Origin of the sequence: Rhizobium sp. BK602 (assembly GCF_014195095.1) — a bacterium.
In the GTDB taxonomy this organism is placed as follows: Bacteria; Pseudomonadota; Alphaproteobacteria; order Rhizobiales; family Rhizobiaceae; genus Rhizobium.
In genome coordinates this window covers 114218-171175 of sequence record NZ_JACIBC010000010.1, presented here as the reverse complement: position 1 = coordinate 171175, position 56958 = coordinate 114218, and the positions used below count along the sequence as shown (strand labels likewise).

Below are 56958 nucleotides of genomic sequence, written 5' to 3'. Positions count from 1 at the left end.
ACAACGATCCATGGACGCATGAGACGCTGATGCGCTTCCGCGAGCGGCATCAGGAGCCCACGGGCACCGATCTCGACTATGCCGCCAGGATCAACGGTTACGGCGCGGTCGAGGATTTCATCTCGGCCCATGCCGGATCGCCGTGGTTCGTCTCGATGGTCGGCTTCGTCGCCGGCCTGCCGTTCATGTATCAGATGGTCGAGCGGCAGCGGCAGATCGAGGTGCCGAAATATCTACGCCCGCGAACCGATACGCCGCGGCTGACTGTGGGACATGGCGGCTGCTTCGGCTGCATCTATTCGGTGCGCGGCGCGGGCGGCTATCAGATGTTCGGCATCACGCCGATGCCGATCTTCGATCCCACGCAATCGACGAGTTATTTGCGCGACTTCATGGTGTTCTTCCGCCCCGGCGACATCGTGAAATTCCGGCCGATCGATCGCGACGGCTACGACCAGGCGGTCGAGGATGTCGACAGGGGTCGCTTTGCGCCGCCGATCCGCGAGGTCCGCTTCGATCTCCGGCAATATCAGGCCGACATCGACGGCTACAACGCCAAGCTGGAGGGTGCGCTGCATGGCCATTAAGGTTCTTCATCACGGCCTTTCGACCACCGTTCAGGATCTCGGGCGGCCCGGCTATTTCCATCTCGGCATTCCCGTCGGCGGCGCCATGGACCGCTACGCGATGCGGGCAGCCAATCTTCTCGTCGGCAATGACGAGGGTGCCGCCGGCCTCGAGGCTGTTTTTATGGGGCCGAAACTCGAATTTCTCGACGATGCGCTGATTGCGGTCACCGGTGCCGACATGCCCGTCAAGATCGATGGCGAGCTTCAGCCGGGATGGACGGCGCTGAAGGTCAGGGCGGGGCAGACAGTGAGCTTCGACTTCCTGAAATCCGGAGCACGGATCTATATCGCCGTGTCTGGCGGCATCGATGTTCCCGAAGCACTCGGCAGCCGGTCGACCTATGCGATCGGCGCGCTCGGCGGCTTCAAAGGCAGGCCAATCGCTGCCGAAGATGAGCTTCCCGTTGGTTTCAGCTCGCTGGGTGGCGCGGGCAAATCCGTTGCCGAGGACCTGCGCCGCAAGCCCGGCATGCCGGCCGAACTCAGGGTTTTGCCGGGTCTCTACTGGGATCGCTTGACCGAGGAGACGAAGAGCAACTTCTTTGCCGACCAATGGAAGGTGGCGCCGGAAGCCGATCGCATGGGCTATCGCTTCCGCGGCGGCCGCAAGCTCGAATTCGTCGAGCGCAAGCAGCCCTTCGGCGCTGGCTCGGACCCCTCCAATATCGTCGACAGCTGCTATCCCTATGGGTCGATCCAGGTGCCGGGCGGGACGGAGCCGATCATCCTGCATCGCGATGCCGTCTCCGGCGGCGGTTACTTCATGCTGGGAACGGTGATCTCGGCCGACATGGATCTGATCGCGCAATTGCAGCCGCATACGCCGACGCAGTTCGTGGAGGTGACCATGGATCAGGCGCTGGCGGCGCGCGCGGACCGGCAGGCCTTGCTTGCTCGCCTCCGTGCGGCTCTGGCGTAGAGGTCAAGCGGATGGCCGCCTTTTCGTTATCTCGCTTCCGACGCAGATGGAATGCTATAGAGACCGCCTGCGCCTCACTCGAGAACGCGGGTGAGATAAGCGGCCGTCACGCCGGGACCGGGAATGATTGCGACGATCTTCATCTGCGCGATCGTGCGGTCGACGGAGGCTTCGAGATGGTTTTCCATCATCGCCGCCGCCGCCTTCACCGCACCGCGCAGCAGCAGCTCCGCGATCAGGCGCAGTTCCGTGATGATGGCGGGATCGCCGGGCAGGCCGAGGCGGCGCAGCAAGCGCTCCGTCGCCGTTACCGGCAGCAGATTGTTGCGGATGGATTCCTTCAGCCGTTCGTTTGGCGTCGCAAGGATGCAGATCTCGATGAAGTCCGCCGGGATGGCCTCCAGCGCCGCGAGATGATCGGCCGGCTCATGCCGCTCGAGCTCGCAGAGGCGCAGAAACAGCTCGTTCAGCCGTTCCCGATCGACCCGGCCTGCTCCGGCGACCATCGCCTGCGGCTCCAGCATGCCGCGCAGGCCGTAATGATCCTTGATCATCTGCGCCGTCAGCGGGCCGGCGATCCAGTGGGACGACTGGTTTTTGCGCACGAGGCCGCGTTCGCGCAGACGGGTCAGCACGTCGCGCACCACAGTGCGGCTGACCTTGAAGTGATCCGCAAGCTCGATCTCGATGATACGGTACTGGCCGAAGACGACGCAGCCGGCGACATCGGCCTCGACGGTATTGTAGATGCGCTCCCAGGAGGATCGGCTTTGCAAGGCCTCGTCCGCGTGGCGCGGGATGGTCAGGCCGAGCGTCTTGATATCGGTGCGGTTCGGCTCGATGCCCTGGCCGGCAGGCCCGACGAGGTAGCCGCGCCCGTTGAAGCGATGTACCAGGCCTTCGCTCTCCAGCGCCTGCAGCGCCCTTTGCACCGGCGCGCGCGAAATCTGCAGGATATCGGCGATCGGCCCTTCGAGCAGCACCACGCCCTGCGGCAGCGTGTTGTCCTCGATATTGCCACGCAGAACATCCTCGGCGATCTCGTAGCGCTTTTGCGCATTGGGGCGCGCGTGGTTTTCGGTCATCTGATGCAATGGACTCACGTCGTTCCGATGCCTCACTCTTACGCGTTTTGTCGCACCAACATAGCGCAAAAATAAATGACTATTGAATACAAAATATATTATTAAGCTGCAATTTTTATAGCCGTCGAGGTGATGCGCGTCGGTGGGTATGGCCGAGAGGCTTACCTTTTGCGGAATGTTTTCAAGCGTAAGCGCTGCAAAATGGCGCTTGCGGCAAGGGTTTTGCGGTTAGATTTATGCACCTTCTTAAGGCCGCGTCGGCCTTCCTGCTCCTTGGTGCTCGATGCGTCTGAGTCATTTTCTGCCTCAATTCGTCTTTTCAGAAAAAGTCTATTGAATACAAAAATCATTTATGCAATGCTCTCATCATCAAGGCGCTCGTTAGAAGCGCCGCAGGTGGAACTCTTTGAAACGCCAAGGAACATCTCTTTGACGCGCATGTGATCATGTGCGAATGCAGGCCGACGTCTGGTGTCCGGATCGATGCGATCCTGGCGATGGCGATGCTTTGCCCGAAGGATGGTCCTTGCCTTGAAACTGGTGGGAAATCGGTGTCGACCGTTCTTCAGCTCAGCCAAGTCACCAAGTCCTATGGGGCAGCACCCGCGCTGGACAGGATAGATTTCTCTCTGCCCGACAATGCCTATATCTCGCTGCTCGGGCCGAGCGGCTCGGGTAAGACGACGCTGCTGCGCGTCATTGCCGGCTTCGAGGAGCCGGATGCCGGCTCGATCCTCTTCCACGGCAAGCGTCTTGACGGCGTCGAGCCGCATGATCGCGGCATCGGCTTCGTCTTTCAGAACTTCGCTCTGTTCCCGCATCTTTCCGTCGCCGAAAACGTCGCCTTCGGCCTGCGCAATCGCAAGGTCGATCCGGTAACGGATGCGCGCGTCCTGGCAAAGAGGGTTCAGGACATGCTGTCGCTGGTCGGCCTCAAGGGGTTTGACGACCGCGCCGTCACGCAGATCTCGGGCGGCCAGCGTCAGCGTGTCGCCCTGGCGCGGACTCTGGTGACGGAGCCGAAGATGGTGCTGCTGGACGAGCCGCTCGGCGCGCTCGATGCCAATCTGCGCGGCCGCATGCGCAGCGAACTCAAGATTATCCGCGAGCGCTGCGGCGTGACCTTCCTGCATGTTACGGGCAGCGAGAGCGAAGCCCTGGCGATGGGAGACCTGGTGCTTGTGCTCGATCGCGGCCGCATCGCGCAGGCAGCGGCCTCGGATATCGTCTACAACAGCCCCGCGACCGCAGCCGTCGCCCGCTTTCTCAATTGCTACAACCTCTTTGCCGGCGATGTCGTCGAGGATGTTTTCGTCGGACCCGCCGGTCGCTTTCCGCTGAATGGATCGCGCAGGAAGGCGCCGCAGCCAGCCTATGCGATCCGCTACGACCGTGTTTCGATCCGCCCTCGCGAGGCGTCGCTTTCGAACGACGAAGTGCGCATCGAGGGTGATTTCATTGCCAGCGAATATTCCGGCGCGGCGGTCAATTCCTTCTTCGCCCTCGATGGCGGCCATGTTTTCGAGGTCGAATCCCATCTGAGCCATGCCCGCCCGCCGGCCTTTGTCGAAAAGGATCGCTATGCGCTCGTCTGGAAGAAGGAGGATGCCCTTGTTTTCGGTTGATGTGAGCCCGTCGAACCCTTCCACCGGACCCTCCAAGGAGAGCGAGAGATGACCATGGTCGCAACAAGCGAGGAAGCCGTGCAGGAAGGCGCGACTGCGCGCAGGAGATCGAGCAAGACATTCTGGCTTCTGGCGCCGGGCATGATCTGGATGGTCGCTTTCCTCGTCCTGCCGATGCTGATGATGGTCTATGTTTCCTTCTGGACGCAGACGACCTTCAAGATCGAGCCGACGCTGACCTTGCAGAGCTGGATCACCTTCCTGACCAGCGCCACCTATCTCGGTGCACTCTGGACGACGATCCGCATATGGCTGCTCGTGCTTTTGTCGACGCTCATCGTCGGCTATCCGGCAGCGCTCTTCGTCGGGCTTCTTATCAAGAACAAGACGCTGCAGACCGTACTTCTCGTGCTCTGCGTCATCCCGTTCTGGACATCCTTCCTGATCCGGGTGCTTGCCTGGCGGCCGATGCTCGGCACCGAGGGCGCGATCAACATGATCCTGATGAAGCTCGGTATCGTGCAGCAGCCGATTGAGGTGCTGCTGTTTTCGGAACTGTCGGTCATTATCGGCATGACGCAGATCTATTGCGTCTTCATGGTCGGGCCGATCGCCTTCATGATGGGCCGCATCGACGCCTCGGTGATCGAGGCCGCCCAGGATCTGGGCGCCGGCTTCTGGCGCATCTTCCGCACGATCATCCTGCCGCTGTCCATGCCGGGCGTGGTGGTCGGCGCCATCTTCGTCTCCGTCATGGTTCTGGGCGAATTCGCCACCTCGGCCGCGCTCTCCGGCCGCAAGGTCAATCTGCTGGGGAATATCATCGTCACTCAGGTCGGCTCGCTGAAATGGGCCTTTGCCGCGGTTGCCGGCGTTGTGCTCACGATCATCATGGGCGCGGTCGTCGCGGCCCTGCTGAAGGTCGTCGACCTCAGAAAGGAGCTCTGATCATGAATGCTGGCGGCATAAAGCTCGGCCTGGGCGTCTATACGACCCTCTTTTTGATCTTCCTCTACGGACCGCTCGTCGTCCTGGCGATCCTGTCGTTCCAGACCGGCCCCGAGGGCGGTCCGCAATTTCCGATCATCGAATGGTCGACCTATTGGTATCGGCATCTCTTCGGCCTGACGCCGCCCTCGCGCATCGCGCCGCTGCCGATCGATCAGGCGCTGATCCGCTCGCTCTTTCTGGCGCTGATGACCATGATCGTCTCGACCGTGCTCGGCGTCATGTCCGCCCAGGCTTTTCGCCGCAAGTTCCGCGGCTCGGGGGTGGCCTTCTATCTGATCGTCCTCGGCATGATGGTGCCGGGCGTGCTGGTCGGTCTCGGCATGGCGCTTGTCGCCAATGCCTTCGGCATCGACCGGCACTGGTGGAGCACAGCCTTCGTCCTGCATGTCGTCTACACCTTCCCCTTCGCCTTCCTTGTCATGCTGGCGATCTTCAACCGCTTCGACCCGAGCATGGAGGAAGCCTCCTGGTCGCTCGGCGTCACGCCGGCGCGCACCTTCCACAAGGTTACCTTTCCGCTGATCTTCCCGGGCGTGCTTTCGGCCATGCTGTTTGCCTTCACGCTGTCCTATGACGAGTTCTCGCGCACCCTGTTCGCCTCCGGCCGCGAGCTGACGCTGCCGCTCGCCATCTACGGCACTTTCTCCGTCGAGGTGCATCCGAACGTCTTTGCCTTCGGGGTTCTGACCACGCTGTTTTCCTTCGCGCTCCTCGGCACCTACGCGATCCTGATGGGTCTGTCGGTCCGCCGCGCCAAGCGTGTCCGCATTCAGGAGGACGCATAATGGTGCGGAGGCTTTCCGCCATCGTTACCGGCGCCGGCTCCGGTATCGGCCGCGCCATCGCACTGCGGCTTGCCGCAGACGGTTACGCGGTTCTGGTCAACGACCTCTCGGGGGAGCGGGCCGAGGCAGTCGCCTCGGAAATCATCAAGGCGGGCGGTGCGGCGACCGCGATCGCCGGCGATGTCGCCAGGCCGGAGGATGTGGCGGCCATCCATGCCGCCGCCAAGGCCTCGCATGGCGACGTCGTCCTCCTCGTCAACAATGCCGGCATCGCGCATCAGGCGGCCTTCGAAGACCTCGAGCTTGAGGATTTCGACCGGATGTTTGCCGTGCATGTGCGTGGCACCTTCCTGATGACCAAGGCTGTTTTGCCCGCGATGCTGGCGCGCGGCGAGGGCGTCATCGTCAACGTCGCCTCGCAGCTTGGCCAGATCGGCGGCATCGAGCTGGTTCACTATTCCGGCGCCAAGGCGGCGATCATCGGCATGACCAAGGCACTGGCTCGTGAGGTTTCGAGCCGCGGCGTGCGGGTCAATGCCGTGGCGCCCGGACCGATCAATACGCCGCTGGTGCGCGGCCTTTCCGAAGAATGGCGCGAACGCAAGAAGCGCGAACTGCCGCTCGGCCGCTTCGGCGAGCCAGAAGAGGTGGCCGCGACCGTGGCATTTCTGGCCTCGCCGGCAGCGAGCCTCTTCGTCGGCCAGACCCTCGGTCCGAATTCCGGCGACGTGATGCTCTGAAAGGGAGAAGCAGATGGGCAGTGTAGAAAAGCGGGTTGTCATCATCACAGGCGCGGGCATCGGCATCGGCCAGGCGGCGGCGAAGGCGTTTGCCGCGCTCGGAGACCATGTTGTCGTTACCGACATTCTCGAAAAGGAAGGCGAGCAGACCGTCCGCGACATTCTTGCCGCCGGCGGTTCGGCTGAATTTCATCTCTACGACGTCCGCTCGACGGAGGCCGCGAACCGGCTCGTCGCCGATGTCGAGGGCCGCTTTGGCAAGATCGACGTCGTCGTCGCCAATGCCGGCATCGCCCATCGTACGCCGCTTGATCAGCTCAGCGACGACAAATGGGACCTGACCATGGATGTCGACCTGAAGGGCATCTTCAAGCTGGTGCGTGCCGCCGTGCCGGGCATGCGCGCTCGCAAGTCGGGCAGCATCGTCGCGCTCTCCTCGGTCATGGGCGTGGCCTACGGATGGGACGAGCATGTCCACTATTCGGCGGCAAAATCCGGAGTCGTCGGGCTGGTGCGCGGGCTGGCCGTCGAACTGGCGAAGGACGGCATCAGGGTCAACGGCATTGCGCCGGGCTACATCCGCACGGCTCAGCTTCTATCGGAAGAGAATTCGCTCGGCCCCGTAGGCGCGGAAAAGGCGGCCGAGTTCATCCCCATGGGCCGGCTCGGCGAGCCGGAAGACATCGCCGACGTGATCGCATTCCTCGCCTCGAACGGCGCGAGATACATGACCGGCCAGGTTCTGGTCGTGGATGGTGGCCTCCTCGTGGGGCGGTACTGATCGTCCTCGCCCCGGCCAAGGCCGGGCAGAGGGCGATACGGCAATGAAGCAGGCCCAGCAAGGGTCCAAGGGAACAGCAATCAGCACTGGAGAACAGAAATGTCCAAAATGGAAATAAACAGACGCTCTCTGTTGAAGCATTCCGCCGGCGTGATGGCGCTCGCGATCGGCGGCGGCACGCCCTTCCTGTCGTCGCGGGCGGCTTATGCGCAGGGTGCCAATCTTGCCAAGGAGCAGCTGCGCACCATCGGCCTTTCGGTCACGGTCCAGGAGCGTATCCTCGACGATTTCCGCAAGGCAAGCGGCGTCGGGCAGACGTCCGGCACGGCGGCGACCTTTCCGGACGCGCAGACCAAGATCCTGTCCGGCTCCAAGGATTATGATTGCTGGGAGATCATCGGCGAGCGCCTGCCGTCGATCGTCATGACCAACAATGTCGAGCCGGTCCCGGCCGCCTCCCTGAAGAATTGGGCCAATATCCGCGATACCTTCACGACACCTTCCGACAAGTGGGAGGTGAAGCAGCAGATCGTCGGCCAAATCTGGGCCGATGAGGCCAAGACCACGCTGAACATGGTGCCTGCGGTCTATAACTACGATTCCATCGGCTACAATCCGGATGTCCTGTCGGCCGAGGAAGCCAATACGTGGTCGGCGATCTTCGATCCGAAGTGGAAGGGCAAGTCGGGCCTCAATACCGATCCGCTCATCGCCTTCGGCCAGGCTATCATGGCCATGAACACGCTCGGCCTTCTGAACGTCAAGAATCCCGGCAATCCGAGCGCGGCCGAGATCGACGAGGCGGCGAAATTCCTGGTCTCCAAGAAGAAGGACGGGCAGTTCCGCGCGCTTTGGGGTGACTTCGGCGAGCTGGTCAACCTGATGGCATCGGGCGAGATGGTCGTCTGCGATGCCTGGCAGCCAGCCGTCATGGCGGTCAAGGCCCAGGGTAAGGCGTGCAAATATGCCGTGCCGAAGGAAGGCTATCGCGGCTGGGCGATCGGCCCGTCGATGATATCAGGCACGCCGAACAAGGATGCCGTGATCGCCTATGCCGATTACTGGCTCTCCGGCGAGCCGGGCATCACCGTGTCCGAACAGGGCTACTACTCCCCGTCGACCAATATCCAGAAGGTCATGGCGCCGGAGAAATATGCCTTCTGGTACGAGGGCAAGCCATGGGTCGGCGCCGCCGAGCGCGGCATCAAGGAAGGCGACCTGCGCGACGGCGGCTCGCTGGCCGAGCGCGCCAAGAACGTCGCCTACTGGCATCAGTGGCCGGACGAATACGACCATCTCGTCCAGAAGTGGGATGAATTCCTCAATGCGTAATGGGGCGGCGTCAGCCACCCATGCCCAGCACCGCGGGGAGGCGATGTCCGCCTCTCCGTCCACGCCCGGAGATCTCCCATGATATATGATTTGGAACTCATCAATGTCGGCAAGGTCTATGACAATGGCACGCCAGCCGTCATCGACTTCAATCTTTCGATCAGGAAGGGTGAGTTCATCGCCTTCCTTGGCCCTTCCGGCTGCGGCAAGACGACGACGCTGCGCATGATCGCCGGTTTCGAAAGCATCTCCTCCGGCGACATGATGATCAAGGGCGAGCGCATGAACGATGTCAGGCCGCAGAAGCGGCCGACATCGATGATCTTCCAGAATTATGCGCTGTTTCCGCATATGACCGTGCGTCGGAATGTCGGATATGGTCTCGAGGTCAAGGGCATGGCGAAGGCCGAGCGGGATGCGCGGGTCGAGCGCATTCTCGCCACCCTCGGGCTGGAGGACATTGCCGAGCGCAAGCCGGACAAGCTCTCGGGCGGTCAGCGCCAGCGTATCGCGCTTGCCCGCGGCCTCGTGGTCGAGCCGGATGTGCTGCTTCTCGACGAGCCGCTGGGCGCCCTCGACGCCAATCTGCGCAAGGCGATCCAGAACGAACTCAAACTATTGCAGAAGAAACTCGGCGTGACCTTCGTCTTCGTCACCCATGCTCAATCGGAAGCGCTGGCGCTGTCCGACCGCATCGTCGTCATGAACCAGGGCAGGGTGGAGCAGGTCAGCCCGCCGCATCAGCTTTACACGCGCCCGAACACGCCCTTCGTGGCGCAGTTCATCGGCCGCAATACCATCTTCGAGGGCGAGGTCGCCGGCACCAAGACCGACAGCACATTCGTCTCGACCGCGTTCGGCACCCTGTCCGGCTGCGCCAATGGCGGCCTTCCCAGCAAGGTCAACATCGTCATCCCTTCGGAGGCGATCGAGGTTCACGCGGCAGGCGGCTCAGCGCGCGAAAATCTCGCCGGCGCCTTTGGCGGCAATGTGGTCGGCGCGCGCATCGAGCGTTTCGACGTGGTCGGCCATATCTCGCAGATCGGCGTCAGCCTGCCCGACGGTCGCGGTCTCGCTCTGGAGGCGCATGTCGACAAATACCGCCCCGGCGCCTTTCCCGTCGGCGCCGAGGTCATGCTCACCTGGAACCCGGCCGACGCGACGGTCATTCCAGCTCACTAACGACAGAAAACCTGACTAAAGGAGGTCATCCCATGGCAAAGGAAATCTTGTGCAGTTTTGGCGTCGACGTCGATGCCGTGGCCGGCTGGCTCGGCTCTTACGGCGGCGAGGACTCGCCCGACGATATTTCGAGAGGGCTCTTTGCCGGCGAAGTCGGCAGCCCACGTCTGGTGAAGCTCTTCGAGCGCTTCGGCATCAAGACGACATGGTTCATTCCCGGCCACTCGATCGAGACCTTCCCCGAGCAGATGCAGGCCGTGGCCGATGCCGGCCATGAAATCGGCATTCACGGCTACAGCCATGAAAATCCGATCGCCATGACGCGCGAGCAGGAGACGGAAATCCTCGACAAGTGCATCGAGCTGGTGACCAAGCTGTCCGGCAAGCGCCCGACCGGCTATGTCGCGCCGTGGTGGGAATTCTCCAATGTCACCAACGAACTGCTTCTGGAGCGCGGCATCAAGTACGATCACTCGCTGATGCATAAGGATTTCACGCCCTACTACGTGCGTGTCGGCGACAGCTGGACGAAGATCGACTATTCCCGCAAGCCGTCGGACTGGATGGTGCCGCTGAAGCGCGGCCAGGAGACCGATCTGATCGAAATCCCGGCCTCGTGGTATCTCGATGACCTGCCGCCGATGATGTTCATCAAGAAGGCTCCGAACAGCCACGGTTTCGTCAACCCGCACGATATCGAGCAGATGTGGCGCGATCAGTTCGACTGGGTCTATCGCGAGATGGATTATGCCGTCTTCCCGATCACCATCCATCCCGATGTCGCCGGCCGGCCGCAGGTGCTGATGATGCTGGAGCGGCTCTATGCGCATATGGTCAAGCATCCCGGCGTGAAGTTCGTGACGATGAACGAGATCGCCGACGATTTCGCCGCCCGCTTTCCGCGCAAGAAATAGCCGGCTAGGCTGAAAGACTGAGAGCATCAATTCTGAAGGAGGCGGATCGTCATGTGTTCACTGTGCGGCGTGCTCGGCGGCAATGAGCATTGGACGGATGCCGCGGCACGGCCGGGCGTGTTCACCCGCAATCACGCCAGCGTCGACCGGCGGCGCGAGCGTGCCGAGCGCGTGCGTGCCGCCAACGAGATGCTCTCGGGTTTCGGCCTTGTCCTCTCCGATTGGCAGGGCGCGTCCTTCGTTCTGTCAACACGAACAGGCAGGAGCGAGATGATCGAAGATCTTGGTCATCTCTGGCCGGCGGCCGAAAGGCTCGTTGGCCGGCCCTGTGACCCTCTCGACCTTGCTTTCGTCGCAAGGATGGAGGCGCGGCATGGTGACTGAAACAAGCGGCTTCCTGCCGATCAACCTGCTGACGGGCTTTCTCGGCTCCGGCAAGACGACGCTGCTGAAGCGCATCCTGGCGGATCCGGCCTTTGCCGACACCGCCGTGCTCATCAACGAATTCGGCGAGATCGGGCTCGACCACGATCTCGTCGAAAGCGTCGACGGCGAGATGGTGCTGCTGCGTTCCGGCTGCGTCTGCTGCACGGTGCGCGGCGACCTTGCTGCCGCATTGAAGGAGCTCTACTCCCGCCGCGAGCGTGGGCTGTTGCCGCTATTCCGGCGCGTCATCATCGAAAGCACCGGGCTTGCCGATCCTTTCCCCGTGCTCTCGACCATCAAGGCCGATCCGGTGCTTCGCCATCACTTCTGCGCCGGCAATGTGATGACGACGGTCGACGCGGTGAACGGGCTTCGCCAGCTCGACACCTATATCGAATCCAACCGGCAGGCGGCGGTTGCAGACCGCTTGATCGTCACCAAAACCGATCTTCAGGCGGACTGCGATGAAGGAGATCTTCAAGCTCGCCTTCGCGCGCTCAATCCCGATGCACCGATCCTGATAGCCGCCGACCCGGATCTCGATCTCTCCTCGCTGGTCGCCGTCCAGAGCAGCGTTTCACCGAGCAGCAGTCTGTCGCCCAGCGGTTTCTACTGTGAGGAACCAGTGCAGCTCGTTTCCTCGGACGGCGTGCCGCATCAGGCGGCCATCTCATCAATCTCGCTCAGTATCGACAGGCCCGTCGATTGGACGGCTTTCGGGCTTTGGCTGACCATGCTGCTCAATCGGCATGGGGAGCGCGTACTGCGGGTGAAAGGTATCCTCAATCTCAGCGGCGAAGAACGTCCTGTCGCCGTCCATGGCGTCCAGCATCTGGTTCATACACCGGTGCATATGGAGGGCTGGCCTTCGGAGGACCGAACCTCGCGTCTGGTCTTCATTCTGGACGGGCTCGACGGCGCTCTCTTGAAACGCTCCTTTGAAGCCTTCACACTGGCGCGCGTGCCCACAACGACGTCTTACCCGATCGCTGCGGCGCGATGAGACAACCGGTATCCCTATGAACAAGCATGAATCCGTCGCCAAAACCCTGTCCGCTCCCGCATTGCATCTCAACGGTCGGCCGCGCCTGCGCGTGCTGGGCACCGCGATCTCGTTGCTGGAGGAGCTGCGCCTGCGTGCGCAGGAGGATCTCGGCATCGACGTGACCTTCGACAACAATGATTTCCTGACGACGCAGTACAAGGCGGCCCGCGAGCCGGAAACCTACGACATCTACGACCAGTGCTTCCACAATCTCGATATCGTCTGGCACTGGCGCGCGATCCAGCCGGTGGACACGCAGCGCATCGTGCTCTGGGATGAGGTCAACGATCTGACGAAGACCGGTCACATCGGCCCCAACCCCCGTATGGGGCTTGGTGACGTGCCGGCGAAAAAGCTTTTCGTGCAGCCCAATCTCGCCTTGGGCGATACGCCGGCGCGCTTCATCTCGATGCTGCCGACGACGCATAATTTCGACAGCTTCGCCTATCGGACCGATCTGGCCCCGGACGGCGTCGGCATGCATTCCTGGGGCGCACTCTTCGATGAGCGCTGGGCGGGCAGGGTGGCGTTGGTGGACGAGCCTGCCATTGGCATTTTCGATGCGGCGTTGGCGGCCCAGGCCGCCGGCCTCATGTCGTTCGACGATATCGGCAATATGTCGATTCAGGAGATCGACCAGCTCATTGATCTCCTGGAAGAGCGCAAGAAGACTGGCTTCTTCCGTGATTTCTGGAAGACCGCCGAGGATGCGGCGCGGCTGATGATCGCGGGCGAGACCAGCGTCCAGAGCATGTGGTCGCCCGGCATCGGCATCCTGAATTCCAAAGGGGTGCCGGTCGAGCAGGCCGTGCCCGCCGAAGGCTATCGCGCCTGGCATGGAGGCCTGTGCCTTTCCAAACACTTGAGCGGCCGCCTGCTCGATGTCGCCTATGATTATCTGAACTGGTGGATCTCGGGCTGGCCGGGCGCGGTGGTCGCGCGTCAGGGCTATTACATTTCGACGCCGCAGCGCTCCCGCCAGTTCATGACGCAGGCCGAATGGGACTATTGGTACGAGGGCGCCGCCGCGGCCGAAGACCTCCCCGGTCCCGATGGGCAGACGCGGATCAGAAGGGGCTCGGCGCGCAGCGGCGGGTCCTATTGGCAGCGCGCCAATTGCATTGCCGTCTGGAATACGACAATGGATGAGCACAATTATCTGGTGCGCCGCTGGATGCAGCTTGTCGGCGGCAGGGGAGAGCAGGGTCAATGACACAGACACATCTCGGCAAATCGATCGCGCAATTATCGGTGCTGATCCAGTCCGGTAGCCTCGATCCGGTTGCGCTGACCGAGGAAAGCCTGGATGCGATCCGGACCCATCAGGACCAGGCGATCTTCACGCGGCTGCTGGAGGCGCGTGCGAAGGAAGAGGCTGCGGCCTCGTCGAGGCGACTGCGCGAGGGGCGTTCGCGCGGGCTGCTGGATGGTATTCCGATCGCCTGGAAGGATCTGTTCGCTATTCGTGGCCTGCCGACCACGGCAGGGTCCGTTGTTCTCGCCGATGACGCGCCCGCCGCCGAAGACGCCGATGTCGTCATGGCGCTGGCGGATGCGGGCATGGTAAGCCTCGGCCGGGTCAATATGAGCGAGTTCGCCTTTTCCGGCCTCGGCCTCAATCCGCATTACGGCACGCCGCTCAATCCCGCATCCACCGATGTCGCGCGCGTGCCCGGCGGCTCGTCGTCGGGCTCGGCGGTCGCGGTCGCCGCCGGTCTGGTGCCGGTGTCGATCGGAACGGACACGGGCGGGTCGGTCCGCATTCCCTCCGCCTTCAACGGTCTCGTCGGCTATAAGGCAAGCCGTGGCCGCTATAGCATGGCGGGCGTGTTTCCGTTGGCGACAAGCCTCGATTCGCTCGGCCCGCTCTGCCGTACCGTTCAGGATGCCATCTGGACGGACGCGGCCATGCGGCGGCGTCTCGTGCCGGAGATCGCCCGTGCTGAACTCGCCAAGCTTTCCATCGTGGTGCCGACGAATGTCGTCATGGATGATATCGAGGATGGGGTCCGCGAGGCTTTCGAGGCTGCTATCGAGAGGCTGCAGCGGGCTGGCGTGCGGGTGCGCCGGGCCGCTTTTCCGACCTTCAGCGGCGTCTTCGACCTGATGGCGAAACATGGGCCGCTGGTCACGGCGGAAGCCTATGGGCTTCACCATCATCGTCTGTCGGGGCCGGATGCGGCTGCCATCGACCGGCGCGTCGTTGCGCGCACCCGGCTCGGCGAGAAGATCACGCTCGTCGATTATCTGACCCTGCTGAGGGAGCGCGAACGGTTGATCGCGGCTTTCGAGGCCGCGACTGCGCCAAACGAGTTCATCGCCTATCCCACCGTCGCGCATGTGGCGCCCGCGCTCGGCCTGCTGGAGGCGGATGACGAGCGGTTCGTGAAGGTCAATGCGAAGACCTTGCGCAACACGCTGATCGGCAATTTCCTCGACGGCTGCGGCGTATCGCTGCCCTGCGGCACCGGCGATGCCGGCATGCCCGTCGGCTTCCTGTTGTCGGCCAGGAAGGGACTGGACGAAGCGCTGCTGGCGGCGGCCCTCGCGGTCGAGGAGGTCGTGCGTCCCTCGGCTTAGACGCGTGAATGCGGATGTCGGGGTGGCGCGCTTAGGCGGCACCGCCGGGCCCTAAGCCGGCCTCCCGGAAAGAGTTGCCGCGTCGTCTTACAATCGCAAATTGGCGTTCTTATATAGCGGGCAGATCATCTTTCTGCCCAAGGACAGGAGAGCCAATGTTCCGTGCAGTTCCGCGTTTCGCCAAGATCGCAGCCATTATCGGCCTTGCCGCCGCCTCAGCCTTTGCGAGCTTCGACGATGCCGATGCGCGTCGGGCCGGCAGCTCCGGCTTCGGTAGCCGCGGAACGAGGACCTTCGACGCTCCCGCCACCACGCGGACGGCTCCCACCCAGGCCGCGCCGATCGAGCGGACGATGACGCCGCAGCCGCAGGTGGGGCAGCAGAGCGGTATGCAGCAGCCGATCAACACGCCGCAGCGCAGCGGCCTTTTCGGCGGCTTCGGCGGGTCGATGATCGGTGGACTGATTGCCGGCGGCCTTCTCGGCATGCTGCTCGGTCACGGCTTCGGCGGTGGTTTCGGCTTCCTCGGCATGCTGTTGCAGATCGGCCTGATCATCGCGGCGATCAGCTTTGCCATGCGCTTTTTCGCGAACCGCCAGCGCACGCAATATGCCGCGCCCGGTGCGGGCGCCTCTTACAACATGAATGCCATGAACAATGCGAACGCGTCGCCGCGTCCCTCCTTCTCCATTCCGCAGATCGGCGGTGGCGGCGCGGCGACGGCGCAGAAGAGGCGGCAGGCGAATGACGAGATTGGGCTGCAGCAAGCCGACCTCGACCGTTTCGAGCGGCTTCTGACCGAAATCCAGTCGGCGTACGGCGCCGAGGATTATGCCACGCTGCGCCGGCTGACCACGCCGGAGGCGATGTCCTATCTGGCCGAGGAGCTGGGCGAGAACGCCACCAGGGGTGTCCGCAACAGCGTCACCGACGTCCGTCTCCTCCAGGGCGACATCGCCGAAGCCTGGCGTGAGGGCAATACCGAATATGCCACGCTCGCGATGCGCTATTCGAGCATCGATGCCCTGCTCGACCGCACAACGGGCCGCCTCGTCGATGGCGACGATCGCAATGCCTCGGAGACGACCGAGATCTGGACCTTCGTTCGCAAGCCAGGTTCGGACTGGATTCTGTCGGCGATACAGGGCACGGATTCTCCCCACGCCTGAGCCGGCTTTCGGCAAAGGTCGAAGGTGAATCGTATACGAGATGAGGTCGTTGCCGTGCGTCCCCTTCTCCCCTCGGAGAGAAGGAACTTCCGGTGCCGGCATGTCACGCCACGAGATGGCGCTTGGCAACCTTGATGACCTCGCGCGTCAGTTCCGCCAGGCGGTCGGCGGCGAGGCGATTGATTTGCCAGTAGAGCGCGATATCGAGCGGCGTGTCGGGGATCAGCTCCACCAACCGCCCGGACCGGATATGCTCACGCGTCAGCTCGACGGGGTTCATGCCCCATCCCATACCCGCGAGGCTTGCCTCGACGAAACCCTGCGACGATGGAAGCCAGTGGGTCGGATAGTTGATGCCAGGTCCGAACGTCTGGCGGACCCAGTCGATTTGCAATTGGTCCTTCTGGCTGAAGGTCAAAGCGGGCGCGCGGGCGATCGCGTCCGCCGTCACGCCTTGCGCGAAGTAGCGCGCAACGAAGTCGGGGCTTGCCGTCGCATGATAGCGCAGGGCGCCCAGCGAAAAGCGCCGGCAGCCTGAAATCGGCTTTTCCAGGCTGGTCACCGCGGCGATCACGCGGCCGCGCCGCAGCCATTCGGCGGTGTGGTCCTGATCGTCGACGGCGATGTTCAGCAGATAGGGCGAGGATTTGGCGAAATTCGCCATCGCCTCCACGAACCATGTTCCCAAACTATCCGCATTGGTCGCGATCTGCAGCGTCACCTTTTGCTTGGGCTCATTGGGATCGGCAAGGGCCGGCAAATGCTCGAACAGCTCGCCTTCGAGCATGCCGACATTTTCCATGTGCCGGCAAAGCCATTCTCCCTTTTCCGTCGCCGTGCAGGGATTGCCTCTTTCTATCAGGATGACGCCGAGGCGTTCTTCCAGTTGCTTCACCCGCTGCGAGACGGCAGAGGGGGTGACGTTCAGGATCGAGGCCGCCCGTTCGAAGCTGCCCGTCTGAACCACGGCCAAAACAACGCGGAGTGCGGAATAGTCGAGCATGGATTAGTTTCGCTTAATTGGGATAACCTACCTTAACTAGCCTAATTTTCATCCGCGCGATACCGAGGCCGCCATCAAACAGCGTGGGGTTCGCCGAGGCGATGAGTTTTTCGATCTATTTTACCGGCCTGATGATGGGTCTTAGCCTCATCGTCGCGATCGGCGCGCAAAATGCCTTCATTCTTCGCCAAGGCCTGCGCAACGAGCATGTCTTTGCCGTCTGCCTCGCCTGCGCGCTGTCCGATGCGGTGCTGATCGTTCTGGGCGTGACCAGCCTTCGGCAGATCGCGGCATTCTTGCCCTGGCTCGATCCGGTCATGCGCTATGGCGGCACGGCGTTCCTGGTCTGGTATGGGGCCAGAAGCCTCTACTCTGCCTTCCAGTCGTCCGGGGCGCTGGCCGTCGGCGAGGGCAGGTCGCCCGGCTTCAAGCAGACCCTTGCGACCTGCCTTGCCCTGACCTGGCTCAATCCGCACGTCTATCTCGATACGGTGGTGCTGCTCGGCACGATCTCGACGCGATTTGCTGGCCAGCAGGTCTCTTTCGCGGCGGGGGCGATCACGGGCTCCTTCCTGTTCTTCTTTTCGCTCGGCTATGGTGCTAGATGGCTGCGGCCGATCTTCACGCGGCCCGCGGCGTGGCGCATATTGGAAACGATCATCGCGCTTACGATGTGGCTGATCGCGTATAAATTGCTGCGCGGGATGTGAAATTTGCCGGGCGGGAGCGACAGCGGAAGGGCAGGGAATTGTCCGCCGGCTTCGATCATCTCCTGCCCCATAGCTGAACGAGAGGGATCAAATCGTGCCGCTTTTCCAGGGTCTTTCCGCCTTTCCGATCACCCCCGCCGATGCTTCCGGTCGTGTGGATACGCATGCGCTCGCCCGCCTGCTCGCACGAATCCAGGCGGCCGGCGCCGATTCCATCGGATTGCTGGGCAGTACGGGCGGCTATGCCTTCCTGTCGCGGGACGAGCGGCGGCGCGCCGTGGACGCCGCCATGGCCGCCGTCGGCGGCAAGATCCCGGTCATCGTCGGCGTCGGGGCGCTTCGCACGGATGAGGCGCTGGCCCTTGCAGAGGATGCCAAGGCGGCCGGAGCCGATGGCCTGCTGCTGGCGCCGGTGTCTTATACGCCGCTGTTCGAGGACGAGGTCTACGAGCATTTCGTCGTGGTCGCGAAGGCCGGCGATTTGCCGTTGTGCATCTACAACAATCCGGGCACGACGAAATTCACCTTCAGCAATGCCTTGATCGCGCGGCTCGCCAAGGTGGCGCATGTCGATGCGGTGAAGATGCCGCTGCCGGCCGATGGCGATTTCGGGGCGGAACTGTCGGCCCTGCGCGGGACGACACCACCGACATTTTCCATCGGCTACAGTGGTGACTGGGGTGCGGCAGCCGCGCTCCTGGCGGGCGGCGATGCCTGGTACAGCGTCGTGGCCGGCCTGCTTCCCGCCGAGGCCTTGGCGTTGACGCGCGCGGCCCAGGCAGGCAATGCGGCGGAGGTGGAGCGGCTCGATAGCGCGTTCCAGCCGCTCTGGAGCCTGTTCAAGGAGTTCGGCAGTTTCCGGGTGATGTATGTCATTGCCGACCTCATCGGTCTCTGCAAGGTCTCACCGCCCCGGCCGATCCTGCCCTTGAACGAAGCGGCCCGGGCAAGGGTCGAAAGCGCTCTCGATCATCTCGCCGCCTCGGCAAATGTGGCTGCGTCGCGTCGCGTGTGACGTCCTCGTATTGACTGCGATCTGGCGGCCCTAATGTTCTTGATCATCGATGGGGTGGACGCCCATGTCATTGCCCGGCCACGGGAATAGCGATGTGCTTATTTTGTGCGCATTGCACATTTTTTGGCGGAAATGCTGCGACTGCTTTCACGCACGCAATCGCTGTCAAAATCGGGGATTTTATAATAATCATTTTAAAACAATAGCTTATTGATTCTGGCATGGGCCTTGCTTGGTATAGGCAGGCGAAAGCCACGAATTTGGCGTCCAACGGCGGGCGCCGCCAGCAAAGCCGCTGATCAGGAGACCTCGCGCACTTAAGTGTATGCGCGTCCTGACCAGCGGCTTTTTGTTTTTAACCCCAGCGATGGATCGGCACGACCTTGTCGGGCCTCGGAGAAGCCATGTCTGCTCTCAAGACAATACAGCCCATGTCCGCCGGCGAGCCGGTCAAGGCATTGTGGATTTCCACGATTGCCTTCACCCTCTGTTTCGCCGTCTGGACGATCTTTGCGATCATCGGCATTCGCATCAAGCAGGAGCTCGGCCTTAACGAGGCCGAATTCGGGTTGCTTGTGGGAACGCCGGTCCTCACCGGATCGATCGTTCGCATCGTGCTCGGGATCTGGACAGGCCGTTATGGCGGTCGCCTCGTCTATACGCTGACCATGCTGGCCGCGGCGCTGGCAACCTTCCTGCTGTCTTACGCGACGACCTACACGGAAATGCTGATCGCCGGTCTCGGCGTCGGCCTTGCCGGCGGCTCCTTCGCGGTGGGCGTCGCCTATGTCTCTCCGTTCTTTCCGCCGGAAAAGCAGGGAACGGCCCTCGGTATTTTCGGTGCAGGTAATGTCGGCGCTGCCGTCACCAAGTTCGCCGCCCCCTTCGTGCTGATCGCATGGGGATGGCAGGCGGTCGCCGAGATCTGGGCGCTGGTGCTGGCGGTCATGGCGATCGTCTTCTGGTTCACCACGTCAGACGATCCCGCCTTCCGGGCCCGCCGCGATCGCGGCGTTGCATCGAAGAGCTTGCTGAAGGAATTCGCGCCGCTGAAGAACGTTCAGGTCTGGCGCTTCTCGCTCTATTATTTCTTCGCCTTCGGTGGCTTCGTTGCCCTGTCGCTCTGGCTGCCCCGCTATCTGGTCGGCGTCTATGGTTTCAATCTTGAAGTTGCCGGCATGGTTGCCGCCGCCTACTCCATTCCCGGCAGCGTCTTTCGCGCCTTCGGCGGCGTGCTGTCCGACAAGAAGGGCGCGCGCAGCGTCATGTACGCCATGCTGGCGGTGTCGGCGGTCGCGACCCTGATCCTCTCCGTGCCGGCCGCCACTACCACCAGCCCCGCCTTCGGCATCACCCCGGCCGTCTTCATCGTCGTCATCTTCGTTCTCGGCTTCTTCATGAGCCTCGGCAAGGCTGCCGTCTACAAGCATATCCCCGCCTACTATCCCGAGAGCGTCGGCGCGGTCGGCGGCATCGTCGGCATGATGGGCGGCCTCGGAGGCTTCATCCTGCCGATCGCCTTCGGCCTCCTGAAAGACATTACCGGCCTTTGGTCCAGCTGTTTCCTGCTGCTTTTCGCGATCGTCGCGATCTCGCTCGTCTGGATGCACCTGTCCGTAAGGCAGCTGGAGCGCCGCGAGCTCTCCACTCCCGCCGTGGCCGCCACCTAACCATCAAGGACTTGGAACTATGCCTCAGAAACTCGTGATCATCGGTAACGGCATGGCCCCCGGCCGGATGCTGGAACATCTTTTGGAAAAGGCGCCTGATCTCTACGAGGTGACGATCTTCAACGCCGAGCCGCGCGTCAATTACGACCGCATCATGCTCTCGCCGGTCCTGTCGGGCGAGAAGGACTATGAGCAGATCATTATCCACGGCGATGGCTGGTACATCAAGCATGGCATCACGCTTTACAAGGGCCACAAGATCGTCGCCATCGACCGGGCCGCGAAGACGGTGACGTCGGACCATGGCGTGACCGAGAGCTACGACAAGCTTGTCATCGCTACCGGGTCGGTACCCTTCATCATCCCGGTTCCGGGCAAGGATCTGCGGGGCGTCATCACCTATCGCGACCTCGACGACGTGCAGGCGATGCTGCTGGCCGCCCAGTCGCGCGAGAAGGCGATCGTCATCGGCGGCGGCCTGCTGGGCCTCGAGGCGGCTGCGGGTCTTGCCGCCCGCGGCATGGATGTCACTGTTCTCCACGTCATGCCGACGCTGATGGAGCGCCAGCTCGATCCCGCCGCCGGCTACCTGCTGCAGAAGGCTGTCGAGGAACGCGGCATCAAGGTCATCACCAAGGCCAATACCAAGGCGATCGTCGGCGACGGCAAGGTCGAGGGGATCGAACTTGACGACGGCCGCATCATCCCCGCGACGCTGGTCGTCATGGCGGTCGGCATCCGCCCGAATGTCGGGCTGGCGAAGGACGCCGGCCTCGCCGTCAATCGCGGCATCGTCGTCGACGACGCCATGAACACGTCGGACGGCGACATTATGGCGCTCGGCGAATGCGCCGAGGTGGGCGGCATGGTCTATGGCCTGGTGGCGCCGCTCTATGAGATGGCACGCGTCGCCGCCTCGCATCTGGCCGGCGAGACCACGGCCGGCTTCGTGCATTCGGACACGCCGACCAAGCTCAAGGTCACCGGCATCGAACTCTTCTCGCTCGGCGATTTCGCCGATGGCGACGACCGCGAGGAGATCGTGCTGCGCGATGCCTCCGCCGGCGTCTACAAGCGCCTGGTGCTCAAGGACAACAAGATCATCGGCACGGTGCTCTACGGCGAGACGGCCGACGGCGCCTGGTTCAACGACCTGAAGAAGAAGGCGACCGACATCTCGGAGATGCGCGATACCCTGATCTTTGGCCAGGCCTATCAGGGAGGGTCTCCGCTGGACCCTATGGCGGCCGTTGCAGCCTTGCCGGATGATGCGGAAATCTGCGGCTGCAACGGCGTCTGCAAGGGCAAGATCACCTCGACGATCACGGCCAAGGGCCTGACGTCGCTGGACGATGTGCGCGCCCACACCAAGGCGTCCGCATCCTGCGGTTCCTGCACCGGCCTTGTCGAGCAATTGATGACCTTGACGCTCGGCGATGCCTACAATCCCAAGGCCGTACAGCCGATGTGCGGCTGCACCGAGCTCGGGCATGACGATGTGCGCCGGCTGATCAAGGCCAAGGGGCTGAAGACCATTCCGGCGGTCATGCAGGAGCTGGAATGGAAGACCTCCTGCGGCTGCGCCAAATGCCGGCCGGCGCTCAACTACTATCTCGTCTGCGACTGGCCGGACGAATATGCCGACGACTATCAGTCGCGTTTCATCAACGAGCGCGTCCACGCCAATATCCAGAAGGACGGCACCTATTCGGTCGTGCCGCGCATGTGGGGCGGCGTCACCAGTTCCGGCGAGCTGCGCGCCATCGCCGATGTCGTCGACAAGTTCGAGATCCCGATGGTCAAGGTGACCGGTGGCCAGCGCATCGACCTTCTCGGCGTGCAGAAGGAGGACCTGCCGGCCGTCTGGGCCGATCTCGGCAAGGCCGGCTTCATCTCCGGTCAGGCCTATGCCAAGGGGCTGCGCACGGTGAAGACCTGCGTCGGTTCCGACTGGTGCCGCTTCGGCACGCAGGATTCGACTGGCCTCGGCATCCGCATCGAGAAATTCATGTGGGGTTCCTGGACGCCGGCCAAGGTGAAGATGGCGGTTTCCGGCTGTCCGCGCAATTGCGCCGAGGCCACCTGCAAGGATGTCGGCGTCATCTGCGTCGACAGCGGCTTCGAGATCCATTTCGCGGGTGCGGCCGGCCTCGACATCAAGGGCACGGAAGTGCTCGGCCTGGTGAAGACCGAGGACGAGGCGCTGGAGCATATCGTGGCGCTGACGCAGATGTATCGCGAGCAGGCCCGCTATCTCGAGCGCATCTACAAATGGGCCAAGCGCATTGGCCTCGACGAGATCCGCCGCCAGATCATGGAGGATGGCGACAAGCGCAAGGCCTATTACGACCGCTTCGTCTTCAGCCAGAAATTCGCCCAGGTCGATCCCTGGTCGGAGCGCGTCTCCGGCAAGGACAAGCATGAATTCCGGCCGATGGCGACGGTCGGCTTCCACCAGGCCGCCGAGTAAGGAGATGGGTATGAACTGGATCGAAATCGGCGATATCTCCGATATTCCGCTACGCGGCGCGCGCTGCGTGAAGACGCCCCAAGGCAAGATCGCCGTGTTCCGCACGGCCGAAAACCAGGTTTTCGCCATCGAGGATCATTGCCCGCACAAGGGCGGCCCGCTGTCCCAGGGCATCGTTCATGGCGCCGCCGTCACCTGCCCGCTGCACAACTGGGTGATCTCGCTGGAAACCGGCGAGGCACTCGGCGCGGACAAGGGGTCGGTCAGGACCATCCCGGTGCGAAACGAAAACGGAGCGCTGTCGATCGCCCTCGACAGCCTGATGATGGCGGCGGAGTGAGCTCTTTTGCCGCTGATGCGGCAAGAAGAGCCTGCTGGCCCTGCGACCGGAGCGACCATGTCGGCTGAGACCAAAACCACCTGCCCCTACTGCGGCGTCGGCTGCGGCGTCATTGCGAGCATCGACGACCGCGGCCAGGTTTCCGTCAAGGGCGACCCGGACCATCCGGCCAATTACGGGCGAATCTGTTCCAAGGGATCGGCGCTTGCCGAGACCATCGATCTCGACGGCCGTGTTCTCCATCCGGAAATCCACGGACAAAGGGCAAGCTGGGACGCAGCGCTCGATCTGGTCGCCGCGCGCTTCTCCCAGACGATTGCCGAACATGGGCCGGATTCGGCCGCCTTCTATGTCTCGGGCCAGCTTCTGACCGAGGACTATTACGTCGCCAACAAGCTGATGAAGGGCTTCGTCGGCTCGGCCAATATCGATACCAATTCGCGGCTGTGCATGTCGTCGTCTGTTGCCGGTCATCGCCGTGCCTTCGGTTCGGACACCGTGCCCGGCACCTATGAGGATCTCGAACTGGCCGATCTGGTGATCCTCACCGGCTCCAACCTCGCCTGGTGCCACCCGGTTCTCTATCAGCGCCTTGCCGCCGCCAAGGCCGCGCGGCCAAGCATGAAGGTCGTCGTCATCGATCCGCGCCGGACGATGACCTGCGATATTGCCGACCTGCATCTGGCGATCCGCCCGGATGGCGATGTCGCGCTATTCATGGGCCTGCTGGCGCGCCTCGTCCAAAGCCCGGCCATCGACCAGAATTTCATCGCGACCCACACCGAAGGCTTCGGCGAGGCCTTTGCCGAGGCCTCGGCGCTGGAATTCGGCGATCTGCTCGACAGGACCGGCCTGCCGGCCATGCAGCTGCGCGAATTCTTCCGCCTGTTCGAAACCACCGAAAAGGTGGTGACCTGCTACAGCCAGGGCGTCAATCAGTCCTCTTCCGGCACCGACAAGGTCAACGCCATCCTCAATTGCCATCTGGCGACCGGGCGCATCGGCCGGCCCGGCATGGGGCCGTTCTCGCTGACCGGCCAGCCGAACGCGATGGGCGGGCGCGAGGTTGGCGGGCTCGCCAACATGCTGGCCGCCCATATGGCGATCGAAAGCGGCAGCGACCGCGAGAGAGTCCGGCGCTTCTGGAATGCACCGACGATCGCCGAACGGCCGGGCCTGAAGGCGGTCGATATGTTCCGCGCCGTCGCCGACGGCCGCATCAAGGCGCTGTGGATCATGGCCACCAATCCGGTGGTCTCGATGCCGGATGCCGATGCCGTCGAGGCGGCGATCAAGGCCTGTCCCTTCGTCGTCGTCTCCGACATGCTGCTGGAGACCGACACGACGCGGCATGCGCATGTGCTGCTGCCCTCGCTCGGCTGGGGTGAGAAGGACGGCACCGTCACCAATTCCGAGCGGCGGATTTCGCGGCAGCGCGGATTTCTGCCCGCTCCCGGCGATGCCCGGCCGGACTGGTGGCAGATGACCGAGGTCGGCCGTCGCATGGGATTTGCCGAGGCCTTTGCCTTCACCTCGCCGGCGGAGATCTTTGCCGAGCATGCCGCGCTGTCGGGCTTTGAAAACGACGGCAGCCGGGATTTCGACATCGGCGCTCATCGACAGATCGCAGCCGACGATTATGACGCGCTTCCGCCCTTCCAATGGCCGCAGCCGGAGGGCAGCGCGCCGCAGACGACGCGTTTCTTCGCGCAGGGCGGCTTCTTTCATGCCGACGGCAAGGCCCGTTTCGTGCCGGTGAAGACACCGGCCTACGATCGCCGCGATGCGCAATTCCCCTTCACGCTCAATACCGGCCGCATTCGCGACCAGTGGCACACCATGACCCGCACCGGCAAGAGCGCCCGCCTGTCGGCCCATATCGCCGAGCCCTTCGCGGAAATCCATCCGCGCGATGCGCTGGAGATCGGCGTCGGCGATGCCGGGCTGGTGGAGATCGAAAGTCCACATGGCAAGGTGATCCTACGCGCCCTGGTGACCGAGAGACAGGCGCGCGGCAGCCTGTTCGTGCCGATGCATTGGAACGACCGCTTCGCGGCAAAGGCGAGGGTCGATACCGTCGTCGCCCCCGTAACCGATCCCATCTCCGGGCAGCCGGCATCGAAGAATGTCGCCGTCGCTGCCCGTGCCTTCAAGGCGAGCCACTACGGCTTTGCCGTCTCCGCGGCGCGGCCGCAGCACTTGGATGCCGCCTATTGGGCGCTGGCGAAGGCCGATGGCGGCTGGCGCACGGAGCTGGCCTTCGACGGGCCGGTGGAGGACTGGACGGATTGGTGCCGCGCCACCTTCGATCTGCCCGCCGATATCGAGCCGCTCGGTTATGCCGACCGGACGAGCGGCGACCGGCGTCTCGCCTTCTTCGACGGCGACCGGTTGCTGGCGGCCCTGTTCCTCGCCCGCCAGCCGGTTGCGGTCGCCCGCAACTGGGCCATCGCGCAGCTCGTCGCCGAACACGGCAACCTGCGCAAGCGCTTCGCGCTCGTCGCCGGGCGGCCGGGCAGGGATGCACCCGATCCGGGCGCGACGGTCTGCTCCTGCTTCGGCGTCGGCGTCAACCAGATCGTCGGTGCCGTTCGCGGCGGCTGCCACAGTGTCGAAGCGGTCGGAAAGACATTGAACGCCGGAACCAATTGCGGCTCCTGCCGCGCCGAAATCAGGGGGATCATCAATGCATGTCTCACTGCCGCAGCCGAGTGATACTCTCGCCCGCATGGAGCCGCTTGCCAAGCTGCCGGTCTTCTGGGGGCTGGAAGGCAAACGCGTCGCCGTCGCCGGCGGTTCCGACGCCTGCGCCTGGAAGGCGGAGCTTCTGGCGGCCTGCGGCGCGCATGTCGACATCTACGCCGAGGAGCTGAGCGAGGCGCTGACGGCCCTGCTCGACCGCAAACCGGAGCATGCCTCGGCTCGACTGACGCACCATGCGATATCGTGGCAGGAGACGGATCTTGCCGGCGCCACGCTGGCGATCGCCGATTGCGACGACGAGCACGAGGCCAGATCCTTCTTCGACGCTGCCCGGCGCATGGGCGTTCCCGTCAACGTCATCGACAAGCCCGACTATTGTCAGTTCCAATTCGGATCAATCGTCAACCGCTCGCCGGTCGTCGTCGCGATTTCCACCGATGGCGCCGCTCCCATTCTCGCTCAAGCGATCCGCCGGCGGATCGAGACGCTGCTGCCCCGAACCTTGAAAGCTTGGGCACAACTGGCGCAGTCGCTGCGGGAGGCAGTCAATGAGCGGCTGGCGCCCGGGCCGCTTCGGCGCGTCTTCTGGGAGCGTTTTGTCGATCGCGCGTTTTCAAGTTCAGATACGCCGGAGGAGGGCGTCGGCGGGCAGCTTCTCAAGGAAGCCGAGCGGCTTCGGGAGGCGCCCGCCCACTCGTCCGGAGGCCGCGTCACGCTGGTCGGAGCCGGTCCCGGCGACGCCGAGCTCCTGACGCTGAAAGCGGTGCGTGCCTTGCAGGCCGCCGACGTCATTCTCTTCGATGATCTCGTCTCGGCCGAGGTGCTGGAACTGGCGAGGCGCGAAGCCAGGCGCATGCTGGTCGGCAAGCGCGGCGGTCGCACCAGCTGCCGCCAGGAAGATATCAACGAGATGATGGTCAAGCTCGCCAAGGCGGGCAAGCGCGTCGTGCGGCTGAAATCCGGCGACCCGATGATCTTCGGACGCGCCGGCGAGGAGATCGCCCATCTCGATCGCGAGGGCATCCCCGTCGACGTTATCCCCGGCATTACTGCCGCGAGCGCCATGGCCTCCGGTCTCGGCATGTCGCTGACGCACCGCGATCACGCGCAATCCGTCCGCTTCATCACCGGCCACTCCCGTCACGGTGGACTGCCATCGGATATGGATTGGCGCTCGATTGCGGACCCGAACACGACCAACGTCTTCTATATGGGAGGCAGGACGGCCGGTCTCATCGCGCAGAAGCTGCTCGGGGAGGGACTTGCGGCTTCGACCCCAGCGGTCATCGTCAGCGATGTCAGCCGGCCGTCCGAGCGTCGCTGGGCGGGTGAACTGGGTGATCTTTCCATCGGAATTGCCGAAGTGGGGTTCGATCGCCCTGTCCTGCTCGCCATAGGACATGCCCTCGAGAAAGCGGCGGGTGGAAAGCACTTTTCCGTTCCGCAGGCGGCGATAGGGTAATAGAAGCTCGCGTCGCTCCTAGCTTATTGTTTCTACGCAATTTTTCCTGGAGTTGCTCCTAGCCGCCCGCCGGCGGTTCGATATCCATCGCAACACAGAAACGACCGAATGTGGAAACGATACCGCATTCGACTTGACTCATCGTGCCCGTCCTCTAATGTGATGTGGAAACGTTACCATATCGGGAGGAAACCAGATGAAATCCGCGCGGCTCAACCGCCTTTTCGGCGTGTCCGGCAATTGCTTCGACGTCGCCATCGATCACGGCATGTTCAACGAGCGGACTTTTCTCGCCGGCATCGAGGATATGAAGACGGCCATCAAGGTGATCGCGGATGCGGCACCCGATGCCATTCAGCTTCCGCCCGGCACGGCACCCTTGCTGCAGGCCATTCCCGGCAAACAGCGTCCGGCGCTGGTGCTGCGCACGGACATCGCCAATATCTACGGCAATCCACTGCCGTCGGCGTTGTTTTCCGAAATGATCGACAGGGCGGTGGAGCAAGGCGTGGCGCTGGATGCAGCCTGCGTCGTCGTCAATCTCCTGATGCTGCCGGATCAGCCCGAGGTCTATCGCGCCTGCGTGCGCAACGTGAACAGCCTGAAGCGCGAATGCGAGATCTACGGCATGCCGCTCATGGTCGAGCCGCTGGTCATGCAGGACAATTCCAAGGGCGCCTACATGGTCGATGGTGCCATCGACAAGATCCTGCCGTTGGTGCGCCAGGCAGCCGAACTCGGCGCCGATATCATCAAGGCCGATCCGTGCGACAATGTCGGGGAATATCATCGCGTCATCGAGATCGCCCAGGGGCTTCCGGTGCTGGTGCGCGGCGGCGGCCGCGTTTCGGATCAGGAAATCCTGAGCCGCACCAAACAGCTGATGGAGCAGGGCGCACGCGGCATCGTCTATGGCCGTAACGTCATCCAACACAGCAATCCCGGCGGCATGACGCGGGCCCTGATGGCGATCGTCCACGAGAACGCTTCCGTTGAGGAAGCCTCGCGGCATCTCGCCTGACATATTACGGGGAGGAGGAGACATGACCAAAATATTCCGTTTCGGCGTCATCGGCTGCGGCCTGATGGGGCGCGAATTCGCCAGTGCTGCGGCGCGCTGGCTGCATCTGGCCGATGCGAAGGCGCAGCCGGAAATCGTCGCGGTCTGCGATACCAATGCGACGCTGCTCGACTGGTTCCGGGACCATGTGCCGACCGTCCGGCAGTTCACCGCCGACTATAAGGAGCTTCTGGCCAATCCCGACGTGGATGCGGTCTATTGCGCCGTGCCGCATGTGCTGCATCAGCAGCTCTATATCGACATCCTGAAGGCCGGAAAGCATCTGCTCGGCGAAAAGCCCTTCGGCATGGATGCGGCCCAGAACCGCGAGATCATGGCGGTTCTCCGCGAACATCCGGAGCTTCTGGTCCGCTGCTCGTCGGAAATGCCGTTCTTTCCCGGCGCGCAGAAGGTCATTGCGCTCGCCGAGAGCGGCGAGATGGGAGACATCCTCGAAGTCGAAGCCGGTTTCCTGCATTCCTCGGATATCGACCGGCAGAAGCCGATCAACTGGAAGCGCATGGCCGATATCAACGGCGACTATGGCTGCATGGGCGATCTCGGCATGCATGTCCTGCATGTGCCGCTGCGTCTCGGCTGGCGCCCGTCCACCCTGCATGCGCAACTGGTCAAGAAGGTCACGGAACGCCCCGACGGCAAGGGCGGCATGCTGCCCTGCACCACCTGGGACAATGCCACGATCAGCAGCCGCGTGCGCAGCGGGGATCAGGATTTCCCGATGGTGCTGAAAACCTGGCGCATCGCGCCCGGCGAATCCAACACCTGGTACATCCGCATTCTCGGCATGAAGAAGAGCGCCTTCTTCAGCACCAAGTCGCCGCGCCAATGGCAGTGGATGGATTATAATGGCGGTGCGCAGGCCTGGAGCACCGAGGATCTCGGCTATGGTTCGCTGTTTCCGGCCATCACCGGCAAGATCTTCGAATTCGGCTTCGCCGACGCCATCCAGCAGATGTGGGCGGCCTTCGTTGACGAGCTGGCTGGAGGAAATGCGAACGGTTTTGGCTGCGCCACGCCGGCCGAGGCACAGGCGCATCACGCTGTCCTGACGGCGGCTCTCAAATCCGGCCGCGAGGATGCCGTCGTTGCCGTCGATTATGAGGAAGAGGCGGTCCGATGAAGCGCTCCGAGATCAACGCAGCCCTTCGGCTTGCCAGCGAAACCCTTGAACGCTGGCACTGGTCGCTGCCGGACTGGGGATATTGGACAGCCGCGGATTTTGCCGCCCATCCGCAGGCGGCAAGCTATCTGCGCAGCCATCAGCTCGGCTGGGACGTCACCGATTTCGGCTCGGGCCGGTTCGCCGAATGCGGCCTGGTGCTGTTCTGCCTGCGCAACGGCATCGTCGGCATCGATGGCGAGCGCACCTATGCCGAGAAGCTGCTTTTCGTCGAGGAAGGGCAGGTGACGCCAACGCATCGCCATGCGGCGAAGATGGAAGATATCATCAACCGCGCCGGCGGCGATCTCGTGATCGAATTCGCCGCGACCGATGCCGATGGCAATGTGCTGAGCGACGATGTGACCGTTCCTGTGGATGGGTTGCCGCGCAAGCTCGCCGCATGGGAACCGTTGGTTCTGTCTCCCGGCCAGAGCGTGACGATCCAAACAGGGCTTTACCATCGCTTCTACGGCAGGAAGGGCGGCGGTCCGGTTTTCGTCGGCGAGGTCAGCCAGGTCAACGACGACAATAGCGACAACTTCTTTCTCGAGCCGATCGGGCGCTTCGCCGCCATCGAGGAAGACGAGCCGCCGCTCAGGCCCCTCTGGAACGAGGCAGGCGGCTGATGCGGACCGGGGAGGAGGTTCACGGCAGCGAAAAGCGGAAGACGGGCGGCATCGTTTGTGCCGGCAATTTTATCGTCGATCGCGTCCATACTCTGTCCTATTGGCCCGAACAGGGTAATCTCGCGCATATCCTGCACCAGGATCTGGGCGTGGGCGGCGGTGCCGCCAATGTCGTCACAGACCTTGCCTCGCTCGGCTTTCCCGGACAGCTGGCGGCGGCGGGATGCATCGGCGCGGATCAGGATGGAGAGATCGTCAAGGCTCGTCTCGCCAATGCCGGCATCGATGTCGGCGCACTTCTGGCGCTTGCCGATCAGGTGACGGCGCACACGCATGTCATGAACGTGCCGGGCCAGAACCGCACCTTCTTCTATCATGGCGGCGCCAACGATGCGGTGACGGACGCGCATGTCACGCCCGCCGCCTTCGCAAAGGCCGGCTACCGGCTCTTCTACCTCGGTTATCTGATGCTGTTGCCGGGGCTCGACCGGATCGGCCCGGATGGCCGTTCGGGAGCGTCGCGCCTGCTGGAGGCCGCGCAGGGCGCGGGTCTGACCACCTGCGTGGATTTCGTATCGAGCGAGGACCCGGAATTCGCGGCCAAGGTCGGTGCCGCGCTGCCCTTTTGCGATTTCCTTGTTATCAACGAGATGGAGGCGGGCCGAGCGACAGACATTGCCGTTCGCGACGCAAAAGGGGATCTGATCGAGGCTGGACTTTTCGAGGCGGGCGACCGCCTGCTTGCGGCGGGCGTCGGCAAAGGGGCGATCATTCATGCGCCGGAGGCCTGCTTCTGGTTTGCGCCCGGCGCTTCACCGGTCGTCGCGCCTTCACGGCCCGTCGATCCGCATGAGATCGCCAGCACCGTCGGTGCGGGAGACGCCTTCTGCGCGGCCGTGCTCTACGGCCTGCATGAGGGTTGGTCCGTCGAGCGTATCTGCGCCGTCGCCCATGCTGCGGCCGCGCACTGCCTGGCGGGCGCGACGGCCACCGACGGCATCCCCGACATGGCGGTCCTTCTCGAGGATACGAAGGAGACGACTCCGATATCCGGTTAGCCCATCGGAGCCGCCTGGGGAGAAGGCGGTTCCGGTCACGATCCAAGCAAATGGAGGAGCAGACATGAAGCCATGCAGAATAGCGGCCGCTTCGGCCACCCCTGGCGGCACCGCAATCGGGGAGTGGACGCCATGACCTTTGCGCAAACATCCAGGTTGTCAGGAAAGGTGGCACTGGTCACGGGAGGCGCAAGCGGTATCGGCAAGGCAGTCTGCGAACGTTTCGCGGCGGAAGGCGCCAGGGTTATCGTGGCGGATCTGGATGGCGGACGATGCAGAGGGGTCGCGGAGGCGATCGGCTCCAATGCCTGGGGCGTGGCGCTCGACGTCACCAGCCAGGAGAGCATCGATGCTGCCGTGGATTTCTCGATAAAGGCCGCCGGCCAGATCGACATCCTGGTCAATGCTGCCGGTATCTACGAGGTCCAATCCATTCTGGAAATATCGCGCGAGCGCACCGCCAAGGTCTTCGAGGTTAATATCGAAGGCGTGATCTTCATGACGCAGGCGGTCGCGCGGCATATGGTGGAGAGAGGCGAGGGCGGGCGCATCATCAACTTCTCGTCTCAGGCCGGCCGTCGCGGCGAGGGACCGGCCGTTGCCTATTGCGCCTCCAAGGCGGCCGTCATCAGCATCACCCAAAGCTGCGCTCTGGAACTGATCCGGTACGGGATCAACGTGAACGCCATCGCGCCCGGTGTCGTCGACACGCCGATGTGGGATGTCGTCGATGCGAAACTTGGCAGTCGGGAAGGTTTGCAGCCGGGCGACGTCAAGCGCCGTGTGGCTGCCGCGGTTCCAGCCGGACGATTTGGTGCCGTCGAGGAGCAGGCGGCCATGGCCGCCTTCCTGGCCGGGCCGGATGCGGCGTACATCGTCGCGCAATGCTACAATGTCGATGGCGGCAACGTCATGAGCTGATCGCTCCGCAATGTGGGTTCATCAGCGAGGAGGAGAAGAATGAAAGCTGTCCGTTTGGAAGCGATCGGGTCCATGACCATGCGCAACGTCGAGAAACCGGCAGCCCGGCCGGGCGAATTGCTTGTCCGTGTGCTCGCCGCCGGCATCTGCGGCTCCGATCGCCACATGTACAAGGGGGAGTATCCGACGGCGATCCCGGTCACGATGGGCCATGAATTCAGCGGCATCGTGGAAGAGGTGGGCGATGAGGTCGCGGGCTTTGCCGGCGGCGAACTGGTGACCGTTGATCCGAATATTGCCTGCGGCCGCTGCCATGCCTGCACGCGCGGGCGGGTGAACCTGTGCGAGGGGCTGACCGCGATCGGCGTGACGCGAGATGGCGGCTTTGCCGAATATGTGGCGGTGCCGTACCGGCAGGCCTTCACGCTGCCCGCCGATCTCAATCCCGTGCACGGCGCTTTCTGCGAGCCGCTTGCCTGCTGCCTGCATGCCGTCGACAAGGCCGGGATCCGTCCGGGCGAGAGTGTCGCTATCCTCGGTGGGGGCGTGATCGGTCTGCTCATGGTGCAATTGGCTCGTCTGGCTGGCGCAAGCCAGGTGATCCTGATCACGCGGCAGCTTACAAGACGGCAGACGGCGCTTCGCCTGGGTGCGACGCATGCCTTCGATCCGACCGCTTCGGACGCGATCGCCGCCGTTCGGGATGTTACCCACGGCGGCGCGGATGTCGTCATCGAGTGCGCTGGTGTTCCCGAGACCTTACAGACGGGGTTGCGAATGGCGCGGCGCGGCGGCGTCTTCGTGCTTTTCGGCGTGACGCCGGCGGGTGTCGCGGTGCCCGTTCTGCCGTTCGACCTGCTCGTCAACGAGGTCGATATCAGGCCGGCCTATCTCAACCCGTTCACCCATTCGCGGGCCGCGGCCATGGTTGCGAGCGGGGCATTGGAGCTGGACATGCTGGTGACCAAGACCATCGGTCTCGAAGAGGTCGCTGGCGTGGTGGGCAGCGCGCCATTGCCAGGCGAGATCAAGGTGATCGTCCGACCCTAGCCGTGTAGTCTCTCCATGCCTCGGGCCTATTCCGTCTTAGCTGCGGACAGGCCCGGTGGAGTCGCGCTCAATCAGGGTGACCGGTACTCTGACGATGGTGCCGGGTTGCTGTTCATGCCCCGCCTGATGTTCGGCGATCAGCGCTTCCAGCCGTTGCGCCGCCCGTTGCCCGACATCGCGGATCGGCTGCGCGACCGTCGTCAGCCGGGGAAAGACATAGGCTGCCTCCGGCAGGTCATCGAAACCGATCACCGAATAATCGCCCGGAACCGAAAAACCGCGATCCAGAACCGCATGGATTGCCGCGATCGCCGAAATGTCGGTCGTGCCGATGATCGCCGTGATCTCAGGCTTTGCCGCCAGCAGGTCCCGCGCTAGCGGATAGGTCGCGGCGAAGCTGTGCTCCTCGGCCATCGTCACGGCGGCGGGCGTGATCCCGTGTTCTGCCATCTCCGCCGAAATGCCATTGAGACGAAGCTGGACGGGCTGGCTATGCTCCGGTGCCCCGACGATGGCGATTAACCGGTGGCCGAGGCCGATCAGGTGACGCGCCATCAGGCGTCCACCCTCTTCATGATCGGCCATGACCGCGTCATCGGCGATGCCGCTCAACTCGCGGTCGATCGCGACGATCGGAATATGAGCGTCCTTGAGGACCTCGAAATGCTCGATGTTGCCGAAGGCGCTCGCCACGATGACGCCATCGACGCGCTGGGCGAGCAGCATGGACATGTAGCGCGCCTCGTGGTCCATGTTTTCCGCCGTGCTGCAAATCAGCGTCTGGTAGCCGCGCTGGAACAGTTCCTGTTCGATGGCATGGGCCAGGATGCCGAAGAACGGCACGTCGATCGACGGCAATATCAGCCCGATCATCCGGCTCGGCGCTCCCCGCAGCATGCGGGCGCCCTTGCTGGGCGTATAGTTCAGGGCGCGAATGGCCGCTTCCACGCGATCCCGGAGCTCCGGCGAGGCATAGCCGCTGTTGTTGAGCACGCGCGACACCGACGAGACCGATGTCCCCGCAAGTTTGGCGATATGTCTGATGCTGGTCGTCACGTGCTGGTATTTCTTTCCCTGGTGCTCGAACAGTCATGAGACGAACCGCGGAAATCCGTCTGCATTTGCCTGACTAAATCATTGCCGGCTCGATGCATCAAGCGCGACGGGAGTGGCTGGATGTAGATGCTGCGGGCCGCCGCTGGTTTTGAAGTCCGGGATCAGAGCTTGCCAACCGCATCGATGAACCGGTCGATCTCGCTGTCGGTGTTGAAATAGTGGACCGACGCGCGGACGAGGGACGACAGGCCCCGTTCGCCGAGGTCGAGCCGGGCGGAGCGGGAGGCTGAGACCGATACGTTGATTTGCTGCGCCCGCAGGCGCTCCACGATCTGCGAGACGTCACGATCCGCTTTCCGGAACGTCACGATTCCGCATCTCGTGCGGCCGAGATCGTGAACGGATACGCCGTCGATGGCGGCGAGCTCGTTGCGCAGGCTGTCTGCGAGCGCTGAAACCCGCTGCTCGATGGCGGGAAGGCCGATGCCGCGGGCGTAGCGCACCGCCGTCATCAGTCCGACGCGTCCGGCGACATAGCTTTCCCAATTCTCGAAACGCTTGGCACCCGGCACCAGCTGGAAGTCGTCTGGCTCGACCCAGGTTGCCGACAGGAGATCGACGAACGGCGGATCGATTGTCTCGAGCATGTTCCGCCGCACATAGAGGAAGCCGGTGCCGCGCGGCCCGCGCAGAAACTTTCTGCCGGTGCCGGAGAGTATGTCGCAGCCGATGGCCTGCACATCGACATCAATCTGCCCGACCGACTGACACGCATCCAGAAGGTAGATGAGACCATGCTTGCGGGCGATTTTGCCGACCTCGGCGGCAGGGTTCACCAGTCCGCCCTGGGTAGGCACATGGGTGATCGCGATCAGCCGTGTCCGGGGCGTGATCATCGCTTCAAGCGCGGAAACATCGATCTGGCCGAACGCGTCGGACGGAACCATGTCGATCTTCAGCCCGCGCCGCTTGGCCTGTTGCAGGAGAGCCAGATAATTGGAGGTATATTCCGATCCATGCGTTATGACACGATCGCCGGCTTGCAGCGGCAGGCCGTAAAAGGCCATGTCCCATGCGCGGGTGGCATTCTCGACAAAGGCGATCTCGTCGGGCTCGGCATTCAGCAGGGCGGCGAACTCGGTATAGAACGCCTGAAGATCGTTCGAAACGAGCCTTTCGGCCTCGTAGCCGCCGACATCGTTCTCCAGCCGCAGGACATTCAGGACCGCCTCGAAAACCGGGCGTGGCATGAGCGAGGCGCCCGCATTGTTGAAATGCAGGACCTGCTGGCAGGCTGGCGTCTCCGCCCGTACTTTCTCGATGTCGATCATGGAACTCCCACTCCGGCGCTATACCCATCAGCAGTTCTGTTCCCACAAACACGGCGGCTTGCACAAGCCGGCATTCGTCGAACAGCGACATTTGTCCGCATCGCGCGGATTGGTTACGATCAGGCGGGGCTTTGCGGCTTGGGAACCTCCAACGGCGATAGCCGGCGCACAACAGGGATGAAAAGGATCATCGGCATGAAAATCCGCGACTTCGGCGTCGAAATCTGGATGAACCGCTATGAGAACCATTGCGAATGGAACCTCGCCGAGACCTGCGTCGAATCCTTGACGGTGCGGGAACTGCTGGAGATGGCGGGCAAGACGGAGACGATCTTCTCCGAATTGCTGCCGTTGAAGCTGACCTATGGGGCGATCGAAGGCAGTGAGCGGCTGCGCGGGCTGATCGCGGGCCTTTATCGGAAACAGCAGATCGACAATGTCGTCGTCACCCACGGGGCGATCGGCGCCAATGCGCTCGTCTACGAGACGCTGGTCGAACCGGGCGACCGGGTCATCTCCGTATTGCCGACCTACCAGCAGCATTATTCCATTCCCGAAAGCTACGGCGCCGACACGCAGATCCTGAAGCTGACGGAGAAGACGGGTTTTCTTCCCGATCTCGAGGAACTGAAGCGCCTGGCGATACCGGGGACGAAACTGATTGCCATCAACAATCCCAACAATCCCACCGGCTCGCTGATGGATCGCGCCTATCTCGAAAAGATCGTCGAGATCGCGCGCGCCTGCGGCGCATGGATCCTGTGCGACGAAGTCTATCGCGGCACGGATCAGGACGGCGACGGCATGACGGCATCGATCGCCGATCTCTATGAAAAGGGCATTAGCACCGGCAGCATGTCGAAGACCTATTCGCTCGCGGGCCTGCGCCTCGGCTGGATCGTCGCACCGGCCGATCTCATCCGCGCGGTCTCGATCCATCGCGATTACAATACCATCAGCGTCGGCATGCTCGACGATCATTTCGCGGCGATCGCGCTGGAAAACCGGGAGAAGATCCTTAGGCGCAGCCACAGGATCACCCGCACCAATCTCGCCATCCTGTCCGACTGGGTGGAGGGGGAGGCGCTGATCTCCTGGGTCAAGCCGCAGTCCGGCACGACGGCGCTTCTGAAATATGAGTTGCCGGTCGCCTCCGAGAATTTCTGTATTCGGCTGCTGGAGCGCACCGGCGTCATGCTGACCCCGGGCAGCGCCATGGACATGGAAGGCTATCTGCGCATCGGCTACGCCAATGGCGAGGGCATCCTTCGCGAGGGCCTGAAGCGTATCTCGCAATTCCTGAAGGAGGAACAGTCCGCCGTCCTCTGAGCGCCGGTCGCTGAACGATGACTGAATGAGGTCTTCAGCTCCGGTTCGAACGGCTTCTTCTAAAAGGAAGACGTTCAACAGCGGTCCTGTCCGCCAAAGGAGACGCAGTCATGATCCGTAATTCGTTCATCGCAACCGCACTCGTCGCTCTCGTCGGCATGACCGCCGCGGCCCCCGCCATGGCCAATGATGTGCGCATCGAGCAATATGGCTGGTCGAACTCGGCCGGCGGCGCCCAGGAAGGCTTCAGAAACCGCATCAGGGTCTATCAGAACGGTGGCTACAACAGGATGGTCGGCCAGCAATATGGCCGCCACAACCTGTCCGCCGTCGGCCAGGAGGGCAACGGCAATTACGGTGCCACATACCAAAACGGCGACCGCAACGTTGCCGGCATCGGCCAGTTCGGCTCCGGACATACCACCATCCTGACCCAGGACGGCAACGGCAATATCGCCGCCGGCGTGCAGGTGGGGCATGGCTGCAACGCCAATGTCAGCCAAGGCGGCAGCGGCAATGTCGCCGCCTTTGTCCAGGCCTGCCCGTAACCGGCAATCATCGGCCGCGCGGCCGTGGAAAGAGACCACGGCCGTGGCGACGGACCCTCGAGGAGGTGAACCATGCCACATATCGTCAACCATCCCCGCCGCTTGCTGACGGCAATCGCCCTGGTCCTGCTTCCCGCCGGCGCGCTGGCGACCATGGTGACGGCAGGCCCGTCCGACGGACCTTTGCGTTGCGAGATCCGTGCCACGCCGCAGGGCGGCATGGTGGCACTCGAGGCGCTTGCCCATGCCGACAAGCGCGTCAGCGGCACCTATAGCTTTCATATCGAGAGTGCCGGAGGGGGCGGCGGTTCCAATATAGACCAGAGCGGCGCCTTCGATGCAGCTCCAGGACGCGCCGCCATGCTCGGCTCCGTCTCGCTCGGCGCCAAAGGCGCCGTCTACGACGCCACGCTCGATATCACCACCGGCGGCAAGAGCATCAGCTGTTCGCAGCGTGTCGGCGGCGCAATCTGATCATCGTCGCAGCATGTTACAAAGGGCGCCGGTTGCCGGCGCCCTTTGTGCTGTGAAGTCGTTAGAGCGTTTCAGCGCTTCGAGGAATCGCTGAAACGCTCTAGCTTTTTGTTTTGACCCAATTCCGGATGGAAAACCGCTGCACACTTTTCCTGGAATTGCTCCAGAGACGATTGAACGATAGCTGAACGGGCAATTCCGGTTGGGTTCAGCCGTGGAATGCGAAGGTTGGGTCATCGGCTGAGGCAGCCGACAATGGAGACCAGCATGACCCGCACCATAGTCAGGATCCTTACCGCCGCTCTTCTTGCCGGCAGCATCGGCCAGGCGGCTTTGTCCGTTCCCGCCTATGCGGGAGGCCGGGTTTCGGTGAGCTTCGCCCCCGCCAATGCCGAGGACGCCGGTCTTTTCGCGACTGGCCTGCGCTTCTATTCGCTCTATCGCGGCCTGCGCGACGCCGATATCCGGCAGCGGGGCCACGGCAATGCGGCCGGCATCGCCCAGAACGGACGCGGCGATCTCGGCATTATCGAGCAGCGGGGCAATGGCCATTCCGCCACCCTGCAGCAGAACGGCAACGACAATGCCTACGGCATTTTCCAGTTCGGCCGGCATACGGACGACACGATCGTGCAGGATGGGAACGGCGGCAGCGGCGCGACCTTCAGCTATGGCTGGTAACGGTTGAGCCGATCGGTGTCGGACTGCCGGCGGCAACTCAGCCGTAGCGCGCGATGATGATCTCGACCGCCGCCGCTACATTCGTTTCCACCTCCTTGGCGCTCGGCTGTGCCCGCCCGCCGAGGAGCAAGGGTTCATAGAGCCCGGCCTCGCAGAGCACCTTGAATTCCAGCGCGGCGCGGGCGGTGTCCGGCAGGTGAAGCAGGCCGGCGGCGGCGAGGGCGGCGAAGAGCTGCTCGAAACGCTCGGTCACGCGGCGCGGGCCGATCCGGAAGAAAATCTCGGCAAGTTCCGGCGCGCGTACGGCTTCGGAGGCGACGAGCCGCACGATGGCGATGATATCGGGATGAAGCAGCAGCCTGAGATAGCTGAGGCCGAAAGCCTCTAGTGCCCGCGAAGGGTTCGCCGACGGGCGGGCCTGATGTTCCAGCGGCGCATAGGCTTCCTCGCCCGCCTGCTGGATGAAGGCCGCGAAAAGGTCCTCCTTGTTCGGGAAATAGCCGTAGAGCGTTCCCTTGGAACCGCCGAGCTCGGCCGCCACCGCCGCCATGGTGACGGCGCCATAGCCTTGGCTCAGGAACATTTTCCCGGCGATCCTCAAAATCTCCTGACGCTTGGCTTCCGTCTTGACGCGCATGCCTTCTCCTAAATCGTACACTTCAGTACGGATATCGCTTGACATCCGAATGATGGCTATATACGTACAATATCGTACGGTTATGAAAGGTCAAGCCGATGACGCCTCCATTCCCCAAGACAGCCGAATTCAGTGGCTCCCTCTATACGCCTGCCCGCTTCGAGGGCGAGGTCTATGATCTCGAGGTGGAGGGCCGGATTCCGGACGAGATCGACGGAACCTTCTTTCAGGTCGCGCCCGATCCACAATATCCGCCGATGTTGGGCGAGGACATCTTCTTCAACGGCGACGGGGCGATCAGCGCCTTCCGTTTCAAGAACGGTCATGTCGATTTCCAGCGGCGCTACGTGATGACCGAGCGCTTGAAGGCGCAGCGCGCCAGCCGTGCCTCGCTGCATGGGCTCTATCGCAATCCCTTTACCAACGATCCGAGCGTGCGGGACCTGTCGAATTCGACTGCCAACACCAATGTGATCCTGCATCATGGCAAGCTTCTGGCGCTGAAGGAGGATAGCCCGCCCTATGCGCTCGATCCGGTCACGCTGGAAACCATCGGCCTCTATGATTTCGACGGCCAGCTGACGAGCGCCACCTTCACCGCCCATCCGAAATTCGATCCGGAGACGGGCGATCTTCTGTGTTTCGGCTATGAGGCCAAGGGTGAGGCGACGCCGGATATCGTCTATTACGAGGTCGACCGGCATGGCCGGATGAAGCGCGAGGTCTGGATCGTCGCGCCCTATGCCGCGATGATCCATGATTTCGCCGTCACCGAGAATTATGTGATTTTCCCGCTGATGCCGCTGACGGCCGATCTCGGGCGAATGAAACAGGGCGGCAAGCACTTCCAGTGGCAGCCGGGTCTTGACCAGCTTTTCGGCATCCTGCGGCGCGATGGCGACGGCCGCGACGTGCGCTGGTTCAAGGCGCCGAACGGCTTCCAGGGCCATACGCTGAATGCCTTCGACGATAGCGGCAAGATCTATGTCGACATGCCGGTGACGTCAGGCAATATCTTCTACTTCTTTCCGCAGGCGGATGGCGTGGTGCCGCCGCCGGAAACGCTCTCCTCGCAGATGATGCGCTGGACCTTCGACATGAATTCGCATGGCAATGCGATCGAGGTCAAACCGTTGACCGGCTTTGCCTGCGAGTTTCCGCGCAGCGACGACCGTTACAGTGGACGACAATATCGCCACGGTTTCGTCATCGCCATGGACCCGACCAAGCCATTCGACGAAGAGCGCATCGGTCCGCGCCCGTTCCAGTTCTTCAACCAGCTGGCGCATATCGATGTCACCACGGGCGGGACCGCGACCTGGTTCGCCGACGACCAGTCCTGCTTCCAGGAACCGATCTTCGTGCCGCGCCGCCCCGACGCGCCGGAAGGCGACGGTTATGTGATCGGGCTGTGCAACCGGCTGCGCGAGCGGGCGACCGACCTGCTGATCCTCGATGCCCAGCATCTGGCCGACGGCCCGATCGCCACCATCAAGCTGCCGATGCGGCTGCGCATGTCGCTGCACGGCAACTGGGTGCCCGGCGATCGGTTGAAGGCCGCGTAAGCCGGCTTTCTCCTATAGCGAAGATGATTGCACCGGCGGTTCCGCGACCGCCGGCATTTCTCCGCGCTGGCCGACAAGCATCCGGCAGGCACGAATGGTGAGCGCCATGACGGTGAGCGTCGTGCCGGCGATGCCGCTGCCGGGAAAGGCGCTGGCGTCGGTGACAAGGACATTGGGAGCGTCCCAGAGCTGATTGTAGGGATTGAGCACCGAACTTCTGGGGTTGCTACCCATGCGCGCGCCACCGGTTTCGTGAATGGCGGCTCCCATGCACATGGTCTTGCGGAACCACTTGCGGAACATGAAGCGGCTGAAGGGATCGGCATCTGGAAAGGCGCCACGCCCCATTTCCCTCAAGCCGGTGGGCGAACCGATGAATTCCAGTTCGCCGCCGACCGTATGCACGAGGTCGATCATGGTCTTTTCCTGCTGTGCCAGCAGGGCATGCTCCTCCTCATGCATGACGCAGCGAATGTGGGGGACGGGAATATTCCAGGCATCCATGCGCCGGGTGTCGAGCGTGATGCTGTTGTCGGCATGCGGCAGCATGCGGCCGAAGCCGAAAAAGGCAAGCCGGGATGGCTGATCGTCAGGCGTGGGCACCCGTCCGACGCTGCCCTGGAAATCGAAATCGCCGCGGCTGGCGTCGCCCTTGCCGAACCGCGGAATGAAGATGCCGCCCGAAGGATTGTAGAACGGATCGGTCGGGGCGGAGGCATCGTGCGCCCAGCCCTTGGCCTTCGGAAAGGAGCCGAAGGCGAGGCAGGGAAGCTGGTCCATGAAATAGCGCCCGAGGGTTCCCGAACTGTTGCCCAGCCCTTCGGGGTGCCTGGCGGAAGCAGAGTTGAGAAGCAGCCGGACACTTTCGATCGGAGAAGCCGAAAGCACCACCAGCCCCGCGCGAACCGTCTCGACCCTGCCGGTCACGCGGTCGATGAATTCCGCGCCGCTCGCCCGACCGTCTCCGTCATCCGTGGTGATGCGGCGCACGATGGCGTCATGGCGGATGGCGAGGCGGCCGGTCGCCAGCGCCTCGCGCAGAGGCTTCGGCGTGCGCTCCGGGTCCGGGGCGATATAGCGCCAGGACACGACGCTGCGTTCCGGCCAGCGGCCCTCCACCTCCTGCTTGAATATTTCTTCGGCCGGTGTGAGCTCGGCCGGATGCGCATAGACGCCGTCCGGCAGGGTCTCGACTCCGTCCTTGTTGCCATAGAGCCCGAGGCAGGATTCGACCTCGCTGTAATAGGGCTCAAGCTCGTCATAGGAGATCGGCCAGTCCACGCCCTTGCCGGTTCGCGACCTGATCTTGAAATCATCGTCGGTCCAGCGCAGCAGCACGCGGCCGAAGCTATGCAGGCGACCGCCAGCCTGACGGCCGCGAATCCACAGGAACGGTGCATCCTTCGGCGTCGTATAGGGGTTCTTGCGGTCGTTGACGAAGAAGTGGCTGAAGCGTTCGGTGAAGAAGGCGGCGCGTGCCTGGATGGGCTGGCCCTTGAGGGTGGCGCGTGCTCGTTCCCAGATATTGATGCTGCTGGCCGGTGCCTTCTTGCGGGCGGGATCGAAATCGTCCTGCGTCACGGGCCGGCCAGCCTCGAGCAGCAGCACCGACAGGCCTTGTGCCGTCAATTCCTTGGCGGCGAAGGAGCCCGCGGCGCCGGAACCGATGACCAACGCGTCGTAGACAGTCTGAGACATGAGTGATTTCCGTATGAGTTGAAGGTCGTGTTAGAGGCGGACGCCCTCGGCGTCGAAAAGGGAAGCCTTGGTGATGTCGAGAGCTGGCGCGATCCGCGTGTTCGGTGCAAATGCCACATCGCCCATCACCCGGCAGGACAGGCTGTTGCCGGCCCAATCGAACCAGATCACCGTGTCGGCGCCCATCGGTTCGACAACGGAGACGGTGCCCGCAATGGTGGGCAGCCCCTTTGCCGTGCCGTCGGGCGCGAGATGTTCCGGCCGGATGCCGAGCGTGGCAGGCCCCGTCTTGACGGTGTTGAGAAAAGGATAGGCGGAAAGATCGATTTTCAGTGCGTTGCTTTCGAAGACGGGCATGCCGGCATCGACCACGATCCGGCCCTCGATGAAATTCATTGCCGGCGCGCCGATGAAGCCCGCGACGAAGAGATTGGCCGGGCGATGGTAGATCTCGGACGGCGTGGCGAGCTGCTGGATGACGCCGTCCTTCATGATGGCGATGCGATCGGCAAGGGTGAGCGCCTCGACCTGATCATGCGTCACATAGATCATCGTATTGCCGAGGCTCTGATGCAGCTTCTTGATCTCGACGCGCAATTCGTTGCGCAGTTTCGCATCGAGATTGGAGAGCGGCTCGTCGAACAGGAAGACATCCACCTCGCGCACCAGGGCGCGGCCGATGGCGACGCGCTGGCGCTGGCCGCCCGACAGTTCCGAGGGACGACGGTCGAGCAGGTTTTCGAGATGCAGGAGTGCGGCGGTGCGGGCGATGCGCGCTTCGATTTCGGCCTTGGGCAGGCCCGCGACGCGCAGGCCGAAGGACAGGTTCTTGCGGACCGTCATGCGAGGGTAGAGCGCGTAGGACTGGAACACCATGCCGATGCCCCGATCCTTCGGTTCGTCCCAGGTGACGTTCTTTCCGGAAATCCACATCTCGCCGTCGGTCATGTCCTGCAGGCCGGCGATGGCGTTCAGCAGTGTCGATTTTCCGCAGCCGGACGGGCCGAGCAGCACGAGAAATTCGCGCGGGGCGATGTCGATGGAGAGCTTTTCGATGACGGTGTGATCGCCATAGGCGATCTTCAGATCCTTGACGGAGACGGCAGGCTGCATTGGCATTATCCCTTGACTGCGCCGGCGGCGACACCGCGCAGGAACCAGCGGCCGGAGAAGAAATAGATGGCGAGCGGAACGACGGCGGTCAGGATGGTGGCGGCCATGTTCACATTGTAGGCGCGCTCGCCCATGGTGGTGTTGACGATATTGTTGAGCTGCACCGTCATCGGCAGATTGTCGCGTCCGGCAAAGACCAGTCCGATCAGGAAGTCGTTCCAGATGCCGGTGAACTGGAAGATCGAGGCGACGACGACCATCGGCACCGACATGGGCAGCATGATCTCGAGGAAGATCCGCCAGAAGCCGGCGCCATCGACGCGCGCGGCCTTGCAGAGCTCTTCGGGGATGGCGACGAAATAGTTGCGGAACAACAGCGTGACCAAGGGCAGACCGAAGATCACATGGACGAGGACGACGCCCGCCACGGAGTTGTAGAGGCTGAGATTGGCGAGCAGTCGCACCAGCGGATAGAGGAAGATCTGATAGGGGATCAGCCCGCCGGCCATCAGCAGCCCGAACAAAAGGTTGGAGCCTTTCGGCCGCCAGAAGGACAGCGCATAGCCGTTGATGGCACCGACAAGCACGGAAATGGCGACCGCTGGCACGGTGATTTTCACCGAATTCCAGAAACCGATGCGCACGCCGAGGCACTGCGTGCCCATGCAGGCGCCCGACCATGCCGTCTTCCATGCCTGAAAGTCCATGGTATCCGGCAAGGCGAAGATACGGCCCTGCCGGATCTCCTCCATGGTCTTCAGGGAGGTGACGAGCATCGTATAGAGCGGCAGCAGGAAGAACAGCGCCGCAAGGATCAGGAAGGCGTAGAGGCCGATGCGACCGATGGTGAGCCGCGAGGGTTTCGGGCCGCGGGGATGCGGGGCTGCCATCAGCGTGCTCCCCTTCTTCTGGCGCGCATGGAGAGCGCATAGCGGAACGGCACGACCGCCATGACGACGGAGAGCACCAGCACCGTAGCGCCGGCGCTCGCCAGGCCGAGATTCTGGCGCTCGAACAGATTGTCCATGATGAATTTCGCCGGCACCTCGGTGGCGTTGCCCGGCCCGCCGCCGGTGAGTGCCACGACGAGATCGTAGGTCTTGATGACGCCCATGGAGAGCAGCATCGCCGATGCGGCGAGCGCCGGCCCGAGTTGCGGCAGCACGATCGACAGATAGATGCGCCAGATCGGAATACCGTCGATCTGCGCCGCCTTCCACTGCTCCTCGCCGATGCCGCGCATGCCCGAGAGCGCGATGACCATGACGAGGCCGGCGCCCTGCCAGAGGCCTGCGAAGACGACGGTGTAGATCGCCATCTCGCGGCTGACGATCCAGTCGAAGACGAAGCTCTGCCAGCCGAGCGCCCTGACGGTCGCCTGAATGCCGAGCGTCGGGTTCAGCATCCATTGCCAGATGAGGCCGGTGACCACGAAGGACATGGCATAGGGATAGAGGAAGATGGTGCGGAACACGGCTTCGAAGCGCACCTTGCGGTCAAGCGCGGCGGCCAGCACGAAGCCGAGCGCCAGGCAGCCGACGACATAGAGCACGCCGAATATGACCAGGTTTTCCAGGGATGCGAGCCATCTCGAATTGCGGAACAGCCTGACATATTGGGCGAGGCCGACATAATTGGACGACGGAAAGATGGTCGAATCCGTGAACGACAGCCTGACGGACCAGACCATCGTGCCGATATAGATGAAGATCGCTGCGATCCATGTCGGCAGGAGCGCGATGGTCGCGGCGGGGGAACGTCTGCGCTTGGCTTGCATGAGCAAACTTTCTCAAACGGAATGGACAGGGCCGATCGGAGGGCTTCTCTCCGATCGGCCAGCCACGCGGCCCTATTCGAAGATCGCGAAGAACTTCTCGGCGCCGGAGGCGCTGTCCTCGGATGGGTTGGTCCAGAACTCGTCGACGAAGTCGTCGAGCGCGCCGGCCTGCTGCGGCGAGAGGATCAGTGCCTGATCCGGCACGATCTTGCCGGCGCTCATCAGCTCCAGGCCCTTCTTCGCGCAGACGTCGAGCTTCGACTGGTCGACGTCGGTGCGCATCGGCACGGAGCCTTTCTTCAGCGAGAATTCGACCTGCACGGCGGGGTCCATGGCGACTTCGGCAAGCAGGGTCTGGCCCTTCTGCGATGCCGCGTCGGCGATCTTCGGGAAGGAGAAGGCGTCGGCGACATAGACCATGCCCGGCGACTGCGGCGCGAGCATGCAGCCGTAATCCTTGCCCAGTTCCTTGCCGGCGGCGATGAATTCGCCCTTGGCCCAGTCGCCCATGAACTGCACCCCGGCCTTGCCGGTGATGACCATGGCGGTGGCGTCGTTCCAGTTGCGGCCCGGAGCGCCCTGATCGACATAGGCCCGCAGCTTGCCAAGGATATCGAGCGCCTTCTTTACGCCTTCGGTCGACGCCTCGCCCTTGTCCTTGTCACCATAGATCTTCAGGAAGCCGTCGATGCCGACCTGGGTCAGCAGGATCATGTTGAAGACCTTGGATTCCTGCCAGGACTGGCCGCCCCAGGCGACCGGCTGCACGCCGGCGGCCTTGAGCTTGTCGAGAGCGGCGAAGAAGTCGTCCCAGCTCTTCGGTTCTTCGCTCACACCCGCCTTGGCGAAGGCTTCCTTGGAATAGAATACCCAGCTTTCGCCATGGGCGCCCGTCGGCGCCAGATAGGTCTTGCCGCCATAGGAGATGAGATCGGCGATCGACTTCGGCAGGGCATCCGCCCATTTGCCCGCCTTGGCAATGTCATCGATCGGGCTCAGCAGGCCCTGATTGACGAAATCGGCATTGGCGAGGCCAATGACGGCTTGCTTGGCGGCGGGCGGATCGCCGGCGACGAGCCGGTTCTGGAAGGCGGCGTCGGCGGCGCCGAAGCCGGCAATGGAGGAATCCTGCCAGATCCCACCACGCTTTTCGAATTCCTGCTTGATGACGTTCAAGGCGGCAGCCTCACCGCCGGATGTCCAGGAGGTCATCACTTCGGCTTTCGGCTTGTCTTCGGCATAAGCGGGGGCGACGGCCGTTAGGAGCGCAGTCCCCAGCAGGGAGAGTTTCATCATGTTTTTCATCGTTCCACCTCTTTGAGAAAGCCCTCTTGGTGGGGCTATGGTCTTGGGTTCATGCTATCAGCGATAGATCGGCAGGAGCGCCTGGCGCACGAGCGTCAGCCCGTTGGCGATGTCACCGACCGGATCGGGCGCGGCGTCCAGTTCGAGAATGGCCCAGCCTTCGTAGCCGCGGTCGCGCAGCAGCCTGATCCAGCCCGGCCAATCGACGCGACCGAGACCGAAGCCGCAGAAATAGGGGCGATGGCGGTCGTGGATATGCTGGTCGATCGGCGTATCCGCCGGCATCGGCCCGAGCGCGTCCTTCCAATGGGCGATGATGACGCGCTCATGATGGCGATCGACGAGCTGTAGCGGATCGGAACCGGCGACGATGATATGCGCGGTGTCCGGGCACATGTGCACATAGGCCGGATCGGTCAGCAGCATCAGAAGATCGACGTCGCGGGCGGCGGCAAAGATCGAATGCGCTTCCGTGTGGAGCGCCAGCCGCACACCCTTGGCGTGGAGGGCCGCACCAAGGCGATTGAGAAAATCGGCGATCTTGCGCGCCTGCTCGAAATCGAAGAACCGCACGGGCTGCGCGCCCAGCGTCTGGCGCAAGGGAGCGCCGATGACCATGATGTCGCTGCCGCAGGCCTTCAGGAATTCGGCATATTTTTCCGCCTTGTCGATAATGGCGGCCTGCGCGGAAGTCTCGGTGAAATCGCCGGCCGCCTCGAGCTCGGCAAAGAAGCCGCTCGCCAGTGTCAGTCCGCGCCTGGAAAGCTCGGCCGCGAAGGCTTCGACCGAGCCATAGGTCTTCGTCGCGTCCTGCCAGTTGAAGGGCGAGAAGGTCAGCTCGACGCCGGTGACGCCGGAGGCCTGCACGGCATCGAGGATCTTGTCCCAGAAGGCGCGCGGCTCGCTGCGGGCCAGGGCGATGATGCCGTCATAATCCTGCACGCCCCAGAAATCGGTGTGGAAAAAGGTGACGAGATCGACGCCAAAGCGAAGCCGTTCGGTTGAGGTCATGACGCTATCCGTTCTCCGGGCACAGGAAATTGGCTGCGGAACTGAGATCCGCGGCGAGTAATTCATAATGATTTCAATGCTCTGTATTTGGCAATCGTTTGCCGTGCCTAGATAGTAGACAAGTCGATTTTTTATGCAAGCGATTTTTGGCAATCGTTTGCTAAACGGCTGTGCCTGCCGTAGCATCCGATACGGCAGGCATGGGGAAGGAAGTCGAAAGTTGGGAAAAAACAAGCAAGTGCCCGTGGAGGAGCAGTCGGGGCCGCTGATGGCGGATGTCGCTCGTCTGGCGGGCGTGGCGATCTCGACCGTCAGCCGCGCGCTTGCCAATCCAGGCCGCGTCAACGAAAAGACGCGCGCCAAGATCGACGCTGCCGCCAAACAGCTGGGCTATACGCCGAACGCCATGGCCCGCAGCTTGAGGGTCGGCAGGTCCAATATCATCATGATCATCCTGCCGGGTTCGCTCTATTATGGCGTTTCGCAGATCATTCCGCAGGTTCTGCAAAGCATCAACAAGGCGCTGATTCAGAACGGCTACAATCTGATGATCGCCAACCTTGACCGCGATGCGGAATCGGAGCGGCATATTCTCGATCTGGCTTTCGGCGGCACGGCCCGTGGCGCCATCATTCTCTCTTCGAAACTGCCGGAAATCGACGGCCGCTCGCTTGCCAATGCCGGCTTGCCCATCGTCTCCATGCTGCTCGACATGAGCGATGCCGGCCTGCCGAGCATCGTGACAAACGATCGCGAGGCGGTCCGTGACGTGACGGCGGAGATGATCAGGCTCGGTCACCGTCGCTTTCTCTATATCGCCGGTCCGGAAGGCAATTATCACGATGTCGAGCGCTATGCGGGCGTGCTCGAGGCGCTCCGTGACGCGGGCGTGCCCGAGAGCGCGGTGTCGCGTTCGGGCGGCCGTCTCGATTACCAGCAGGGTTTTGCGATCGGCGTTCACGCCGCCGCCGATTTCGCGCAACTGGCCGACAGGCCGACGGCGGTGATCGCCACCAGTGACGACATGGCCATATCCTTCATCAGCCGCGTCCAGCGGATGGGTTTCACCGTTCCCGGCGATCTCTCCGTCGTGTCGTTCGACGGCTCGCCCGTCTGCGAATTCTCCTCACCGCCGCTGTCGACGATCGAGCAGCCGGTGGAGGAAATGGGGCAGGCGGCCGTTGCCCGATTGCTTGGCGCCATCGGACGATCGCCGGAGGAGCCGGCATTGCGCACCACCATCCGCAGCAAGCTCATCCTGCGCGAAAGCGTGGCCGCCGCGAAGGGCTGACGACACGGTTCGCTTCCCCGCGGTCGCCAATTCCGGTCGCTAAGTCCGGTTACCGCAATCCGATGGCCCGACTTCCGAGGGAAGGTCGGAATTCGAACATATTTATCGAAATTTTAATCGCTATACCTGTAGATATTATCAGGTTCTGCCTAATGGCGTCATGACAACGCCTGTTGCGGTCGCAGTGATATTTGGCCCGCAGGCAAGCTCCCTTCAAAGCCATATGATCCCCATTTTTCGGAACCTCCCGCCCATGCGCGCCTCCATCAAGCTTACCCTGTCAATGCTGTTCATCCTGCTGTCGGCCGTTGCCGTGGGGCAGGGCATCCTGAGTGTCGTCAAGCTCATTGCGATCAGGGAGAATGTCGCGGATGTTTCCAGGAATTGGCTGCCGTCGATCGACGTCGTCAATCGCATCAACACCATCACGGGCGACTATCGCATCCTGCAATATGCCTTGGTCACCGGCTCGCCCGAGAGCGCCAGCCTGGTGAAGAATGTGAACCTCTTCCGGCAGAAGGTGCAGGATCTGGCCGATGCGCGCCGGGAATACGAACCCATGGTGACGCCCGGCGAGGAGCGCGAGACCTATCAGGCATTTTCGGGCCTGTGGGCACGCTACGAGGAGGCCAGCGAAAAGATCGTCAAGCTCATGGAAGCCGGCCAGAAGGACGAGGCGTTCGCCCTGCTGACGAGCCCCGACATCCTGCAGCTCTACAACAGCAGTGGTGATCTGCTCGACAAGGATGTGGCGATCAACAAGAAGGGCGGCCAGTCGTCCGTCGACAACACCATGAGCTACGTGTCCTCGACGGTGATGATCGCCATCGCCGCCATGGTCATCGCGCTCGCCACCGGTATCGGCGCCTTGGCCTATTGCGTCGTCCGGGTGATCAAGCCGATCGGCCTGCTGACGAACACGATGGGCACGCTGGCGACCGGCCGGCTGGACACTGAAATTCCCTTCGATACCCGTGCCGACGAAATTGGCGAGATGGCCCGGGCCGTCGAGGTGTTCAAGCAAAACAGCATCAAGGTGCGCGATCTCAACGCGCAGGAAGCTGCCCTGCAAGCCAAGAGCGCCGATCTGCAGTCGAGCATCGCAACCGTCGTGGCCGCCGCTGTCGCGGGCGACTTCACGCAGCGCATTGCCAAGGATTACGACAATGAGGATCTCAATCGCTTCGCCTCGAGCGTGAACCAGCTCGTCGCGTCGGTGGATACCGGCATTGCCGAGACGCGTCGCGTCGTTCACGCACTGGCCGCGGGCGACCTGACGGAGACCATGCACGGGGATTTCCGTGGTGCCTTCGGCGAACTGCAGGAAAATGTCAACGCGGCGACCGCCAATCTGCGTTCGCTGCTCGGCGAGGTTCGCAGCGCCATCGATACGATCAACAGCGGCGCCGGCGAGATGCGTTCTGCTGCCGACGACCTGTCGAAGCGTACGGAGCATCAGGCTGCGTCTCTGGAAGAGACCTCTTCGGCCCTGGAAGAGATCACCGTCGCCGTCAAGCACTCCACCGAGCGCGCCACCGAGGCGAGCCACATGGTCGATGAGGCCCGCCGCAGCACCGAGCAGTCCAGCATCGTGGTCAGGGACGCTGTCTCGGCCATGGGCCGCATCGAAAATGCATCCGGGGAGATTGGCCAGATCATCAACGTCATCGACGAGATCGCGTTCCAGACCAACCTTCTTGCCCTGAACGCGGGCGTGGAAGCGGCCCGCGCCGGCGAGGCGGGCAAGGGATTTGCGGTGGTGGCCCAGGAGGTCCGGGAACTGGCGCAGCGCTCCGCCGGCGCCGCCAAGGACATCAAGACGCTGATCGCGCGATCGGGCGAAGAGGTCCGGTCCGGCGTGCAGCTGGTGACGGCGACGGGCGAGGCCCTTAGCCTCATCCAGGGCCATGTCGTCAAGATCAACGAGCATGTGCATTCGATCGCAACCGCCGCCAGGGAACAGTCGACCGGGCTTTCCGAAGTCAGCACGGCCGTCAACGAGATGGACCAGGTGACGCAGCAGAATGCGGCCATGGTCGAGCAATCGACGGCCGGCACCAGCCGCCTCGTCGAGGAAGTCGGCAATCTTGCCGGGCTCATCCAGCGCTTCAAGATCGGCAATGGCGTTTCCCGGCCGCTTGCCGCCAGTGCCGTCAGCCGGCCTGTCGCCTCGCCGGCTCGCGCACTGGGCAACCGGCTGGCCAGCGCCTTTGCAGGCACGGCAACGGCAACCGCCAGAGCATGGGACGAATTCTGAGCGAGACCATCGGTGCCAGGCCGAGAGCCCGGCCGGATCCCCGAAACAGACACTCACTCCGGCGAGCCCGCCGGGGTGAAAGGTGAAAACCGCATCAGCGCGATGGCGGAACCCTGCCCAGGGAAGCCTCTTTTATCCGGGCCGCATTGCGCGCCTCCTCGGCAAAGGCGCGGACTATCCGCTCGTTCGACGTCAGGCCCTGAAAGATGATGCCGACGCCGCGGGAAGGGGCATCGGCAAGCGGTATTTTTCTCAATGAAAGGCCTTCCGGCCAGGGCGGCAGCCAGTCCGGCACCAGCGAGACGCCAAGGCCACGGTCGACCAGCACGGCAATCGCTTCAAGCGAATCCAGTTCGTATTTCTCTCGCGGTGAAAGCTTCATGCGGCGGAGATAGGCTTCGCCGGACCGTCCGCCCCAATGCTTGCGGTCATAGCGGATGAACGGCGCAGTCCTGATGATCTCGAGGGGATCGGTTTCGGCCTCTTTTACGCTGGTCAGGACGATGAGCGGGTCGCGGCGCAGCTCATGCCAGACATATTCCTTTGGAACGGTAAACGGCGGCTCCACCAGGATCGCCGCGTCGAGAAGGCCATCGGCAATCTTCTGGTAGAGGTCGAGCGATTGGCCCGGTTGCACCTCGACCTGAATGCTCGGACGTTTCTCCTTCATGATCGACAGGATTTCCGGAAGCAGGCCGGTGATCATCGAATGGATGACGCCGATCCTGATCGTGCCGATGTCCTCGTTCCGGTTCGCCATCCCTTTCAGGCTGCCGGCCGCCTCCACGATCTTCCGGGCCGCTTCGAGGATCGCCGAGCCGGCCTCCGTCGGTCGGGTGGAATGGCCGGCGCGGCGGACGAGAACCGCGCCGACATCGGCTTCCAGCGCTCTCAGCCTCTGGACGACGGCAGACGGCGTAAGACCCTCCTTGCGGGCTGCGGCGGCGATCGAACTGGAGTCGACCACATTGAGGAAGGTCTGGAGGAAACGCGTCTCCAAATTAAGACTTTCTGAATTTCAAAAGCATGAAACCGCATATTTTATGACGTTGTTCCGCATGTCAATGTTGCAGAGTTGAGGTCGCCGTCGTCCCCGGTGCTGCCTTCGGTCCTGCGCTTGTTTGCGGATATCGCTTGCCGCCTCGACCGATTGCCCGTGAGCCGCCCGCTCCCGTATTAGCGAAGACTGCGGCGTCCGGACGTTGAAAGGGACAGAGATCATGGATCTGGGAATAGAGGGCAAATGCGCGCTGGTGCTCGGCGCCGGCGGTGGTTTGGGTGGCGCGATCGCCCACGCGCTGGCGGCTGAAGGTGCGAAGGTGGCTGTGGCCGATATCGATGGCGAGGCGGCCGAAAGGACGGTTGAAGGCATTCGCCGAGCCGGTGGCGACGCATTTGCCATCCGGTGGGATATCGGCGATCTGACGGCTATCGACGGCAATGTATCGGCCATCGAGGGCCGCTATGGTCCTGTCGCCATTCTGGTGAACAATACCGGCGGCCCGCCGCCGACGATGGTCTCGGGCCAGTCGGCGGAGCAATGGTCGACCTTCTTCCAGTCGATGGTTCTTTCGGTCATCGCGCTTACGGACCGCGTTCTTCCCGCGATGAAATCCGCCAGCTGGGGGCGCATCATCACATCGACCTCGTCGGGCGTCATCGCGCCGATCCCCAATCTCGGCCTTTCCAACGCGCTGCGCTCGACCCTCGTCGGTTGGTCAAAGACGCTGGCGAAGGAAGTCGGCGGCGCGGGCATTACCAGCAACATCGTGCTTCCCGGTCGTATCGCTACCGCGCGCATCACCTTTCTCGACGAACAGAAGGCGAAGAGGGAAGGGCGCTCCATCGAGGATGTTTCCGCCGAAAGCACCGCGACCATTCCCGTCGGGCGATACGGAAAGCCGGAGGAATATGGCGACGTCGTCGCCTTCCTGGCGAGCGCGAGGGCATCCTTCATCACCGGCAGCATCATCCGCGTCGACGGCGGCATGATCGCAAGCATCTGACAATTCGAAACCGAAAGGCAAATCCCATGGCGACCGATGCTCAAATCAAGGACATCCTCTCCGGCGTGACAACCGCGACGCTGACGACCATCCTCCTCAAGAAAGGCCTGCGTAACGTCTGGATGCGCGGCGCGCTGCCGCTGAAGCCGGGGCAGGGGCGGATCATCGGCCGCGCCTTCACCCTGCGCTTCGTGCCGGCGCGCGAGGATCTGGCCACGCCGGAATCCTGGTCTTCGCCGAAATCGACCCGAGCGGCGATCGAAGCCATGCCGGAAGGCTGCATTGCCGTCGTCGATGCGATGGGCATCCAGGACGCCGGCATTTTCGGCGATATCCTCTGCGCCCGCATGGCGAAGAAGAATGTCGCCGCGCTGGTGACGGACGGCGTCGTGCGCGATCGCGACGGCGTGCTGGGTACGGAGCTGCCGGTCTGGTGCTCCGGCGCCGCCGCTCCGCCGTCGGTCGCCGGCCTCACCTTCGTCGACTGGGATCAGCCGGTCGGCTGCGGCGGCGTGGCGGTTTTTCCGAACGATGTGATCGTCGCCGACAATGATGGCGCCGTCGTCATTCCCGCCGCCTTCATCGACGATATTCTCGAACTGGCCCCGGAGCAGGAGCGGCTGGAGGGCTGGATCATGCAGCAGGTGAACGAAGGGGCGGCCTTGCCCGGCCTCTATCCGGCCAATGCCGAAAACAAGGCGCGCTATGAAGCATGGAAGGCGCAATCGTCGAAATAGGCTTTCACCTGTTCGCCCGGTCGGCGCCCGCCCTTGCCGAAGGAGGCGCTGACCGGCCGACCCACCGCTTTCCTTCTCGCGACCGGTATGACAGTTTGCTCGAAAATCGCGGGAGGTGGCAAGTTTGCGCTGGTTCGATTTTGTCCGGAAAGGCTTTTGCCGAGCGCTGCTGTTCGGCTTGTTTCTCGTGACAGGCGTGTCTTCTTCGGACGCGGCGGATCGGACGATCTATCTCACATTCGACGACGGTCCCTTGCCGGGTACGGAGAATATCCTCTCCGTGCTGAGGCAGGAAAATGTTCCGGCCGCCCTATTCATGGTCGGACTGCATGTCGAAACCATCCCCGGCGGCCGCGACTTGCTGGCCGAGGCCAAGGCGATCCCGCTCGTGACCGTCGGCAACCATAGTTACAGCCACGCCAACAATCGCTACAGGAATTATTATTCGAACACCGATGCGGTCGTTGCCGACATGCTGCACGCCAATCAGGTCCTCGGACTTGTTCCGAAGGTCCATGCAAGGCTGCCGGGCCGGGATGTCTTCCGGCTCCCCACCGTTTCGAAGGAAGATCTATCCATCAACGTCGCGCAATGGGAGCGCGAATGGCTGGATTATGAGCTGGTCGCCGAGGCCGGGTTTTATCTTTACGGCTGGGATTTCGAGTGGGTCCATAGCGACGACGGCAAGCCGGTCCAGTCGGTGGACCGTCTGCTCAGTGAAATCGACCATCTTTTTGGCTACGGCCGATTTGTGCAGCCTGGCAAGATGATCCTGCTGATGCATGACGAAATGTTTCAGGACAAGTTCGATGGACAGGAGAACCTGAGGACATTGATCCGGCAGTTGCGGCAACGCGGCTACAGATTCGGCGACATCAGAACCTATGCGCCGTGATGGCTGCGGCCGTTGGCCGAACGACCGGCCGCTCAGGCTTCGGACAGCATGCGCAAGCCGACAATGCCGATGATGATCAGCGCGATGCAGGTCAGTCTTGCCAGGCTCGCGGTCTCGCCGAACAGGGCGATGCCCATGATGACGGTGCCGACCGTGCCTATCCCGGTCCAGACGCCATAGGCCGTGCCCACCGGCAGCGCCTTCAGCGACAGATTGAGGAGATAGAGGCTCGCAACGATCAGAAGGATGGTGATCGCGCTGGCAAGCGGCTTGGTGAAGCCGTGCGAATATTTCATGCCAAGCGCCCAGCAGACTTCAAGGGCGCCGGCGATAATCAATATGATCCAGTTCATGATGGAGGCTCCAAGGTGGACAAAACGCCCTGGCTTCCTTCTTCGGTCCATAGGCGCTATAAGGCAAGTACGCACCTTTTGGTGCCTGTAATATCCGACCGGCTGGAGGATGGATCTGAATGTCGAAAGCGGATGTCTTCGATTCGAGCTGTTCGGCCCGCCACGCGCTGGAGCTGATCGCGACGAAATGGGCGGTGCTCATCCTCTCGGCCCTGGCGCAGGAGCCGATGCGCAACGGCGCCCTGCTGCGCAAGATCGGCGGCATCTCGCAGAAGATGCTGACGCAGACGCTGAAGGATCTGGAGCGCAACGGTCTGGTGGAGCGCGAGGATCGCCAGACGATCCCGCCGCATGTCGAATATCGGTTGAGCGAACTTGGCCAATCGCTCGAACAGACCCTGATCGCGCTCGATCTGTGGGCTGAGCGCAACTTTCCTGCGCTCGACAAGGCGCGTGAACGCCATGACGCGGCAGCGGCGAGACAGCGTCGGGTTGCAAAAGTCCGGTTGGGCTGAATGCCCGGGCGCAGCGCGCCCGCCTGCGCCGCGCTTTATTCTCCATTCGGCAAAGCTTCCCAAGCGCTCTTGGAAAGAGCGGTTCTGATCTCTAAAGTTGTCGAGCGGCCGAACCGGCCGTGGCGAGGGAAGGGAGGAGCCCGCGTTCGTGAAGCATCGATATTCGATCCTTGCCGGGCTCTGCCTGTTGTCGGTGGTGTGCTACGGCGCCATCTTTCCGGGAAGAGAGCTGGCGACGCGAAGCTACATGGACGAGGCGTCGCTGCAGGCGGCCTCGGCATTGCGTCTGGCGGTTTCAGCGCTCGCCGGACATTTGAGCCGCTATGAGCCGCTGCCGGAGCTGATCGCCGACCATGACGATATCAAGCAGCTTGTCAGCGACCCCGACAATCCGGCCCTTCGCGATGCCGCCAATATCTATCTGAAGGGCATCAACCGCCTGCTGGAATCATCCGACATCTACGTGATGAAGATGGATGGCGACACGATCGCCGCCAGCAACTACGATGGTTCGACGAGCTTCGTCGGCGAGAATTTCAGCTACCGGCCCTATTATCAGGAAGCAGCAAGCGGTGAGCAGGCGCGGTTCTACGCGCTTGGCACGACATCCTTGAAGCGGGGCTATTACTTCGCGTCTCCGATCCGGGTCGATGGAACGATCCGCGGCGTCATCGTCTTCAAGGTCGATATCGACACCATCGAAGCCTCCTGGAAGGGGGGCGAATACAAGATATTCGTGTCCGATCCCGAAGGCATCGTCTTCATGACGGGCAGTCCGGAATGGCTGTACTCCGCCATCCTGCCGCTGACGCCGGAGCGGCTGCAACGCACGCATATGTCGCGCCGCTATGCGGAGGCCGTGCTGAAACCCTTGCCCATGCGGCA

The 56958-nt window shown here is 62.9% G+C and carries 53 protein-coding genes (2 of these 53 only partly in view); 40 read left to right on the top strand and 13 right to left on the bottom strand.

Going from position 1 to position 56958, the window contains the following annotated elements; genetic code table 11:
- Both FHX11_RS26905 and FHX11_RS26900 read left to right on the top strand, forming a co-directional pair.
- A protein-coding gene (locus tag FHX11_RS26905; RefSeq protein WP_184363501.1) for a carboxyltransferase domain-containing protein crosses the window boundary here: on the top strand, positions 1-587 show its 3' portion. The gene continues 289 nt to the left of window position 1, outside the view; the window shows 587 of its 876 coding nt (coding positions 290-876); the start codon falls outside the window, past its left edge; it ends in the stop codon at positions 585-587.
- A complete protein-coding gene (locus FHX11_RS26900; protein ID WP_184363498.1) occupies positions 577-1548 on the top strand; it encodes a biotin-dependent carboxyltransferase family protein in 972 nt (323 codons plus the stop codon). The genes FHX11_RS26905 and FHX11_RS26900 overlap by 11 nt, the downstream gene beginning before the upstream one ends.
- Positions 1549-1622: 74 nt before the next feature.
- On the opposite strand, the gene FHX11_RS26895 is transcribed toward FHX11_RS26900, so the two are convergent.
- Positions 1623-2633, bottom strand: a complete 1011-nt coding sequence (locus tag FHX11_RS26895) for a GntR family transcriptional regulator (protein ID WP_184363588.1) — start codon at positions 2631-2633, stop codon at positions 1623-1625.
- A 551-nt stretch (positions 2634-3184) separates the two neighbouring features.
- Between FHX11_RS26895 and FHX11_RS26890 the strand changes: the two genes are divergently transcribed.
- From FHX11_RS26890 to FHX11_RS26830, 13 genes are all read left to right on the top strand, one after another.
- Positions 3185-4258, top strand: coding sequence for an ABC transporter ATP-binding protein (locus FHX11_RS26890; protein WP_184363495.1), 1074 nt, complete (start codon positions 3185-3187; stop codon positions 4256-4258).
- 48 nt (positions 4259-4306) lie between these two features.
- Positions 4307-5206, top strand: coding sequence for an ABC transporter permease (locus FHX11_RS26885; RefSeq protein WP_184363492.1), 900 nt, complete (start codon positions 4307-4309; stop codon positions 5204-5206).
- A gap of 2 nt (positions 5207-5208) precedes the next feature.
- Complete coding sequence (locus tag FHX11_RS26880; RefSeq protein ID WP_184363490.1) at positions 5209-6054, top strand: ABC transporter permease; 846 nt, start codon at positions 5209-5211, stop codon at positions 6052-6054.
- Complete coding sequence (locus tag FHX11_RS26875) at positions 6054-6794, top strand: glucose 1-dehydrogenase (protein ID WP_184363487.1); 741 nt, start codon at positions 6054-6056, stop codon at positions 6792-6794. The genes FHX11_RS26880 and FHX11_RS26875 overlap by 1 nt, the downstream gene beginning before the upstream one ends.
- A gap of 13 nt (positions 6795-6807) precedes the next feature.
- Positions 6808-7575 carry an SDR family NAD(P)-dependent oxidoreductase gene (locus FHX11_RS26870; protein ID WP_184363484.1) on the top strand — a complete coding sequence of 256 codons (768 nt, stop codon included), beginning with the start codon at positions 6808-6810 and terminating at the stop codon, positions 7573-7575.
- A gap of 99 nt (positions 7576-7674) precedes the next feature.
- Entirely contained in the window at positions 7675-8907 is a 1233-nt protein-coding gene (locus tag FHX11_RS26865; protein WP_184363481.1) for an extracellular solute-binding protein, read from the top strand.
- A 78-nt stretch (positions 8908-8985) separates the two neighbouring features.
- The gene (locus FHX11_RS26860) at positions 8986-10089 is read left to right on the top strand and encodes an ABC transporter ATP-binding protein (RefSeq protein ID WP_184363478.1); all 1104 of its coding nucleotides are present in this window, start codon (positions 8986-8988) and stop codon (positions 10087-10089) included.
- 32 nt (positions 10090-10121) lie between these two features.
- Positions 10122-11003 carry a polysaccharide deacetylase gene (locus FHX11_RS26855; RefSeq protein WP_184363475.1) on the top strand — a complete coding sequence of 294 codons (882 nt, stop codon included), beginning with the start codon at positions 10122-10124 and terminating at the stop codon, positions 11001-11003.
- A gap of 51 nt (positions 11004-11054) precedes the next feature.
- The gene (locus tag FHX11_RS26850; protein ID WP_184363472.1) at positions 11055-11387 is read left to right on the top strand and encodes a hypothetical protein; all 333 of its coding nucleotides are present in this window, start codon (positions 11055-11057) and stop codon (positions 11385-11387) included.
- Positions 11377-12432, top strand: coding sequence for a GTP-binding protein (locus FHX11_RS26845; protein ID WP_184363469.1), 1056 nt, complete (start codon positions 11377-11379; stop codon positions 12430-12432). Before FHX11_RS26850 ends, FHX11_RS26845 begins: the two co-directional genes overlap by 11 nt.
- 16 nt (positions 12433-12448) lie before the next feature.
- A complete protein-coding gene (locus tag FHX11_RS26840; RefSeq protein ID WP_184363467.1) occupies positions 12449-13687 on the top strand; it encodes an extracellular solute-binding protein in 1239 nt (412 codons plus the stop codon).
- Positions 13684-15054, top strand: coding sequence for an amidase (locus FHX11_RS26835; RefSeq protein WP_184363464.1), 1371 nt, complete (start codon positions 13684-13686; stop codon positions 15052-15054). The genes FHX11_RS26840 and FHX11_RS26835 overlap by 4 nt, the downstream gene beginning before the upstream one ends.
- Before the next feature lie 155 nt (positions 15055-15209).
- Positions 15210-16223 carry a Tim44 domain-containing protein gene (locus tag FHX11_RS26830; RefSeq protein ID WP_184363461.1) on the top strand — a complete coding sequence of 338 codons (1014 nt, stop codon included), beginning with the start codon at positions 15210-15212 and terminating at the stop codon, positions 16221-16223.
- Between the two features lie 103 nt (positions 16224-16326).
- Here FHX11_RS26830 and FHX11_RS26825 read toward each other — a convergent pair whose 3' ends face one another.
- Positions 16327-17226: a LysR family transcriptional regulator ArgP gene (locus FHX11_RS26825; RefSeq protein ID WP_184363460.1), complete on the bottom strand. Its 900-nt coding sequence runs from the start codon at positions 17224-17226 to the stop codon at positions 16327-16329.
- Between the two features lie 101 nt (positions 17227-17327).
- Here FHX11_RS26825 and FHX11_RS26820 point away from each other — a divergent pair, with 101 nt between their 5' ends.
- The 13 genes from FHX11_RS26820 to FHX11_RS26760 all read left to right on the top strand — a co-directional run bounded on the left by FHX11_RS26820 (position 17328) and on the right by FHX11_RS26760 (position 33494).
- On the top strand, positions 17328-17936 hold the full coding sequence (locus FHX11_RS26820; RefSeq protein WP_184363458.1) for a LysE/ArgO family amino acid transporter: 609 nt from the start codon (positions 17328-17330) through the stop codon (positions 17934-17936).
- 94 nt (positions 17937-18030) lie between these two features.
- Positions 18031-18951, top strand: coding sequence for a dihydrodipicolinate synthase family protein (locus tag FHX11_RS26815; protein ID WP_184363456.1), 921 nt, complete (start codon positions 18031-18033; stop codon positions 18949-18951).
- A 404-nt stretch (positions 18952-19355) separates the two neighbouring features.
- Positions 19356-20621 (top strand): nitrate/nitrite transporter, encoded by a 1266-nt coding sequence (locus FHX11_RS26810; protein WP_184363454.1) that lies wholly within the window; start codon positions 19356-19358, stop codon positions 20619-20621.
- Positions 20622-20640: 19 nt separating this feature from the next.
- Positions 20641-23091 (top strand): nitrite reductase large subunit NirB, encoded by a 2451-nt coding sequence (gene nirB / locus FHX11_RS26805; RefSeq protein ID WP_184363453.1) that lies wholly within the window; start codon positions 20641-20643, stop codon positions 23089-23091.
- 4 nt (positions 23092-23095) lie between these two features.
- On the top strand, positions 23096-23431 hold the full coding sequence (nirD, locus tag FHX11_RS26800) for a nitrite reductase small subunit NirD (RefSeq protein WP_184363451.1): 336 nt from the start codon (positions 23096-23098) through the stop codon (positions 23429-23431).
- 57 nt (positions 23432-23488) lie between these two features.
- On the top strand, positions 23489-26146 hold the full coding sequence (locus FHX11_RS26795; RefSeq protein ID WP_184363449.1) for a nitrate reductase: 2658 nt from the start codon (positions 23489-23491) through the stop codon (positions 26144-26146).
- Positions 26118-27596, top strand: coding sequence for a siroheme synthase CysG (gene cysG / locus FHX11_RS26790; protein WP_184363447.1), 1479 nt, complete (start codon positions 26118-26120; stop codon positions 27594-27596). The genes FHX11_RS26795 and cysG overlap by 29 nt, the downstream gene beginning before the upstream one ends.
- A gap of 196 nt (positions 27597-27792) precedes the next feature.
- Positions 27793-28617 (top strand): aldolase, encoded by an 825-nt coding sequence (locus FHX11_RS26785; protein ID WP_184363445.1) that lies wholly within the window; start codon positions 27793-27795, stop codon positions 28615-28617.
- Positions 28618-28639: 22 nt separating this feature from the next.
- On the top strand, positions 28640-29797 hold the full coding sequence (locus tag FHX11_RS26780; RefSeq protein ID WP_184363443.1) for a Gfo/Idh/MocA family oxidoreductase: 1158 nt from the start codon (positions 28640-28642) through the stop codon (positions 29795-29797).
- Positions 29794-30465 carry a D-lyxose/D-mannose family sugar isomerase gene (locus FHX11_RS26775; protein ID WP_184363441.1) on the top strand — a complete coding sequence of 224 codons (672 nt, stop codon included), beginning with the start codon at positions 29794-29796 and terminating at the stop codon, positions 30463-30465. Before FHX11_RS26780 ends, FHX11_RS26775 begins: the two co-directional genes overlap by 4 nt.
- Positions 30465-31523, top strand: coding sequence for a carbohydrate kinase family protein (locus FHX11_RS26770; RefSeq protein WP_184363439.1), 1059 nt, complete (start codon positions 30465-30467; stop codon positions 31521-31523). The genes FHX11_RS26775 and FHX11_RS26770 overlap by 1 nt, the downstream gene beginning before the upstream one ends.
- 132 nt (positions 31524-31655) lie before the next feature.
- A complete protein-coding gene (locus FHX11_RS26765; RefSeq protein ID WP_184363437.1) occupies positions 31656-32444 on the top strand; it encodes an L-iditol 2-dehydrogenase in 789 nt (262 codons plus the stop codon).
- Positions 32445-32483: 39 nt separating this feature from the next.
- A complete protein-coding gene (locus tag FHX11_RS26760) occupies positions 32484-33494 on the top strand; it encodes a zinc-dependent alcohol dehydrogenase family protein (RefSeq protein WP_184363436.1) in 1011 nt (336 codons plus the stop codon).
- Positions 33495-33530: 36 nt separating this feature from the next.
- Here FHX11_RS26760 and FHX11_RS26755 read toward each other — a convergent pair whose 3' ends face one another.
- Together FHX11_RS26755 and FHX11_RS26750 are read right to left on the bottom strand one after the other, a co-directional pair.
- Positions 33531-34550: a LacI family DNA-binding transcriptional regulator gene (locus FHX11_RS26755; protein ID WP_184363433.1), complete on the bottom strand. Its 1020-nt coding sequence runs from the start codon at positions 34548-34550 to the stop codon at positions 33531-33533.
- A gap of 161 nt (positions 34551-34711) precedes the next feature.
- The gene (locus tag FHX11_RS26750) at positions 34712-35881 is read right to left on the bottom strand and encodes an aminotransferase class V-fold PLP-dependent enzyme (protein ID WP_184363430.1); all 1170 of its coding nucleotides are present in this window, start codon (positions 35879-35881) and stop codon (positions 34712-34714) included.
- Between the two features lie 195 nt (positions 35882-36076).
- Between FHX11_RS26750 and FHX11_RS26745 the strand changes: the two genes are divergently transcribed.
- The 4 genes from FHX11_RS26745 (at position 36077) to FHX11_RS26730 (ending at position 38913) form a co-directional block, all read left to right on the top strand.
- Positions 36077-37210 carry an aminotransferase gene (locus tag FHX11_RS26745; RefSeq protein WP_184363427.1) on the top strand — a complete coding sequence of 378 codons (1134 nt, stop codon included), beginning with the start codon at positions 36077-36079 and terminating at the stop codon, positions 37208-37210.
- Positions 37211-37320: 110 nt separating this feature from the next.
- Positions 37321-37758, top strand: coding sequence for a curlin (locus FHX11_RS26740; protein WP_184363425.1), 438 nt, complete (start codon positions 37321-37323; stop codon positions 37756-37758).
- 72 nt (positions 37759-37830) lie between these two features.
- Positions 37831-38232: a curli-like amyloid fiber formation chaperone CsgH gene (gene csgH / locus FHX11_RS26735; protein WP_184363422.1), complete on the top strand. Its 402-nt coding sequence runs from the start codon at positions 37831-37833 to the stop codon at positions 38230-38232.
- 267 nt (positions 38233-38499) lie between these two features.
- Complete coding sequence (locus FHX11_RS26730; protein ID WP_184363419.1) at positions 38500-38913, top strand: curlin; 414 nt, start codon at positions 38500-38502, stop codon at positions 38911-38913.
- Positions 38914-38950: 37 nt separating this feature from the next.
- Here FHX11_RS26730 and FHX11_RS26725 read toward each other — a convergent pair whose 3' ends face one another.
- Complete coding sequence (locus tag FHX11_RS26725) at positions 38951-39550, bottom strand: TetR/AcrR family transcriptional regulator (RefSeq protein ID WP_184363416.1); 600 nt, start codon at positions 39548-39550, stop codon at positions 38951-38953.
- A 98-nt stretch (positions 39551-39648) separates the two neighbouring features.
- Between FHX11_RS26725 and FHX11_RS26720 the strand changes: the two genes are divergently transcribed.
- Complete coding sequence (locus FHX11_RS26720; RefSeq protein WP_184363413.1) at positions 39649-41115, top strand: carotenoid oxygenase family protein; 1467 nt, start codon at positions 39649-39651, stop codon at positions 41113-41115.
- Between the two features lie 12 nt (positions 41116-41127).
- Here FHX11_RS26720 and FHX11_RS26715 read toward each other — a convergent pair whose 3' ends face one another.
- The 6 genes from FHX11_RS26715 to FHX11_RS26690 form a co-directional block, all read right to left on the bottom strand.
- Complete coding sequence (locus tag FHX11_RS26715) at positions 41128-42813, bottom strand: GMC family oxidoreductase (protein ID WP_184363410.1); 1686 nt, start codon at positions 42811-42813, stop codon at positions 41128-41130.
- A 30-nt stretch (positions 42814-42843) separates the two neighbouring features.
- Positions 42844-43926 carry an ATP-binding cassette domain-containing protein gene (locus tag FHX11_RS26710; protein WP_184363408.1) on the bottom strand — a complete coding sequence of 361 codons (1083 nt, stop codon included), beginning with the start codon at positions 43924-43926 and terminating at the stop codon, positions 42844-42846.
- Positions 43927-43931: 5 nt separating this feature from the next.
- Positions 43932-44816: a carbohydrate ABC transporter permease gene (locus FHX11_RS26705; RefSeq protein ID WP_184363406.1), complete on the bottom strand. Its 885-nt coding sequence runs from the start codon at positions 44814-44816 to the stop codon at positions 43932-43934.
- Positions 44816-45703 (bottom strand): sugar ABC transporter permease, encoded by an 888-nt coding sequence (locus FHX11_RS26700; RefSeq protein ID WP_184363404.1) that lies wholly within the window; start codon positions 45701-45703, stop codon positions 44816-44818. Before FHX11_RS26700 ends, FHX11_RS26705 begins: the two co-directional genes overlap by 1 nt.
- A 72-nt stretch (positions 45704-45775) precedes the next feature.
- Positions 45776-47008 (bottom strand): ABC transporter substrate-binding protein, encoded by a 1233-nt coding sequence (locus FHX11_RS26695; protein WP_184363402.1) that lies wholly within the window; start codon positions 47006-47008, stop codon positions 45776-45778.
- A 57-nt stretch (positions 47009-47065) separates the two neighbouring features.
- Positions 47066-48019 carry a sugar phosphate isomerase/epimerase gene (locus FHX11_RS26690; RefSeq protein ID WP_184363400.1) on the bottom strand — a complete coding sequence of 318 codons (954 nt, stop codon included), beginning with the start codon at positions 48017-48019 and terminating at the stop codon, positions 47066-47068.
- A 220-nt stretch (positions 48020-48239) separates the two neighbouring features.
- Between FHX11_RS26690 and FHX11_RS26685 the strand changes: the two genes are divergently transcribed.
- Both FHX11_RS26685 and FHX11_RS26680 read left to right on the top strand, forming a co-directional pair.
- Positions 48240-49310, top strand: a complete 1071-nt coding sequence (locus FHX11_RS26685) for a LacI family DNA-binding transcriptional regulator (protein WP_184363396.1) — start codon at positions 48240-48242, stop codon at positions 49308-49310.
- 253 nt (positions 49311-49563) lie between these two features.
- Positions 49564-51567: a methyl-accepting chemotaxis protein gene (locus FHX11_RS26680; RefSeq protein ID WP_184363393.1), complete on the top strand. Its 2004-nt coding sequence runs from the start codon at positions 49564-49566 to the stop codon at positions 51565-51567.
- A gap of 94 nt (positions 51568-51661) precedes the next feature.
- Here FHX11_RS26680 and FHX11_RS26675 read toward each other — a convergent pair whose 3' ends face one another.
- A complete protein-coding gene (locus tag FHX11_RS26675; RefSeq protein WP_184363390.1) occupies positions 51662-52567 on the bottom strand; it encodes a LysR family transcriptional regulator in 906 nt (301 codons plus the stop codon).
- Positions 52568-52787: 220 nt separating this feature from the next.
- On the opposite strand from FHX11_RS26675, the gene FHX11_RS26670 reads away from it, so the two are divergent.
- The 3 genes from FHX11_RS26670 to FHX11_RS26660 all read left to right on the top strand — a co-directional run bounded on the left by FHX11_RS26670 (position 52788) and on the right by FHX11_RS26660 (position 55205).
- Entirely contained in the window at positions 52788-53573 is a 786-nt protein-coding gene (locus FHX11_RS26670; RefSeq protein ID WP_184363388.1) for an SDR family oxidoreductase, read from the top strand.
- 26 nt (positions 53574-53599) lie between these two features.
- Entirely contained in the window at positions 53600-54310 is a 711-nt protein-coding gene (locus FHX11_RS26665; protein WP_184363385.1) for a ribonuclease activity regulator RraA, read from the top strand.
- Between the two features lie 196 nt (positions 54311-54506).
- Positions 54507-55205: a polysaccharide deacetylase family protein gene (locus FHX11_RS26660; protein ID WP_348649739.1), complete on the top strand. Its 699-nt coding sequence runs from the start codon at positions 54507-54509 to the stop codon at positions 55203-55205.
- 32 nt (positions 55206-55237) lie between these two features.
- Here the strand turns inward: FHX11_RS26660 and sugE are convergent, their stop codons facing one another.
- Positions 55238-55558 carry a quaternary ammonium compound efflux SMR transporter SugE gene (gene sugE / locus FHX11_RS26655; RefSeq protein WP_184363382.1) on the bottom strand — a complete coding sequence of 107 codons (321 nt, stop codon included), beginning with the start codon at positions 55556-55558 and terminating at the stop codon, positions 55238-55240.
- A gap of 119 nt (positions 55559-55677) precedes the next feature.
- On the opposite strand from sugE, the gene FHX11_RS26650 reads away from it, so the two are divergent.
- Positions 55678-56073, top strand: coding sequence for a helix-turn-helix domain-containing protein (locus FHX11_RS26650; protein WP_184363380.1), 396 nt, complete (start codon positions 55678-55680; stop codon positions 56071-56073).
- Positions 56074-56257: 184 nt separating this feature from the next.
- A protein-coding gene (locus FHX11_RS26645; protein WP_246781157.1) for a sensor histidine kinase crosses the window boundary here: on the top strand, positions 56258-56958 show its 5' portion. Its footprint extends 1090 nt past the window's final position; the window shows 701 of its 1791 coding nt (coding positions 1-701); its start codon is at positions 56258-56260; its stop codon lies off the right edge, out of view.

Excerpts from the sequence above, each read along its gene's own strand:
- FHX11_RS26900 (WP_184363498.1), top strand. The coding sequence starts at position 577 with ATGGCCATTAAGGTTCTTCATCACGGCCTTTCGACCACCGTTCAGGAT.
- FHX11_RS26895 (WP_184363588.1), bottom strand. The coding sequence starts at position 2,633 with ATGACCGAAAACCACGCGCGCCCCAATGCGCAAAAGCGCTACGAGATC.
- FHX11_RS26885 (WP_184363492.1), top strand. The coding sequence starts at position 4,307 with ATGACCATGGTCGCAACAAGCGAGGAAGCCGTGCAGGAAGGCGCGACT.
- FHX11_RS26880 (WP_184363490.1), top strand. The coding sequence starts at position 5,209 with ATGAATGCTGGCGGCATAAAGCTCGGCCTGGGCGTCTATACGACCCTC.
- FHX11_RS26875 (WP_184363487.1), top strand. The coding sequence starts at position 6,054 with ATGGTGCGGAGGCTTTCCGCCATCGTTACCGGCGCCGGCTCCGGTATC.
- FHX11_RS26870 (WP_184363484.1), top strand. The coding sequence starts at position 6,808 with ATGGGCAGTGTAGAAAAGCGGGTTGTCATCATCACAGGCGCGGGCATC.
- FHX11_RS26865 (WP_184363481.1), top strand. The coding sequence starts at position 7,675 with ATGTCCAAAATGGAAATAAACAGACGCTCTCTGTTGAAGCATTCCGCC.
- FHX11_RS26860 (WP_184363478.1), top strand. The coding sequence starts at position 8,986 with ATGATATATGATTTGGAACTCATCAATGTCGGCAAGGTCTATGACAAT.
- FHX11_RS26855 (WP_184363475.1), top strand. The coding sequence starts at position 10,122 with ATGGCAAAGGAAATCTTGTGCAGTTTTGGCGTCGACGTCGATGCCGTG.
- FHX11_RS26850 (WP_184363472.1), top strand. The coding sequence starts at position 11,055 with ATGTGTTCACTGTGCGGCGTGCTCGGCGGCAATGAGCATTGGACGGAT.
- FHX11_RS26845 (WP_184363469.1), top strand. The coding sequence starts at position 11,377 with ATGGTGACTGAAACAAGCGGCTTCCTGCCGATCAACCTGCTGACGGGC.
- FHX11_RS26840 (WP_184363467.1), top strand. The coding sequence starts at position 12,449 with ATGAACAAGCATGAATCCGTCGCCAAAACCCTGTCCGCTCCCGCATTG.
- FHX11_RS26835 (WP_184363464.1), top strand. The coding sequence starts at position 13,684 with ATGACACAGACACATCTCGGCAAATCGATCGCGCAATTATCGGTGCTG.
- FHX11_RS26830 (WP_184363461.1), top strand. The coding sequence starts at position 15,210 with ATGTTCCGTGCAGTTCCGCGTTTCGCCAAGATCGCAGCCATTATCGGC.
- FHX11_RS26825 (WP_184363460.1), bottom strand. The coding sequence starts at position 17,226 with ATGCTCGACTATTCCGCACTCCGCGTTGTTTTGGCCGTGGTTCAGACG.
- FHX11_RS26820 (WP_184363458.1), top strand. The coding sequence starts at position 17,328 with ATGAGTTTTTCGATCTATTTTACCGGCCTGATGATGGGTCTTAGCCTC.
- FHX11_RS26810 (WP_184363454.1), top strand. The coding sequence starts at position 19,356 with ATGTCTGCTCTCAAGACAATACAGCCCATGTCCGCCGGCGAGCCGGTC.
- nirB (WP_184363453.1), top strand. The coding sequence starts at position 20,641 with ATGCCTCAGAAACTCGTGATCATCGGTAACGGCATGGCCCCCGGCCGG.
- nirD (WP_184363451.1), top strand. The coding sequence starts at position 23,096 with ATGGGTATGAACTGGATCGAAATCGGCGATATCTCCGATATTCCGCTA.
- FHX11_RS26795 (WP_184363449.1), top strand. The coding sequence starts at position 23,489 with ATGTCGGCTGAGACCAAAACCACCTGCCCCTACTGCGGCGTCGGCTGC.
- cysG (WP_184363447.1), top strand. The coding sequence starts at position 26,118 with ATGCATGTCTCACTGCCGCAGCCGAGTGATACTCTCGCCCGCATGGAG.
- FHX11_RS26785 (WP_184363445.1), top strand. The coding sequence starts at position 27,793 with ATGAAATCCGCGCGGCTCAACCGCCTTTTCGGCGTGTCCGGCAATTGC.
- FHX11_RS26780 (WP_184363443.1), top strand. The coding sequence starts at position 28,640 with ATGACCAAAATATTCCGTTTCGGCGTCATCGGCTGCGGCCTGATGGGG.
- FHX11_RS26775 (WP_184363441.1), top strand. The coding sequence starts at position 29,794 with ATGAAGCGCTCCGAGATCAACGCAGCCCTTCGGCTTGCCAGCGAAACC.
- FHX11_RS26770 (WP_184363439.1), top strand. The coding sequence starts at position 30,465 with ATGCGGACCGGGGAGGAGGTTCACGGCAGCGAAAAGCGGAAGACGGGC.
- FHX11_RS26765 (WP_184363437.1), top strand. The coding sequence starts at position 31,656 with ATGACCTTTGCGCAAACATCCAGGTTGTCAGGAAAGGTGGCACTGGTC.
- FHX11_RS26760 (WP_184363436.1), top strand. The coding sequence starts at position 32,484 with ATGAAAGCTGTCCGTTTGGAAGCGATCGGGTCCATGACCATGCGCAAC.
- FHX11_RS26750 (WP_184363430.1), bottom strand. The coding sequence starts at position 35,881 with ATGATCGACATCGAGAAAGTACGGGCGGAGACGCCAGCCTGCCAGCAG.
- FHX11_RS26745 (WP_184363427.1), top strand. The coding sequence starts at position 36,077 with ATGAAAATCCGCGACTTCGGCGTCGAAATCTGGATGAACCGCTATGAG.
- FHX11_RS26740 (WP_184363425.1), top strand. The coding sequence starts at position 37,321 with ATGATCCGTAATTCGTTCATCGCAACCGCACTCGTCGCTCTCGTCGGC.
- csgH (WP_184363422.1), top strand. The coding sequence starts at position 37,831 with ATGCCACATATCGTCAACCATCCCCGCCGCTTGCTGACGGCAATCGCC.
- FHX11_RS26730 (WP_184363419.1), top strand. The coding sequence starts at position 38,500 with ATGACCCGCACCATAGTCAGGATCCTTACCGCCGCTCTTCTTGCCGGC.
- FHX11_RS26725 (WP_184363416.1), bottom strand. The coding sequence starts at position 39,550 with ATGCGCGTCAAGACGGAAGCCAAGCGTCAGGAGATTTTGAGGATCGCC.
- FHX11_RS26720 (WP_184363413.1), top strand. The coding sequence starts at position 39,649 with ATGACGCCTCCATTCCCCAAGACAGCCGAATTCAGTGGCTCCCTCTAT.
- FHX11_RS26715 (WP_184363410.1), bottom strand. The coding sequence starts at position 42,813 with ATGTCTCAGACTGTCTACGACGCGTTGGTCATCGGTTCCGGCGCCGCG.
- FHX11_RS26710 (WP_184363408.1), bottom strand. The coding sequence starts at position 43,926 with ATGCAGCCTGCCGTCTCCGTCAAGGATCTGAAGATCGCCTATGGCGAT.
- FHX11_RS26705 (WP_184363406.1), bottom strand. The coding sequence starts at position 44,816 with ATGGCAGCCCCGCATCCCCGCGGCCCGAAACCCTCGCGGCTCACCATC.
- FHX11_RS26700 (WP_184363404.1), bottom strand. The coding sequence starts at position 45,703 with ATGCAAGCCAAGCGCAGACGTTCCCCCGCCGCGACCATCGCGCTCCTG.
- FHX11_RS26695 (WP_184363402.1), bottom strand. The coding sequence starts at position 47,008 with ATGAAAAACATGATGAAACTCTCCCTGCTGGGGACTGCGCTCCTAACG.
- FHX11_RS26690 (WP_184363400.1), bottom strand. The coding sequence starts at position 48,019 with ATGACCTCAACCGAACGGCTTCGCTTTGGCGTCGATCTCGTCACCTTT.
- FHX11_RS26680 (WP_184363393.1), top strand. The coding sequence starts at position 49,564 with ATGCGCGCCTCCATCAAGCTTACCCTGTCAATGCTGTTCATCCTGCTG.
- FHX11_RS26670 (WP_184363388.1), top strand. The coding sequence starts at position 52,788 with ATGGATCTGGGAATAGAGGGCAAATGCGCGCTGGTGCTCGGCGCCGGC.
- FHX11_RS26665 (WP_184363385.1), top strand. The coding sequence starts at position 53,600 with ATGGCGACCGATGCTCAAATCAAGGACATCCTCTCCGGCGTGACAACC.
- sugE (WP_184363382.1), bottom strand. The coding sequence starts at position 55,558 with ATGAACTGGATCATATTGATTATCGCCGGCGCCCTTGAAGTCTGCTGG.
- FHX11_RS26650 (WP_184363380.1), top strand. The coding sequence starts at position 55,678 with ATGTCGAAAGCGGATGTCTTCGATTCGAGCTGTTCGGCCCGCCACGCG.